At 66.0% G+C, this 56,372-nt stretch carries 52 protein-coding genes, 1 tRNA gene and 1 pseudogene (1 of these 54 running past the window's edge); 27 read left to right on the forward strand and 27 right to left on the reverse strand.

Annotated features, from left to right (window positions below; genetic code table 11):
* The coding region (locus BMI01S_RS21880; RefSeq protein WP_042290543.1) for an aromatic amino acid lyase at window positions 1-772 on the reverse strand (772 nt) is incomplete at its 3' end.
* Between the two features lie 124 nt (window positions 773-896).
* A complete protein-coding gene (locus tag BMI01S_RS21885; protein ID WP_028231721.1) occupies window positions 897-1,850 on the reverse strand; it encodes a LysR substrate-binding domain-containing protein in 954 nt (317 codons plus the stop codon).
* Between the two features lie 113 nt (window positions 1,851-1,963).
* Between BMI01S_RS21885 and BMI01S_RS21890 the strand changes: the two genes are divergently transcribed.
* Window positions 1,964-2,893 carry an NAD-dependent epimerase/dehydratase family protein gene (locus BMI01S_RS21890; RefSeq protein ID WP_028231720.1) on the forward strand — a complete coding sequence of 310 codons (930 nt, stop codon included), beginning with the start codon at window positions 1,964-1,966 and terminating at the stop codon, window positions 2,891-2,893.
* A 108-nt stretch (window positions 2,894-3,001) separates the two neighbouring features.
* The gene (locus BMI01S_RS21895; RefSeq protein ID WP_028213616.1) at window positions 3,002-3,184 is read left to right on the forward strand and encodes a hypothetical protein; all 183 of its coding nucleotides are present in this window, start codon (window positions 3,002-3,004) and stop codon (window positions 3,182-3,184) included.
* A 115-nt stretch (window positions 3,185-3,299) separates the two neighbouring features.
* Here the strand turns inward: BMI01S_RS21895 and BMI01S_RS21900 are convergent, their stop codons facing one another.
* From BMI01S_RS21900 to BMI01S_RS39205, 3 genes are read right to left on the reverse strand one after another with little or no spacing between them, the layout of a single operon-like run.
* Window positions 3,300-4,040, reverse strand: coding sequence for a DUF899 domain-containing protein (locus BMI01S_RS21900; RefSeq protein WP_028231719.1), 741 nt, complete (start codon window positions 4,038-4,040; stop codon window positions 3,300-3,302).
* 31 nt (window positions 4,041-4,071) lie between these two features.
* Window positions 4,072-4,476, reverse strand: coding sequence for an SRPBCC family protein (locus tag BMI01S_RS21905; RefSeq protein ID WP_081723485.1), 405 nt, complete (start codon window positions 4,474-4,476; stop codon window positions 4,072-4,074).
* The gene (locus BMI01S_RS39205; protein WP_028231717.1) at window positions 4,422-4,889 is read right to left on the reverse strand and encodes an ArsR/SmtB family transcription factor; all 468 of its coding nucleotides are present in this window, start codon (window positions 4,887-4,889) and stop codon (window positions 4,422-4,424) included. The genes BMI01S_RS21905 and BMI01S_RS39205 overlap by 55 nt, the downstream gene beginning before the upstream one ends.
* A gap of 168 nt (window positions 4,890-5,057) precedes the next feature.
* On the opposite strand from BMI01S_RS39205, the gene BMI01S_RS21910 reads away from it, so the two are divergent.
* A complete protein-coding gene (locus BMI01S_RS21910) occupies window positions 5,058-5,453 on the forward strand; it encodes a hypothetical protein (protein ID WP_028213612.1) in 396 nt (131 codons plus the stop codon).
* Between the two features lie 111 nt (window positions 5,454-5,564).
* On the opposite strand, the gene BMI01S_RS21915 is transcribed toward BMI01S_RS21910, so the two are convergent.
* Complete coding sequence (locus BMI01S_RS21915) at window positions 5,565-6,977, reverse strand: NCS2 family permease (RefSeq protein ID WP_028213611.1); 1,413 nt, start codon at window positions 6,975-6,977, stop codon at window positions 5,565-5,567.
* A gap of 645 nt (window positions 6,978-7,622) precedes the next feature.
* Between BMI01S_RS21915 and BMI01S_RS21920 the strand changes: the two genes are divergently transcribed.
* The gene (locus BMI01S_RS21920; protein ID WP_028231716.1) at window positions 7,623-8,648 is read left to right on the forward strand and encodes a PRC-barrel domain-containing protein; all 1,026 of its coding nucleotides are present in this window, start codon (window positions 7,623-7,625) and stop codon (window positions 8,646-8,648) included.
* An 11-nt stretch (window positions 8,649-8,659) separates the two neighbouring features.
* Complete coding sequence (locus tag BMI01S_RS21925) at window positions 8,660-9,910, forward strand: MFS transporter (protein WP_154671327.1); 1,251 nt, start codon at window positions 8,660-8,662, stop codon at window positions 9,908-9,910.
* Between the two features lie 228 nt (window positions 9,911-10,138).
* Here the strand turns inward: BMI01S_RS21925 and BMI01S_RS21930 are convergent, their stop codons facing one another.
* Together BMI01S_RS21930 and BMI01S_RS21935 are read right to left on the reverse strand one after the other, a co-directional pair.
* The gene (locus tag BMI01S_RS21930; protein WP_051381466.1) at window positions 10,139-10,612 is read right to left on the reverse strand and encodes a DUF3331 domain-containing protein; all 474 of its coding nucleotides are present in this window, start codon (window positions 10,610-10,612) and stop codon (window positions 10,139-10,141) included.
* A gap of 748 nt (window positions 10,613-11,360) precedes the next feature.
* Complete coding sequence (locus tag BMI01S_RS21935) at window positions 11,361-12,269, reverse strand: LysR family transcriptional regulator ArgP (protein ID WP_028213608.1); 909 nt, start codon at window positions 12,267-12,269, stop codon at window positions 11,361-11,363.
* 141 nt (window positions 12,270-12,410) lie between these two features.
* On the opposite strand from BMI01S_RS21935, the gene BMI01S_RS21940 reads away from it, so the two are divergent.
* Window positions 12,411-13,028: a LysE/ArgO family amino acid transporter gene (locus BMI01S_RS21940; protein ID WP_028213607.1), complete on the forward strand. Its 618-nt coding sequence runs from the start codon at window positions 12,411-12,413 to the stop codon at window positions 13,026-13,028.
* A 73-nt stretch (window positions 13,029-13,101) separates the two neighbouring features.
* Here BMI01S_RS21940 and BMI01S_RS21945 read toward each other — a convergent pair whose 3' ends face one another.
* Genes BMI01S_RS21945 through wecB form a run of 5 tightly spaced genes read right to left on the reverse strand, consistent with a single transcriptional unit; the run spans window position 13,102 to window position 22,384 of the window.
* Window positions 13,102-14,031: an alpha-amylase family protein gene (locus BMI01S_RS21945; RefSeq protein ID WP_036045684.1), complete on the reverse strand. Its 930-nt coding sequence runs from the start codon at window positions 14,029-14,031 to the stop codon at window positions 13,102-13,104.
* 9 nt (window positions 14,032-14,040) lie between these two features.
* Window positions 14,041-16,626, reverse strand: a complete 2,586-nt coding sequence (locus BMI01S_RS21950; RefSeq protein WP_051381465.1) for an NfrA family protein — start codon at window positions 16,624-16,626, stop codon at window positions 14,041-14,043.
* Window positions 16,623-18,803, reverse strand: a complete 2,181-nt coding sequence (locus tag BMI01S_RS21955) for a glycosyl transferase family protein (RefSeq protein WP_028231713.1) — start codon at window positions 18,801-18,803, stop codon at window positions 16,623-16,625. Before BMI01S_RS21955 ends, BMI01S_RS21950 begins: the two co-directional genes overlap by 4 nt.
* A 2-nt stretch (window positions 18,804-18,805) precedes the next feature.
* Window positions 18,806-21,115 (reverse strand): cellulose synthase, encoded by a 2,310-nt coding sequence (locus tag BMI01S_RS21960; protein ID WP_063619607.1) that lies wholly within the window; start codon window positions 21,113-21,115, stop codon window positions 18,806-18,808.
* Between the two features lie 45 nt (window positions 21,116-21,160).
* Window positions 21,161-22,384: a non-hydrolyzing UDP-N-acetylglucosamine 2-epimerase gene (gene wecB, locus BMI01S_RS21965; protein ID WP_081723484.1), complete on the reverse strand. Its 1,224-nt coding sequence runs from the start codon at window positions 22,382-22,384 to the stop codon at window positions 21,161-21,163.
* Between the two features lie 507 nt (window positions 22,385-22,891).
* Between wecB and BMI01S_RS21970 the strand changes: the two genes are divergently transcribed.
* Window positions 22,892-23,884 carry a hypothetical protein gene (locus BMI01S_RS21970; protein ID WP_028231712.1) on the forward strand — a complete coding sequence of 331 codons (993 nt, stop codon included), beginning with the start codon at window positions 22,892-22,894 and terminating at the stop codon, window positions 23,882-23,884.
* 92 nt (window positions 23,885-23,976) lie between these two features.
* On the opposite strand, the gene BMI01S_RS21975 is transcribed toward BMI01S_RS21970, so the two are convergent.
* Entirely contained in the window at window positions 23,977-26,307 is a 2,331-nt protein-coding gene (locus tag BMI01S_RS21975; protein WP_028231711.1) for a cytochrome P450/oxidoreductase, read from the reverse strand.
* Window positions 26,308-26,462: 155 nt separating this feature from the next.
* On the opposite strand from BMI01S_RS21975, the gene BMI01S_RS21980 reads away from it, so the two are divergent.
* Both BMI01S_RS21980 and BMI01S_RS21985 read left to right on the forward strand, forming a co-directional pair.
* The gene (locus tag BMI01S_RS21980; protein ID WP_081723483.1) at window positions 26,463-27,311 is read left to right on the forward strand and encodes an IclR family transcriptional regulator; all 849 of its coding nucleotides are present in this window, start codon (window positions 26,463-26,465) and stop codon (window positions 27,309-27,311) included.
* 65 nt (window positions 27,312-27,376) lie between these two features.
* Window positions 27,377-28,729, forward strand: coding sequence for an NYN domain-containing protein (locus tag BMI01S_RS21985; protein ID WP_081723482.1), 1,353 nt, complete (start codon window positions 27,377-27,379; stop codon window positions 28,727-28,729).
* Between the two features lie 296 nt (window positions 28,730-29,025).
* Here the strand turns inward: BMI01S_RS21985 and BMI01S_RS21990 are convergent.
* The 4 genes and pseudogenes from BMI01S_RS21990 to BMI01S_RS22005 form a co-directional block, all read right to left on the reverse strand.
* A pseudogene (locus tag BMI01S_RS21990) lies at window positions 29,026-29,259 on the reverse strand (hypothetical protein); the annotation flags it as partial.
* 62 nt (window positions 29,260-29,321) lie between these two features.
* Window positions 29,322-29,909 carry a LutC/YkgG family protein gene (locus tag BMI01S_RS21995; protein ID WP_028231708.1) on the reverse strand — a complete coding sequence of 196 codons (588 nt, stop codon included), beginning with the start codon at window positions 29,907-29,909 and terminating at the stop codon, window positions 29,322-29,324.
* Window positions 29,896-31,290 (reverse strand): lactate utilization protein B, encoded by a 1,395-nt coding sequence (locus BMI01S_RS22000; protein ID WP_028213599.1) that lies wholly within the window; start codon window positions 31,288-31,290, stop codon window positions 29,896-29,898. Before BMI01S_RS22000 ends, BMI01S_RS21995 begins: the two co-directional genes overlap by 14 nt.
* On the reverse strand, window positions 31,287-32,030 hold the full coding sequence (locus BMI01S_RS22005) for a (Fe-S)-binding protein (protein ID WP_028231707.1): 744 nt from the start codon (window positions 32,028-32,030) through the stop codon (window positions 31,287-31,289). The genes BMI01S_RS22000 and BMI01S_RS22005 overlap by 4 nt, the downstream gene beginning before the upstream one ends.
* On the opposite strand from BMI01S_RS22005, the gene BMI01S_RS40965 reads away from it, so the two are divergent.
* The 3 genes from BMI01S_RS40965 to crcB all read left to right on the forward strand — a co-directional run bounded on the left by BMI01S_RS40965 (window position 32,029) and on the right by crcB (window position 33,537).
* Window positions 32,029-32,190 (forward strand): hypothetical protein, encoded by a 162-nt coding sequence (locus BMI01S_RS40965; RefSeq protein WP_154671326.1) that lies wholly within the window; start codon window positions 32,029-32,031, stop codon window positions 32,188-32,190. The genes BMI01S_RS22005 and BMI01S_RS40965 overlap by 2 nt on opposite strands.
* 63 nt (window positions 32,191-32,253) lie before the next feature.
* Window positions 32,254-33,000 carry an SDR family oxidoreductase gene (locus tag BMI01S_RS22010; RefSeq protein ID WP_028231706.1) on the forward strand — a complete coding sequence of 249 codons (747 nt, stop codon included), beginning with the start codon at window positions 32,254-32,256 and terminating at the stop codon, window positions 32,998-33,000.
* A gap of 156 nt (window positions 33,001-33,156) precedes the next feature.
* Window positions 33,157-33,537 carry a fluoride efflux transporter CrcB gene (gene crcB / locus BMI01S_RS22015; RefSeq protein ID WP_028213596.1) on the forward strand — a complete coding sequence of 127 codons (381 nt, stop codon included), beginning with the start codon at window positions 33,157-33,159 and terminating at the stop codon, window positions 33,535-33,537.
* A gap of 90 nt (window positions 33,538-33,627) precedes the next feature.
* Here the strand turns inward: crcB and cfa are convergent, their stop codons facing one another.
* Complete coding sequence (cfa, locus tag BMI01S_RS22020) at window positions 33,628-34,797, reverse strand: cyclopropane fatty acyl phospholipid synthase (protein ID WP_028213595.1); 1,170 nt, start codon at window positions 34,795-34,797, stop codon at window positions 33,628-33,630.
* 236 nt (window positions 34,798-35,033) lie between these two features.
* On the opposite strand from cfa, the gene BMI01S_RS22025 reads away from it, so the two are divergent.
* Window positions 35,034-35,450 carry an HIT family protein gene (locus BMI01S_RS22025; protein ID WP_028213594.1) on the forward strand — a complete coding sequence of 139 codons (417 nt, stop codon included), beginning with the start codon at window positions 35,034-35,036 and terminating at the stop codon, window positions 35,448-35,450.
* Window positions 35,451-35,659: 209 nt separating this feature from the next.
* Window positions 35,660-35,750, forward strand: a tRNA-Ser gene (locus tag BMI01S_RS22030).
* A 340-nt stretch (window positions 35,751-36,090) separates the two neighbouring features.
* Here BMI01S_RS22030 and BMI01S_RS39210 read toward each other — a convergent pair.
* The 4 genes from BMI01S_RS39210 to acs form a co-directional block, all read right to left on the reverse strand.
* Window positions 36,091-36,825, reverse strand: a complete 735-nt coding sequence (locus BMI01S_RS39210; RefSeq protein ID WP_081716135.1) for a metallophosphoesterase family protein — start codon at window positions 36,823-36,825, stop codon at window positions 36,091-36,093.
* Window positions 36,826-37,309: 484 nt separating this feature from the next.
* Window positions 37,310-39,328: a sodium:solute symporter family protein gene (locus BMI01S_RS22035; protein ID WP_028213593.1), complete on the reverse strand. Its 2,019-nt coding sequence runs from the start codon at window positions 39,326-39,328 to the stop codon at window positions 37,310-37,312.
* Window positions 39,325-39,690 carry a DUF4212 domain-containing protein gene (locus tag BMI01S_RS22040; protein ID WP_081716134.1) on the reverse strand — a complete coding sequence of 122 codons (366 nt, stop codon included), beginning with the start codon at window positions 39,688-39,690 and terminating at the stop codon, window positions 39,325-39,327. Before BMI01S_RS22040 ends, BMI01S_RS22035 begins: the two co-directional genes overlap by 4 nt.
* Before the next feature lie 110 nt (window positions 39,691-39,800).
* On the reverse strand, window positions 39,801-41,783 hold the full coding sequence (gene acs / locus BMI01S_RS22045; protein WP_028213591.1) for an acetate--CoA ligase: 1,983 nt from the start codon (window positions 41,781-41,783) through the stop codon (window positions 39,801-39,803).
* 338 nt (window positions 41,784-42,121) lie between these two features.
* Here acs and BMI01S_RS22050 point away from each other — a divergent pair, with 338 nt between their 5' ends.
* The 9 genes from BMI01S_RS22050 (at window position 42,122) to BMI01S_RS22090 (ending at window position 49,786) form a co-directional block, all read left to right on the forward strand.
* Window positions 42,122-43,018, forward strand: coding sequence for a DMT family transporter (locus BMI01S_RS22050; protein WP_028213590.1), 897 nt, complete (start codon window positions 42,122-42,124; stop codon window positions 43,016-43,018).
* Between the two features lie 170 nt (window positions 43,019-43,188).
* A complete protein-coding gene (locus tag BMI01S_RS22055; RefSeq protein ID WP_042290547.1) occupies window positions 43,189-43,833 on the forward strand; it encodes a TIGR00645 family protein in 645 nt (214 codons plus the stop codon).
* A gap of 52 nt (window positions 43,834-43,885) precedes the next feature.
* Entirely contained in the window at window positions 43,886-45,409 is a 1,524-nt protein-coding gene (locus tag BMI01S_RS22060; protein WP_028213589.1) for a fumarate hydratase, read from the forward strand.
* A 179-nt stretch (window positions 45,410-45,588) separates the two neighbouring features.
* The gene (bfr, locus tag BMI01S_RS22065) at window positions 45,589-46,068 is read left to right on the forward strand and encodes a bacterioferritin (RefSeq protein ID WP_028213588.1); all 480 of its coding nucleotides are present in this window, start codon (window positions 45,589-45,591) and stop codon (window positions 46,066-46,068) included.
* Between the two features lie 70 nt (window positions 46,069-46,138).
* Complete coding sequence (murI, locus tag BMI01S_RS22070) at window positions 46,139-46,999, forward strand: glutamate racemase (protein WP_028213587.1); 861 nt, start codon at window positions 46,139-46,141, stop codon at window positions 46,997-46,999.
* Window positions 47,000-47,279: 280 nt separating this feature from the next.
* A complete protein-coding gene (locus BMI01S_RS22075; protein ID WP_028213586.1) occupies window positions 47,280-47,534 on the forward strand; it encodes a (2Fe-2S)-binding protein in 255 nt (84 codons plus the stop codon).
* Window positions 47,535-47,823: 289 nt separating this feature from the next.
* A complete protein-coding gene (locus BMI01S_RS22080) occupies window positions 47,824-48,555 on the forward strand; it encodes an energy transducer TonB (RefSeq protein WP_028213584.1) in 732 nt (243 codons plus the stop codon).
* A gap of 46 nt (window positions 48,556-48,601) precedes the next feature.
* On the forward strand, window positions 48,602-49,348 hold the full coding sequence (locus BMI01S_RS22085) for a MotA/TolQ/ExbB proton channel family protein (protein ID WP_028213583.1): 747 nt from the start codon (window positions 48,602-48,604) through the stop codon (window positions 49,346-49,348).
* Window positions 49,349-49,366: 18 nt separating this feature from the next.
* Window positions 49,367-49,786, forward strand: a complete 420-nt coding sequence (locus BMI01S_RS22090) for an ExbD/TolR family protein (protein WP_028213582.1) — start codon at window positions 49,367-49,369, stop codon at window positions 49,784-49,786.
* A gap of 416 nt (window positions 49,787-50,202) precedes the next feature.
* On the opposite strand, the gene BMI01S_RS22095 is transcribed toward BMI01S_RS22090, so the two are convergent.
* The gene (locus BMI01S_RS22095; protein WP_042290550.1) at window positions 50,203-51,246 is read right to left on the reverse strand and encodes a LysR family transcriptional regulator; all 1,044 of its coding nucleotides are present in this window, start codon (window positions 51,244-51,246) and stop codon (window positions 50,203-50,205) included.
* 121 nt (window positions 51,247-51,367) lie between these two features.
* Between BMI01S_RS22095 and BMI01S_RS22100 the strand changes: the two genes are divergently transcribed.
* The 4 genes from BMI01S_RS22100 to hemP all read left to right on the forward strand — a co-directional run bounded on the left by BMI01S_RS22100 (window position 51,368) and on the right by hemP (window position 53,737).
* Window positions 51,368-52,249: a pirin family protein gene (locus tag BMI01S_RS22100; protein WP_028213581.1), complete on the forward strand. Its 882-nt coding sequence runs from the start codon at window positions 51,368-51,370 to the stop codon at window positions 52,247-52,249.
* Between the two features lie 119 nt (window positions 52,250-52,368).
* Window positions 52,369-52,767, forward strand: coding sequence for an OsmC family protein (locus BMI01S_RS22105; RefSeq protein ID WP_028213580.1), 399 nt, complete (start codon window positions 52,369-52,371; stop codon window positions 52,765-52,767).
* Between the two features lie 39 nt (window positions 52,768-52,806).
* The gene (locus tag BMI01S_RS22110) at window positions 52,807-53,292 is read left to right on the forward strand and encodes an SRPBCC family protein (RefSeq protein WP_028213579.1); all 486 of its coding nucleotides are present in this window, start codon (window positions 52,807-52,809) and stop codon (window positions 53,290-53,292) included.
* A 184-nt stretch (window positions 53,293-53,476) separates the two neighbouring features.
* Complete coding sequence (gene hemP, locus BMI01S_RS22115) at window positions 53,477-53,737, forward strand: hemin uptake protein HemP (protein ID WP_028213578.1); 261 nt, start codon at window positions 53,477-53,479, stop codon at window positions 53,735-53,737.
* A gap of 282 nt (window positions 53,738-54,019) precedes the next feature.
* On the opposite strand, the gene BMI01S_RS22120 is transcribed toward hemP, so the two are convergent.
* The 3 genes from BMI01S_RS22120 to BMI01S_RS22130 all read right to left on the reverse strand — a co-directional run.
* A complete protein-coding gene (locus BMI01S_RS22120; protein ID WP_028213577.1) occupies window positions 54,020-54,427 on the reverse strand; it encodes a GlcG/HbpS family heme-binding protein in 408 nt (135 codons plus the stop codon).
* A gap of 136 nt (window positions 54,428-54,563) precedes the next feature.
* Window positions 54,564-55,991, reverse strand: coding sequence for a 4Fe-4S binding protein (locus BMI01S_RS22125; protein ID WP_028213576.1), 1,428 nt, complete (start codon window positions 55,989-55,991; stop codon window positions 54,564-54,566).
* A protein-coding gene (locus BMI01S_RS22130) for an FTR1 family iron permease (protein ID WP_028213575.1) crosses the window boundary here: on the reverse strand, window positions 55,988-56,372 show its 3' portion. The gene runs 461 nt beyond the window's last position; 385 of the gene's 846 nt are visible here — the last part of the coding sequence; its start codon lies beyond the right edge, outside the window; its stop codon occupies window positions 55,988-55,990. The genes BMI01S_RS22125 and BMI01S_RS22130 overlap by 4 nt, the downstream gene beginning before the upstream one ends.

A 56,372-nucleotide genomic window follows, 5' to 3' on the forward strand; every position in this document is an offset into this window, starting at 1 on the left:
AAGCGGCGGCCGCCTCGATCTGGCCGCGATGGCCGCGCAGCTCGTGAATGCGCGCGTCGAATGGCTTCACCGAACCCGCTGCCGCGTCGACGCTGAGCGCCCCGGAGACGAGCGCCGTACGGTACAGGTCTTCGATCGCGAACAGGTTGTAGAGCGCGAGCGCCGTGGAGGCCTGCGTGCCGTTGAGCAGCGCGAGACCTTCCTTCGCCTGGAGCGCGAGCGGCTTGAGGCCCGCGGCGGCGAGACCCGCTTCCGCGCTGGCGCGCTCGCCGCGAATGAACACTTCGCCGATGCCGAGCAGCACCGCCGACATATGCGCGAGCGGCGCGAGGTCGCCCGAGGCGCCCACCGAGCCCTTCACGGGAATGAGCGGGAGAACGTCGGCGTTGAAGAGCGCGATGAGTGCATCCATCACTTCGCGGCGAATGCCCGAATGACCGCGGCCGAGACTCGACAGCTTCAGCGCCATCAAGAGACGCACGACCGGACGCGACATCGGCTCGCCCACGCCCACGGCGTGCGAGAGCACCAGATTGCGCTGCAGGAGTTCGAGCTGGTCGTTCGGAATATGCGTGCTGGCCAGACGCCCGAAGCCCGTGTTAATGCCATAGGCGGGCTCGCCCTTCGCCGTGATTTCGGCAACGGCGCGCGCGCCCGCATCGATGGCCGCGAAGCTGGCCGGATCGAGCTCGAGCCGCACGGCCTCGCGCGCGATCTGGCGCAGGTTGGGCAGGGTCAGATGGCCGGGCGTGAGGCGAAGGGTCGGGAGCATGGTCGAATCCTGTCTATACAAGTCGCGAAATTGGCCGAAAGTCTAGCCTGGCGCGCCTGTCTATACAACTCCTCTTCCTGGCCCGCGTGACCTGGGACTATCCACGAGAGCGCCGCTTGCCCCGTCACGCGTCGAGTTGCAGCCTGCCCCCGATAAATGCGAGAAAGCACTGCACGCGGGCCGCGAGCGCCGCGCTGCGGTAGTACACGGCGTGAACCGGCTGGCGCGCCTCGACGAGCGCATCGTCGAGCACGGTCACGAGGCGCCCGGCCTCGCGGTCGGCCGTGGTGAGAAAGTCGGAGAGGCAGGCAATGCCGCTGCCGGCGAGCGCGAGCTGGCGTATCGTCTCGCCGCTCGACGCGAGGAGCGCGGGTGCGATCGTGTAGCCGGGCTCGGCCAGTTGCGCCTCCAGCGCTGCCCGCGGTCCGGCTACGCCGTCGGTGACGCCGTCGCCTGCGGCCTCCCGCAGCGGCCAGCGATTCAGATGCGCGGGCGCCGTGAAGCCGATCAGCCGATGCCCGCCCAGCGCCGCCACGCTGCGCGGCGCGCCGTGCGCGGCGAGATAGCCGGGACTGGCGACGACGCGCAGCCGGCTCGTGCCGAGCGCACGCGCGTGAAGCGTGGAATCCTGGAGCGTACCGATGCGAATCGCGATATCGACACGCTGCTCTAGCAGATCGACGATGCGCTCGTTGTTCGTGAGTTCGAGCTGGATCTCCGGATAACGCTGCGCGAACGCCGCGACGTGCGGCACGATGCAATGGAGCATGAACGGCGTGGCGGCGTCCACGCGCAGCCGTCCTGAAGGGCGCTCGCGGTGACGCGTGACGGCCTCCTCGGCGTCCGCCATCGCGGCGAGGATCGCGCGGGCGCGCTCCAGAAACAGCTCGCCCTCCTCCGTGAGCTGCAAGCGCCGCGTCGTGCGCAGGATCAGTGCGACGCCGAGCTGCTTTTCGAGCCGCGTGAGCGCGCGGCTCACGCCCGATACCGTCTGTTCGAGCTTTTCCGCGGCGGCTGTGATCGAACCCGCGTCGATCACCGTGACGAATACGAGCAGTTCGTCGGTCGACGTCTTCATCGTTGATATTGTTGATCTGCAGTCAAGATTCATTTGAGACTAACACGCTTTTTGCAAAGCACGGATGCACCGATACTGGCCGCCAACGCAATCCGGACACCAGGGAGCAACCCATGAAAGTTTTCGTGACAGGCGCAGGCGGTTTCATCGGCGGGGCGATCGCGGCGCACCTCGTGCGCGCGGGACACGAGGTGCACGGCCTCGTGCGCCGGCCTGAACAATTCGCCGACCTCGAAAAGCTCGGCATCGCGCCCGTGCAGGGCGATCTCGACGACCGCGAGACGCTGATGGCACAAGCGCGCGCCGCCGACGCCGTGATCAACGCCGCGAGCAGCGACCATCGCGGCGCGGTCGAGGCGCTCATCGACGCGCTCGAAGGCTCCGGCAAGACGCTGCTGCACACGAGCGGCTCGAGCATCGTGGGCGACGCCTCGGGCGGCGAGGCGACCGCGCGCATCTATCACGAAGATGCCCTGCCCGAGCCGACCGCCGACAAGGCGGCTCGCGTGGCCATCGACAAGGCGGCTCGCGTGGCCATCGACAAGCTCGTGCTCGCGAGCGCGGCGCGCGGCGTGAAGAGCGCCGTGCTCTGCAACACGCTGATCTACGGCGAGGGCGCCGTGCGGGGTGCGGAGAGCGTGCAGTTGCCGCGGCTCATCCGCCAGGCGCAAAAGAGCGGCGTGATGCGCCACGTGGGGCGCGGCCTGAACATCTGGTCGAACGTCCACGTCGGCGACGTGGCGGAGCTTTACCGCCTCGCGCTGGAAAACACACCGGCGGGCACGTTCTACTTCGTGGAAAGCGGCGAAGCGAACTTCCGCGACATGGCCACGGCGCTCGCCGATGTCATGGGGCTCGGCGCCCCGCAGGACTGGCCGCTCGAAGCCGCGATCGAGGAATGGAGCTATGAAATGGCGTCCTATGGCCTCGGCTCGAACAGCCGCGTGCGCGGCGAGCGCGCCCGCGCGCTGCTCGGCTGGCAGCCGTCGCGCACGTCGGTGGTCGACTGGATCCGCACTGAGATGCGAGTTCCGCAAAAATAGGTGCGACACCGCACGTCATTGTTGCGTATCCGTAAGGCCGGTCCGCTAGAATCCGGGCATTTCGCACTACCTGCCCGCGCCCCGCATGCGCCGGCACCGGATACGCCAATGCTACTCGCGCTGAACTTCGACTGGCTGACCAATCTGCTCGCCATCCTGTTCATCCTCGCGTGCCTCCACGACGTGCGCTACGACGAATATGGCACGCTGACGCTCGCCGCCGGCGCGATGGGACTCATCGTGATGGCGATCGAAGTGTTGTTGCGCCCCGCGTTCGAGATGTCGCTCTAGCGCGAATCATCGTGCGAAATTCGTACGAGATTGGTGCAAAACTCGCACGATGATTTCGCGGCTGGCGCGGCGACTTTCGTTGCGCCAACAACCAATCTTGCCCGTTACACTGCCGCTATGATTTTTCGTGCCCACAGCACGACGACTGCGCGGGCGCATTTTCGTAGCGATCGTGGTGACGCATCCACTCGCGCATGTCCTTCTTTTCGTTTCGGCCCTTCGCGGTCAACTCCAGCATCGCATACGTGCCGATCAGCATCTCTGCGCCGCGCGCGTACGTCGAATACGTGTGATACACATTTCCCGCTTTGTCGCGGTAGAACGCGCTGACACCGGGCAGCTCGTCGCTCATGTAATCCTGCTCCGCATAGTTGTAGATCGCCTTGCCGCGCGCCTTGTCGGCCTCGCTGAACGAGACGTGATAGTCGAAGTTGAAGTCGCTGCCATGCGAGGACACCCAAGGGAAGCGCCAGCCCATGCGCTTTTTGAACGCCTCGATTTTCGCGAGCGGCGCGCGGGAAACGGCGACATAGGTCACGTCGTGATGCTCCAGATGCGTCAGCGCGCCATCTACATGATCGGAGAGAAACGAGCAGCCCGGGCAGCCCTCTTCCCACTCCGGGCCGAGCATGAAGTGATAGATGAGCAACTGGCTGCGCGGGCCGAACAGCTGGGCGAGCGTGCGCGGGCCTTGTGGGGTTTCGAAGGTGTACGTCTTGTCGACTTTCACCCATGGCAACGCCTGGCGTTTCGCCACCAGTGCATCGCGCGCGTGCGTGAACGCGCGCTCTTCGGCAAGAAGCGCCTTGCGCGCCTCGGTCCATTCGTTCTGCGAAACAATCTTGTGAGATTCCATGCTCGCCGCCTCCTTTGTGAACCCGCGCCGCTCAGTTCTGTTCCGAGTCGAGCAGCGCCACCAGTTTATCGATCGCGCTCGTCCAGCCCTCGTTGTGCGAATCGCGCACCGCTTCGTCGAAGAAGCGTTCGTGCTTGAGCGTGAGTTCGGTCGCCGGCCCGTCGGCGCGCAGGGTCATCGTAACGAGCGACTCCCGCTCCGGCGTGTCGCGCCATGCCCACGTGAACACGAGCTTCTGCTCCGGCACGACTTCGAGATACGTGCCGCTCACCTCGTGAGTCTCGCCGTTCGCGCCGCGCATGATCACGCGAAAGCGCCCGCCCACGCGCACGTCGGCTTCGGCGTGAATGCAGGTGGTGTCGAGCGGCTGCATCCAGCGCATCAACTGCGCCGGCTGCGTCCACGCGGCGTAGACCTTCGCGGCGATGGCGTCGATGCGTCGCCGGACGGTGAGGCTCGGAGCGTCCTGGGCACGACGGGCGGCGCCGGCTCCGGGCCCGGCTGAGGGTTGGGTCGACATGCATCTTCCTCCACGAATGCGGCAAGACGATCGAGCGCGTCGCTCCAGAAGCGCTGATAGTGCGCGAGCCATTGCATCGCGTCCTCCATCGGCCCCGCAGCGAGCCGGCAGGCCACGGTGCGGCCGGTTTTCGCGCGCGTGACGAGGCCCGCCTGAGCGAGCACGTCCAGATGCTTCATGACCGCCGGCAGCGACATCGCGAACGGCTGCGCGAGCGCGCTCACCGAGAGTTCGTCGTGCTGCGCGAGGCGCGCCAGCAGCGCGCGCCGCGTGGGATCGGCGAGCGCCGCGAACGTGCGGTCGAGGGCGGCGGCTTCATACTTAACCATATGGTTTAGCATATGGCGACGAACGCGGGATGTCAAGGACGATGCCGATGCATGCGCCAGGCAATGGCGGAAGACGGCGGCGCGCACCCTCGCATCGCCGCCGCTAGAATGTCGATTCCGCCGCGCGGCCTTGTTTCACCGCGCGGCCTCTCCCAAGTCCGCCAGCCCATGCCGTCCAAAATCCGCAACTCGCTGCTCTGGATATTCGACGCCTTCGAGCGCGAGCCAGGCTACCTCTGCAAGCGCATGTTCGGCTGCGACGCCGCGTATCTGGACGGTCTGCTGTGCCTCGTGGCCGCCGACCGCGACCCGCCGTTCAACGGCTTGCTGGTTTGCACGTCCCAGGAGCGCCACGCGTCGCTCATCGAGGTGATGCCGGCCTTGCGTGCGCATCCCGTGCTCGGCAAATGGCTTTATGTACCGCAGGCCGATGCCGCGTTCGAGGACACCGCCGAACGGCTGGCCACCCTCGTCCTCGCGCGCGACACGCGTATCGGCGTGGAGCCCAAGCCGCGCAAACCTCGCAAGGCCGGCAACGCGCGCAACAGCGTCCTGCCGGACTAACGCGGCCTGCAGGCCTGCGCGACGCAAAAGCGACACGGCCCGCGCCGCCATGAAGCGACGCGGGCCATTCCGCCGCCGTGGTCACGCGGCGAACGACCGGCCGGGCCCTGCTCAGATAGCCCAGCCACCGAGGTAGAACGCGGCCAGCACGCCGGCGATGACGACCGTGCCCACGTTCAGCTTGCGGATTTCGCCGCTCACCAAACGGCCGATCACGAGGGTGCAGAAGCCCAGCATGATGCCCGTGACGATGTTCGCAGTGAGCACGATGAACACGGCGCACACGAGGCCCGACATCGCGTCGACCATATCGGCCATGTCGAGGCGGCTCACGCTCGAGAGCATCATGAGACCCACGTACATCAGCGCGGGCGCCGTGGCGTACGAAGGCACGAGTCCCGCGAGCGGGGCGAAGAACATCACCGCGAGGAACAGCACGCCCACCAGGGCGGCGGCGAGGCCCGTCCTCGCGCCCGCGGCCACGCCCACCGTCGATTCGATATAGGCCGCCGCCGGCGCGCCGCCGAAGAAGCCCGAGAAGATGGAGCTGAGCGAGTCGGCCGTGAGCGCGCGAGCGCCGTTGACAATGCGCCCGTTCGCATCGAGCTGGCCCGCCTGCCCCGCCACGGCGCGGATCGTGCCGGTGGCGTCGAACACGGCCGTCATCACGAGCGCGAGCACGCTGGGCAACACGGCGAGCGAGAGCGCGCCCTTGATGTCCATCGCGCCGATCAGCGAGGCATGGCCCGGCGCCGAGAGCGAAGGCCACGCGAACACGCCGTGAAAGGTCACGGCCGGATCGATGGCGAGGCCGAGTGCCGAGATCGCGACGATCACGATCAGGATCGCGCCCGGGACGCGGCGGCGCACGAGGCCGAAGATCGCAGCGAGCCCGATCACGGAAAGGATCACGGGCAGCGACGTGATAGGGCCTAGCGAAACGGGCAGGCCCGCGCCTGGATTCTTGATGACGAGACCTACGTCGTTCGCGGCGATCAGCAGCAGAAAGAGCCCGATGCCGATGCCCGTGCCATGCGCGATGCCGTGCGGCAGATTGCGCAGGATCCACGAGCGCACGCCCGTCACCGAGATCGCCGTGAACACGAGGCCCATGAGGAACACCGCGCCGAGCGCCACTTCGGGCTTGAGCCCCTTGCCGAGCACGAGGCCGAAGGCCGTGAACGCCGTGAGCGAGATCGCACAGCCGATCGCGATCGGAAGGCGCGCCCACAGGCCCATCAGCAGCGAGCCGAACGCCGTCGTGAGGCACACGGCCACGAATACGGCGCTGGTGTCGAAGCCCGCCTTGCCGAGCATGCCCGGCACGACGAACACCGAATAGACCATCGCAAGGAAGGTCGTGACGCCCGCGATCGCCTCCTGGCGCAGCGAGCTGCCGCGCGCGGCAACGTCGAAATAACGGTCGATGAAGCCAGTGGCCGTGCCGAGGCCGGTGGGCTCGGCGATCGGCTCGACTGCGGCCCCGGTCGTGCCGGCAAGCGGCTGCGCGTGGGGTTCGATCATGGTGAGTGCCTCCTTTATCAGCATGCTGAAACGGTTCGCGGCTCACCGGCCCGATCCGTCATCAGGTTCGTCTCGATTGAATGGTCGTGTCGACGCGTTGCCGGCGCCTTGCTTCTGAATGGCTCCCGCACGCCGAACGTGCGATGTGCGAAAGCCGTGCGGCGCTCATCGTTTTGACATCTCTTTATGGATGGAGCGAAGGTTAGGCGAACGCGATTTGTGCTCCCATCGCGCGCGTCGCATTGAGGTCATGCCGCGCTGCTTATATGCCCGCGAACAGGGCCCCATACACGCACCGTCCCCGCGTTTACACCTGGGCGGGGAGCCTTGGGTGGGAAGCCCCGGGCGGGAAGCCCCGGGTGGGAAGCCCCGGGCGGGAAGCCCCGGGCGGGAAGCCCCGGGCGGGAAGCCCCGGGCGGGGAGCCTTGAGCGGACACGCATAATTTCTGGACGATAGCGGTCTCTCTCGCGTGCCGAAGCATCATTACCGCGCCTCACGCAAGTGCCCCGCGACCTGACGGGGCGCTTGCGGCGCGTAGCGCTTACGCGGATCGGGCCGGCGCGCGGGTTACACTCTCACGCATCCCGACCCGGTTTCCCCTGCCGCGCGAGCGTCGCGCCGGCGGCTCCAAGGAGTTTCTGTCGATGAGAGGCGGCATCATCCGTTCCGCACGTCCTGCTTTCCACCTGCCGTTTGCACTAACCCTGCTGATGCTGCTGACGCTTTCGGGATGCAGCCTGTTCCGGCCGGCGCCTGCGCCGGAGCCGGAAGCGCCCGTGGCCGTGGAACCCGAGACAGCCGCGAGCGAGCCCGAGGCCGCCTCAGCGCCTGAGATGCCGAGCGAACCGGAAACCACCGGGGAGGCGAGGCCGGCGCCGAAGAAACCGCATCCCGCGCCGGTGCGCCGCCGCCGGCCGCCCCCGCCGCCGCCCGCGCCCGCGAGCGCCCCGCCGGCGCCGCCCCCGCCGCCACTCGTGCAGGTGCGCACGCTCGAGCGCGGGAGCTTTCGCACGCTTCTCGACAGCGAAGTGCAAAAGACGGACGGCAAGGTCGTGGGCCGCGCCGTCGACATGGTCGCCGGGCCCGGCGGCAAGCCCGTGGAAGTCGTGGTGAACCTGCAGGGCTTCATGGGCATTGGCGACCGCAAGGCGAACTTCCCGTGGAGCGGCGTGCGCGTGAACACCCAGCCGAAAACGCCCGCCATCACGCTCGCCCTGCCGCCCAGCCAGCTGCAGATTCCTGACCGGCCCAAAGCCGGCGCGCCGCAGCCGGGCGCACCCGAGGCGAGCGCGACCCGCCTGCCCATGCTCGATGCGGAAGTGGCGCGTGCCAACGGCGCGAAGGTGGGCCGCGTGGTGGACGTGCTGCTCGACGGCAGCGCCGCCCCGCAGGCCGTGGTGCTGGACGTCAGCGGCACGCTCGAGAAGCGCCATACGATCGCGGCCGACTGGTCCGCCCTGCACTTCATCACGAAAAACAACATGCTCGAAGCGCAGCTCGATATGTCCGACCAGCAGGTCGACGCCGCGCCGCCCTATGCACCCGAGCAGCCGGTGCGCGCCGTCGCGCCCGCAGCCCCCGCAGCCCCCGCGGCGGCTGCCCCGGCGGCATCCGCCGCGCCAGCGACTTCGGCCCCCGCTTCGGCGGCCGCCACCCACGGTGCCAAATGACGGACGGCACCATGCAACAACCCACACCAAGCCAGCGCAGCGTGCGCGCGCTCGACTGGCTGAACTTCTTCGTGGCGAACGTGCAGACGGGCTTCGGACCGTTCATCGCGTCGTATCTGGCCTCCCACAAGTGGACCCAGGGCGAAATCGGGCTCGCGCTTTCGGTGGGCACGATCAGCGCGATGGTGAGCCAGGTGCCGGGCGGCGCGGCAGTGGACGCCCTGCGCAACAAAAAGGCCGCCGCCGCGTGGGCGATCATCGCGATCATCATCTCGGCCATGCTGCTCGCGCTGAGTCCGACGGTCGTCGCGGTCATGGCGGCCGAGATCTTCCACGGCTTCGCGAGCTGCATGCTCGTGCCGGCCATGGCGGCGCTCGCACTCGCACTGGTCGGCCGTCAGAACCTGGGCGACCGGCTCGGGCGCAACGCGCGCTGGGCTTCGATCGGCAGCGCGGTGGCCGCGGGATTGATGGGCTTGTGCGGCGAATACTTCTCGCCGCGCTCCGTGTTCTGGCTGACGGCCGCGCTCGCGCTGCCGGCGCTCGTCGCGCTCGCGATGATCGAGTACGACCAGAACGCCCCATACGCCAGACCGGCGCCCAAGCCTGGCAAGGCTGGCACCGCGGCCGCGGGCGCGCCGCGCGAGACGATCTTCGATCTACTGCGCGACCGGCGCATGCTGATCTTCGCGGCCTGCGTGGTGCTCTTCCACCTCTCGAACGCGGCGATGCTCAACCTCGCCGCCGGCGAGGTGACGGCCGGCATGGGCGACAACGTCCAGCTCGTGATCGCGGCGTGCATCATCGTGCCGCAAGCCATCGTCGCGCTGATGTCGCCGTGGGTGGGCCGCACCGCGCAGGCCTGGGGGCGCCGCCCGGTGCTGATTCTCGGCTTTTGCGCGCTGCCGCTGCGGGCGCTGCTGTTCGCCGCCGTCGGCAACCCGTATTTCCTCGTGCCGGTGCAGATGCTCGACGGCCTCTCGGCCGCCGTGTTCGGTGTGATGTTGCCGCTCATCGCCGCGGACGTGGCCGGCGGCAAAGGCCGCTACAACCTGTGTATCGGCCTCTTCGGACTCTCCGCGGGGATCGGCGCGACGCTCTCGACAGCGTTGGCCGGGTTTATCGCCGATCACTTCGGCAATACGGTGAGCTTCCTTAGCCTGGCGAGCGCGGGTGCGGCAGCGGTGCTCATGGTATGGCTCGCGATGCCCGAAACGCGCGACGCGCTCGAAGAGGAAAACGCCAGCGACGCCAAGGTCTGAACGGTGCGCTGCCCGCCATTCTCGATGAGCATGCACGGCAGCGCTTGCATCTGCGCGGCTCTATGACGTTGGCATGAAGGGTTGATGACATGCCGCGCCGCGCGCCTTCGAAGCCGGGCGGCCGGTCAGCTCAGCAGGTCATGACATCGAGATGACCTGCATAGCGAGCCAGGACAAGTCGATGACAACCCGCGCGCCAGGCAACGAAAGGCGCCTGGCGAATCGAGCTCAGGCAGCCAGCGCCTCGTCCAGGCGCGCGGCAACGACCGCACTCGGGAGATTGTCGAGCTTGCTTGCAAGTATCATCGCGTCGGCATTGGCCGGGCGATGGCGGCGATTGGGACTCGGCCGGAACACGGCGTCGCCACGGCGGATCTTCTCGCCCGTCAACGCACAAACGGCGCTGCGGCGCGCCGTGCAAACCCGCCATAACTGGTCGGAGTAACGGCCATAGGTGGCATCGCTCCAGCAAACGGTGATGCTGTCCGGATCATGCCGGCGGATCAAGGTGATGCCCTGCGCGTCCCACGAACGCACGGTGGCACGGCGCCGGTTGGCCGCCTCCGAAGCGCCGCGTGTGACGGGTACCGGTTTGCAGCTTCTGCCGCTTTCGAAATCGCCGTCCAGGCTTACCGGCTCGCAAGCCGCGGACAGAAGGTCAATGGTTTGTTGCCAAACGCTGCCGGTATCTAATTTCGTCATAATGCACCTCGTGCACGTGGAAACGATTCGAATATGCCGGTCAAATAAACACTCTGCCACGTCGGGATTATAGCGTGTCCAACTCGCAGTCCACAGGAAAAACGCAATTTTCGCGCGGTAATGCTGAACGCAAGAGCGACAAGGTCGAGCTGTCAGTTCCGGCTGTAAGTCTCCAATGTTTGTTTCTTTACATCCGTGGCTTTTCCATATTTTACGATTTTTAACAATGCCACTGCGGAAAAATAGCCGATCCCAGCCTGGAAGTCACCGTTCAAACATAACTGAATTGTTACAGCATGGGGTGCGTCGCGCTGACACACTTCGGCCGAAAACCCCGCCCCAAGCGGGTCCGAGCGCAATCTCACCGATCCCGACAGCCTTGCGCACGCAGATCCGGCGTGACCGATCAATGAAACGCAATACGCTTCTTCGACCAAAACGGCATCCGACATATCACATACGAAACGTCAGTCAATTGATAGGCGACATTCTCGCACGAACTTTGCATAGTCTCGCTCATCGAATTCCGGAACGTCCCACTATTCGAAAAGCAATTAATGGATTATGAATATTTGTTTAGCCACTTTGACGCGATGCAATCCAGTCATTGCGCGACTTGCGCCGCATGAATAGCGGCGGCGTTGCAACCACCACCGACTTCCGCACAGGATCCGCACAAAACCTACATTGAATCCGCAGATAAAGACAAAGGAATGAAGATTTTGCGCTTCGCGCGATGCGAACGTCATCAACTACCGCGGCCCTGATCGAGAAATTCGCCGGCGCGGCGCTTCAACATGGCGCCGAACTCGTCGAGCCAGCCAATGGAGAGTCGCCAGCTCTGCCAGTAGAGTTCGACGTCGAGCGCGCGGCCGGGCGTGAGCTCGACGAGTTCCCCGCGCGCGAGATGCGGCGCGATCATGCGCTCGGGGCACATGCCCCAGCCAAGGCCGTTCAGGCAGCAGCGCAGGAAACCTGCCACATGCGGAATCCAGTGGAGCGGCGCGTCGACCTGCGAGCGCGTGATGCGGCGGATGAAGCGCTTTTGCAGCTGATCCTTCGGATTGAACTCGATGCACGGCGCAAGCTGCAGCGCGTCGCGCGTCACGCCTTGCGCGAAATACCGCTCGAAGAACGCCGGCGAGCACACCGCGCGGTAGCGCATGCGCCCGAGGCGCGTCGAGCGGCAGCCCTGCACGGGCTCCGCCTGGGTCGTGACGGCGCCTTGCACGCTGCCGTCGCGCATGCGTTGGGCGGTGTGATCCTGATCGTCGATGACGAGGTCGAGCAGAATGCCGCGCTCGACGCAGAAGCCGGCCACGGCGTCGATGAACCACGTGCCCACGCTGTCGTCGTTGACGGCCACGCGCAGCGTCGGCCGTGCGGCGCCCAGCGCGCCAGTGAAGGTCGGCATCGCCCCGCCCAGCTCGGCTTCGAGCAGTTGCACGCGCTCCGTGTGCCGGCACAGCAGGGCGCCCGAAGCCGTCGCGACGCAAGGCTGGCCGCGCTTCACGAGGACCGTGCCCACGCGCTCCTCCAGCAGCTTCACGCGCTGCGAGACCGCCGATGGCGTGACGTTGAGCGCGCCCGCGGCGCGATCGAACGAACCATGCCGCACGACGGCGGCGAGCGCATCGAGCAGTGCATAGTCGAGCATTAGCGTTCCTTAATCCGGTTAATGAAAATGAGCTTTGCTTATGACCGCTCCTGGCGGCAGACTAGCGCCGTTTCCCGTCGATGTCCAATGAACGCCGGCAGCGCGCAGCGCGCCGCCCGCACCCACTTTCCCGCACCCGTCATGAACTGGCTCGCTTTCACTCACGGCGCGGCGCTCTGCGCCTCGCTCATCGTCACGATCGGCGCACAGAATGCGTTCGTGCTGCGCCAGGGCATCCTGCGCTCGCACGTCGGCAAGATTGTCGTGCTCTGCACGCTGTCCGACTTCATCCTGATCGGCGCGGGCGTAGGCGGCGCCTCGGCGCTCGTCGAGCGCTACCCGACGTTCGTCCATGTCGTGCTGTACGTAGGACTCGCCTGGCTCGTGTGGTTCGGCATCGGCGCGCTGCGGCGCGCGGTGCGGCCTGCCCACGCCGTGCTCGAGAGCGATGCCGCAGCAGAGGCGCCCGAACAGCGCGCCTGGCCGATCATCCTCATGACGCTGGCGTTCACGTGGCTCAATCCGCATGTGTATCTCGACACCTTCCTGCTGATCGGCACGGCTGGCGCGCGCGAGCCGCAAGGCAGCCGCCTCGCCTTTGCCATCGGTGCGATGTGCGTGAGCGCGGTATGGTTCGTGGGGCTCGGCTACGGCGCACGGGCGCTCGCGCCGCTGTTCCGCCGGGCGGCCGCCTGGCGCGTGCTCGACGGCGCCATCGGCGGCATGGTGCTGCTGATCGCCTTCGCGCAACTGCGCTGAAGCGGGCCGGATCGACGTATGGCCGCTTGCATGCCTGCCAGTGCATCGGCCAGCGCCCTGGTCGTCCAAGCGGCTATTGCGCCGCGCCCGGCTCCCTCAACCGCAGCAGCCCCTCGACGAGCTCCGGCGACACATAGTGCGGCCCGTCGAAGAGATACACCCGGTAGCCGCGATAAGCCTCGAGCTGCGGCGCCAACTCGGCCGCGGTGGCCGCACGGAATCCGCCGCCCTGCTTCGGACGGAACGCCTCCGCGATGATGCGCACGCGCTTGTGGCCGAGATGCGCCGCAAGCGCGTCCGCGTATTCGCGCGCCGCCGCCGGCCCGCGCGCATAGACGCCGCAGCCGTCCTGCAACAGCACGCCGACGTCGCGCGGCAGCCAGCCATCGAGCCATTTCGCGAGCGCCTCGCCGCCGATGTTGCTGGTGTCGTACACGCTGATCCACAGCGGACGCGGCAGTTTTGCCAGCAGCGGCGCCATGCGCGGCGCGTCTGTCCATGTGGGATCGACTTCGACGGGGAAATACCAGCCCGTGATGTGCACCGGCGGCCGCACGGCGGCAAGCTTGAGCGATCGATCGACGAGCGTTTCGAGGTTCGCGCGCGCTTTTTTCTCGTCGGAGTAGCCCGCCAGCCCGACGATCACGCCGCGCGCCCACGGCTCGTTGGCGATGCGCACCCAGTCGGGCACGCGCGGCGCGGGAAGGCCTGCGCCCCCCACGAAGGCGACGTCGTCGACAGCGATCCATTGCACCAGCAGCTCGTCCACGCCTAGCCGGTCCCAGTCGCCGCGCAGGTCGAGATGGTCGTTATCGGGCTGCCAGACGATGCCCTGCGCGAGCGCATCCGCGTGCGCGGGCGCCTGCAACCCGCAGCCAGCGGCGGCGAGCGCGCACAGCACCGCGCCTGCCAGTCGCGCATACGGCCGCGCGACGCGCAACCGCGCGCGCGCGGCTTCGTCTGCGCGGCCCGTTCTGCCTTGCGCCACTCTTCGAACGATCATCAAGTTTCCTCAATAAGAAAGGACCGCGCCGAAGAACACGCCGCCAGCGCGGTCGTCGCCCGTGATGCGCCAGCGATACTGCACCGCGACGTCGACATACGAGCGCGGCGCGTCGTAGAAGCTGTCGCGGAACCAGTAGCGCGTCGAGATGCCGACACCCATGCCCACCGGCACGCTGTGGTTGATGCTCGAGTCGTAGTCCATGCCGACCACGGCATACGGAAAGACGGTGAGCTTCGGGCTGACGGTGTCGAGCCGCCACGTGCGACCCGCCTCGAGATAGCCCGTGCCGTAGTTCCAGCCGTTGCTCACGTAATGGCCGACCTCGCCGTAATCCTGCACCGTCCACCACGAAGGCACGTCGAGCCGCCGCTCCGTGCCGAAGCCGCCCGAGTAAGCGAGGCGCAGGAGCCAGTCGGATGGCGCGCGCGAGCCGATGGGAATGAGCCGCTCGAATGCCACGACGGCATCGATCGACGCGAACGGCTTCGCGCGCGCACCGATGGCGCCGAGCGCCGTGGAGATGCCGCTCGGTGCGTCGCCCTTCGCGCCGACGTCTTGATAGGCGCGCGCGTAGACCTCGAAATTGCGGTCGCCGAGCGAGCCGAACGGCCGCCAGTAGCCTTCGACACCCATCTGCCAGTTGTTGTACGAGCCCGGCACCGCGCCCGTCGAGACGCCCGGCTGCAGGCCGGCACCGCGATAGTTCACCGAAGCGGTGAAGCCCCAGTCGCGCGTGACGTCAGCGTGCGCATTGCGCAGATCCTGGAGCTGCAGCTGCGTGGCGGGTGCGACGCCGGCCGGCGGCGACGTGCCGTAGTCGATCGCACGCCTGAAATAGCTCGCCGCAAGCGCGTCGAGATGCGCGCGGTACGCACTGTAACCCGCATCGCCGGCACCTCGGGGCGGCAACTGGCCGGCTTCGTCCGCCTGCATGAAGTAAGCCGCGGCACGGCGATCGTCCCCTGCTCGCTGCGCAACGTACGCGGACGAAAGCGGCGGCAGCCCGTCCAGCAGGCCCGCTTCGAGCATGGCGCGGGCCTCGCGCCGGGCGCCCTCGCTGTCGCCTGCGGCCACGAGGGCATCGATCAGTTCCAGCCGATGCTGCGGATTGCGCGGGTCCGCGGCCACGGCCCGGCGCTGCGCGGCGAGCGTGCCCGCCCGGTCGCCGCGCTGCGCCGCGAGTATCGCGGCACGCCGGTCGGCGAAGCCGGGATCGGCCGCATAGACGTCGCAGGCGGCACCGAACTGGTCCACCGTGCAGTCGAGTACCGGGCGCGCCGCCGTCGCCACGCCTTCGCCTGGCGTGGCAGGCCAAGCCGAAACGGCCGGCTGCGCGAGCGCGGCCCGCGCCGCGTAGCGGCGCATGGCGATGATGGCGTCCGTATCGTCCCCCGCCGGCTGCAGCGTCGCGAGCAGGTCCAGCGCGCGCTGTGGCTGGCCTTGCGCCGTCCACACATCGGCGATGATCGCGCGCGCCACACGTTGGTCGCGTTGGTCGCGTTGGTCGCGTTGGTCGCGTTGGTCGCGTTCCTCGCGAGCCGAGGCGCCAGCGTTGCGCAGCGCCTGCGCGAAATCCTCATCGGCCTGCGCCGACCGGCCTTGCGCCGCGCGCGCGTAACCGCGCAGCACGTAGAGCATGACGACAGGCGTTGTGCCCGATGCGATCGCATCGCCCGCCGCGGCCTCGAGCCCAGCCATGTCGCCCTGTTCGAGCAGCATCGAGCCGAGCAGCAGCCGGTTGCCGAGTTGCATCGGCGCATAGCCGATCGCGTCGTGCATGAGCACGATGGCCTGGGCGGTGTCCCCCCGCGCCCGCGCCGCCTGGGCAGCGTGCACCGCAGCGGGCGCGAGCCGCGCGCCGACCACCGTGCGTCGCTCGCGCAGCGCCGGGCTATCGCCGAAACGGCGCTGCGTCTCCTGCGCGGCCTGCCACGCCTCGCGATCATGGCCGCCGGCCGCGGCGGCGTCGATCGCGAGCAGTCGCAGGCGCAAGATGTCCGGACGCAGCGCGATCACAGCGTTCGCCTCCTGCCAGGCCGCGTCGTATTGCTTTGCCGCATACGATTTGTAGGCCTCCTGAGCAAGCTGCCATGCCTGGCCGGTCAGATACTCGGGCGGCCCCGAACCCGGCGGCGGCGCCGCCGGCGGCGCACCGCCGGATCCTGCCGGTGCGCCGGGACGCGCGAGCGCCGCCACCTGCGCGTCGATCTCGCGCCGCCTGGCGGTGAGCGTGGCGTCGGGACCGATCTGGGCAATCGCATCGGCAAGCGTGCGGCTCGCCTCACGCCATTGCCCGCGCGCCGCCAGGGAATTGGCGAGCAACAGGCGCAGCGCGGCGAGATCGGGGCGTTGGCGAATTGCTTCTCGCGCGTAGCGCTCCGCGGCCGGATAGTCGTGGCGCGCATAGGCGTCATAGCCCTGCTGGGCGACGCGATACGCCGCGCCGCTCAACGGCAACGGCTGCGCTCCCGCCTGCGGCGCCTCGGCGTGGACACGCCCCGCGCCGGCGAAACCGGTGCACATCGCCGCAAACAGAAATACACGAGGAAGCGTGCAAAGAGGCGCAATCAAATGCTTCGGAGTGCGTTTCATGTCGTCGTGGCACCTTCGGCGCGCAGGCGCTCCTGTTCCGCGATTGCCGAGACCAGCGCATCGCGGGTGATCACGCCCTGCTCCACCATGAAGTCGCCAATGCGCCCGTGCTCGGCGGGACGATAGCGTTGCAGCGCGCCCTCGAACGCCGCGCGCTTCACCGCGCCGCGCTCGATCAGCAGGTCGCCCAGCAACGGTACGCCAGGCGCCGCGGCTGCGCGTTCTTCGGCCTTCGCGTTGGCTTCATGGGTCTCGCGTACCTGAGACGGCGCCACGCCGCGCAACAGGCGCAAGCCGTCCGCAATTTCGCCCTCCCGTACGATGCGCTGCACGATCGGCAGCGCGCATTGCGTCTGCAACTGCGCGAGCGAAGCTTCCGGGAGCGGGCTTGCGCACAGCAGCACCGCGTGCCCCTTGCCGTCGTCACCTTGTGGCAGCACGCGGTAGCGCACCGCGAAATCGAGCGGCAAATCGCCGGCGTAGCGCGCGAGCCGCTCGCGATCGAGCCGCCCGCGCGGCAGGTCGGCCTGGAACGCGATGGCCTCCGCGAGCGTCTCCTCGTCGAGCCAGCCTTGCGCCATCAGCACGCGGCCGAGCGGCGCCTCACTCGCATGCTCCCCGGCAAGCGCCTGCTCCAGTTCCTTGGGTCCGATCGCCTGCCACGACAGCAGCAGTTCACCCAGACGCTGACGCCGGTCCGTAAAGCCGTCCGACGACGGAAAGTCGTGCATGGTTTTGTCCCACACGAGCCGCTTGCCGGTGACGAGATACGCGAGATACATTTTCCACGCCCGTGATACGGCCATGAAATTCACGAAATTGCCGATCACCATGCGCGGCACCGCAAGCAGGCCATGCTCCCAGCCATAGAGGCGCGACACGAAATAGACACGCTGGGCCACGCGCAGCAGCAGCGCAATGCCGTTCGCCCACAGCACGATGGTGAGAAAGCGCGAGCCCGCGAACGGCGACGCGATCAGATCCGGACGAATGCCGAGAAAATCGGCGTACGCGAAGAGCAGGAACTGCACGAGCAGCGCATAGGCCACGATGCCGACGAACGCCGTGACGATGCCTTTTCGGTCGCGCGCGAGCAGATAGCGGTTGGCGATCGAGCCGACCCAGCCCGTCTGCTCCCATCCCTGCAAGCCGATCCCGAGCGTCCAGCGCGCGCGTTGACGGTAAGCGGTGCGAAACGTATCGGGAAAGAACTCGCGTACGCATAGCGGCATCGTCAACGTCACGTCGCGTTCGGGACCCAGGCCGAACCACGACTTGCGCCGTGTGGCGAATTCAACCGGAAAACGGGCGAAGATCGAATGCATGCCCATGCGGCCCAGACGCTCGCCCACATCGTAGTCCTCAGTGAGCGTCTCGGTGTTGAAGGGCTGGTTCTGCGTTTCCTTCGCGAGCCCAGCCAGCGCGCGGCGCGAAAAACAGGTGCCCACGCCCGCCGAAGGCACGGCGCCCGCGAGACTTTCGCGCACCACGAGATCCTTCGCATGCCATTCCGCGAATTCGTCCATGTAGGTGCCCGCGACCAGTTCGTACCACTCGCGCTCGAGCGAGGCGACCGGCAACTGGATCATGTCCTTGCGCGGTAGCAGATAGTTGAAGAAACGCAGCTCGAGCGGATGCAGCACGTCCTCGCTGTCGTGCAGGATCACGCCCGCGAACTCGGTGCCCGTTTCGCGTTCCATGCGAAAAATCGCCTGCACGATCCAGTTCAGGCAATCGGCCTTGCACGTTGGGCCGTCGTGCGGGACCTCCACGCGATGGAGCTGCTTGTAGCGCCGCCGCATGCGCTCGACTTCGGCAATGGTCGCCGCGTCGTTCTGGTAAGTCCCGACGAACACGACGTAGTTCGTGTAGTCGATCACGCGCACGAGATCGGTGACCATCGAGGCGATCACGTCCTCCTCGCGCCACGCGGGGACCATGATCGCGAGCGGCTGCTGCTCGCGCGCGTAGAGCTGCTCCGCGCGCAGCGGCTCATAGCGGCGCTCGATCGTGAAGTGGCGGATGATGCGGCGCACCCAGTACCACGCGTCGATGAACAGATCGTCGATGCTCGATAGCAGGATGATCACCGCCACCACGGCCGCCAGGTATTCCATGCCGTGGTAGTAGCGGGCCGCGAAGTAGTTGAGCCACCAGTCGAAGGCGTTCGCGCTCACGATCAGCCCTGCTTGTTATCTGGATTGCCGCCGGTGCCGTCGGCACTCTCTTGCGCGGCACGCGCCGCAGCGGCCGCAGCCGTGCGTGCCCGCGCCCTCTTGCGCGCCCGGCCGGCCGCGAGCAGCAGCGCCAGCAGCAACACGAGCGCAATCGTCGGCACGGCCCAGCCTGCCCAGTGGCGCGTGAGCCAGCCGCGCTGGTCGTCGAGCGGCGGTACGCCGCCCGGGTACTGCGTGTCGAAGCTCTTTAGCACGCCGCTCGCGTCGACGATGGCCACGTCGCCCTGCTGCAGTTGCATGCCGGGCGGCAGGACGGGCGGGTCGCCCACGCTCCGGAAGGCGACGCCCGGCACGCTGCCAGCGCGCACCACCTGAATCAAGCCAAGGTTCGCGAGACCCGACACGTCGACGAGCATCGAGCCGCCGCCACCCTTGAGCGTAAGACGCCCGTTTGCGAAGCTTGCGTGGCCCGCCTCGCTGTCGAGCGCGACGTCGGCGGCGAGAAAGGTTTCTTTCGGCTGCGCAGCCTGACCGTGCGACACCACCCGGAGCGTCGCGCGCGTGGGCGCCACACCCGCCGCATTCGCGAGCCGGGCCACGCGCGGCAGCGTGCTCAGCGAATCGGCCAGATACGCGTCGGGCACGAGCACGTCCGCCGTGCGCGAGAAACGCGCCACCATGCCCGTGAAGTTTTCGCCGAGCGGTCCCTTGCCGAGCACCAGATGACTGCCCGGCAGCACGGCCGCCGGGTAACCCTGTTCGCGTGGGCGGCAGCCGCCCGCTGGCTGGCGCTGGAACACCACGCGCAGTGCATTGGTGGTGCCGAGCGCATAGACCGGGATGTCCGCGCTCACGCGCTGCGCGCGTCCATCGGTATCGAGCAGATGCGAGCCGATCAGCACCCCGTTGAAGAAGATCGATGCCGTCTGGCCGTTGCGGTCCGCGGCGGGCGCGGCCGCCAGATCGAGCACCACGCGACGCGGAATGCGCCCGTCGCCCGACACGGCCGCGAGATCGAAATTGGCCTCCCACGCCGCACTCGTCAGCACGTCTAATGTTCCTGGCGCCCCGCCGATCAGCGACAGTGCGATCTGGTCGCTCGATCCGCCGGCGCTCAGGTTAGGCGACGCGGCAAGCTCGTGCACGACGAGCCGGCGGGAGGCGTAGATGCCGCTCCAGGTGCGCGCAAGCGCGCTCACACCGGTATCGTCGCCGCCCACGACCACAGGGAGACCGCCCAGGTGCGCGAGGCGCAGCTCGCCCGGCTCCAATGGCGCGGCGAGCGCGCCACCGGCATGGGTGCGCCAGGTGTCGAAGGCGCTTGCGGCGTCGGGGGACAGGGTTTGAACCTCGCCGCGCAATGCGTCGAGCGCCGCGCCGGTCTGCGCTCGCAGCGCATCGTCAGCGACCACGACGTTGGGCGCGAAGGCGCCCGCGGGCGCGAGTGCGATGAGCGCTCCGAGTTCGGCGGGATTCGCGATCTTGTGCGAACCGCCCGCTGCGAGTGCGGCAAATGCAGGGACCGCCTGCAATGCGGCCGGTATCTGCACGGTGCCGAGATCCACGGTGTCGCCCACTGCGGGCATGCGCGTCGTGACGGGGGTCGCGCCGCCGCGCATTAACAACGCTTCGAGCCGCCACGCCACGTCATAGGGCGCGGCGTCGAGCTTGCCGCCACTCACGAGTACCACCGGTTTCGCGGGCAGCGCGCTCCACGCGGTGCGCACGTCGTTCACGGCCGAGGTGTCGAACTGATACGTGAGGCGCGTGGTGGGCGCGACCTTCCATACGTTGCCAATCGCCGTCTGGTCCGTGCACACATTCTCGTTGAGCACCGACGACCAGTGCAGTCCGACGCGCACGAAGCCCGAGGGGCGTGGCGCGCCATCCACGCCGATGCTGAGCGACCCGTCGCCCTGCGCGTCCGTCACGTTGCGGGCCTGCACGGGCGAGCCGTCGAGCGAGAGCAGGAAGGTCGTGCGACCGCCATTGCCGCGCAGATAGCTCGCATCGAGCTGCAGCGTCGCGTTGCTGATCGGCAAGCCAGCAGGCACGGGCAGATAGAGTTCGTGAGCCGAATCGGGCGCGCGCAGGACCACCGGGTCGCGCACGCCGAGCTCCGCCAGCGAGAAGCTTCGCGACGCCACGCGCCCTGCGCCGAGCTGTGCGAACGCACCGGCCAGATCGCCGGCAGCCGCGCTAGCGGAACCGCTCGCCGCTGCCAGAAGTGCTGCGGCCACCCACACGCTGAGCGGCACGCACGCGCCCTTGCGTCTCGCTGCGCGCGCTTGCCCGGTCAGATCGAATCTCACTTGTCATGCCTCATTTTCGTCGGCGCAGCCGCGCCAGGTTTTTCGTCAAGGCACCGCGTCGGCTTCGTCGTCTTCGCCTCGCCCGGGCCGCGTGGCGACCACGGGATGGCGGTAGCCCGGCAGCTCGCGGCTCGCGAACGGCTCGAACGGCTTGCCGGTGAGCGCCGCGACGATGCGCCCGCAAGCGTGCCCGTCACCATAAGGGTTGACGCGCCGTGCGTAGGCACGCCGCTCGTCTTCGTTCTCCACGAGTTCGAGGACGGCGCGCACGATCGCGGTGCGCTCGGTGCCGATCAGCTTCACGGTGCCCGCGGCGAGCGCTTCGGGGCGCTCGGTCACGTCGCGCATCACGAGCACGGGCTTGCCGAGCGCAGGCGCCTCCTCCTGCACGCCGCCCGAGTCGGTCAGCACGATCGCCGCGCGCTGCATGAGACGCACGAACTCGGGGTAGTCGAGCGGATCGGTGAGATGGACGTTGGGCGCGTTGCCGAGCGTGGCGAGCACCGGCCCGCGCACATTGGGATTCAGATGCACCGGATAGACGATCTGCATCTTCCCCGAATGCGCGAGCGTGGCCAGCGCCGCGCAGATATGCTCGAAGCCTTCGCCGAAACTCTCGCGCCGGTGCCCGGTGACGAGCAGCAAGGGCCGCCCGGTTTCCGTAGGCTCGAGAAACGGAAACTGTGCATCGATACGCTCGCGCAGCGCCGCGTCGCCGTCGAGCCGCTCGCACATGAGATGCAGCGCGTCGATCACGGTATTGCCCGTCACGACCACGCGCCCGGGCAGCGCCTCCGCTTCGAGATTCGCCTGCGAGCTTGCCGTAGGCGCGAAGAGCAGGTCGCTCACCACGTCCACCACGCGACGGTTCATTTCCTCGGGCCATGGCTCGAACAGATTGCCGGTGCGCAGCCCCGCCTCCACATGGCCAACCGGTATGCGCCGATGAAAGGCGGCGATAGCGCCGGCCATGCTGGTCAGGGTGTCGCCGTGCACCAGCACGCGATCGGGCGCAACGGCTGCGAGCACGTCGTCGAGCCCGGCGAACAGGCGCCCCGCGAGACCGTTGAGCGTCTGGTTCGCGGTCATCGCACCGAGATCGTGCGCGGGAACGATGCCGAACAGATCGAGGACCTGTTGCAGCATGCTTTGGTGCTGCCCGGTCACGCACACGATGGACTGAACGCCGGGCTCGGCTTCAAGACGCTTGACGAGCGGCGCCATCTTGATGGCCTCGGGCCGCGTACCGAATATCGAAAGGATGCGCACTGGCAGGTTTCCGTTGGCAGGTGTCCTGGCGCCGCGGCGTTGCCCGCGCGCGACGCCCCCTTTTTCTCCTCGTTCTCATGTCGTTGCCGCCGGTCTCTCGTGGTACGACTGCCTTGCCTGGATGCGCTTTCTGCGCTGTCGTCCATCGGGGAGCGGACGGGCCGGTGAGGCGTACTGTACCTGCTTCGTCAGACAGTTGCGAGTATGCGTGCCAGCGCCCGGCGCTCGCAACACCGCCTGACAATTGTTCAACGTTTGGATATGTATCGCGGGATTATTGCGCTCACCGCCACGTTCCGAATACCGAAGCCGCGTTCGTCGCGTCTTCCGCCGGATAGAAGTAAGCTCTTGCAACGATCAGGATCGCACAGGCACCCGTGTTTTCAGGCTGTGCGAGCCTCCCGCAGCGCAATGACACCCTCAAAAGCCGGCGCCGCGTTCCGTCTTGCCTCGACATCCCGCCGTGGCAGAATCGCCAGCGTCAGCCCACGAAAACGAAACTGCGAGATGGACGACCTCATACTCGACGAATTCGATGCGGCGCAACTGATACCCGGCTTCAGCGCGCCGACACTGCCGGGCGAGCGCCCGGACCCCGCGACGCTCGAAGCGGCCGAACGCAACACGCGCCACTGGACGAGCCGGCGCAGCGGCGCGTTCGTGCCCGGCACCGATGTTCATCGCGATGAAACCTGCCGCATGTTCCGCGAGACGTTCAACCCGTACCGGCCCTCGGTGCTCGAATGGCCGAAGCTCGATGCCGCGGTGCTCAAGCGCATCACCGATCTGCCCATCTGGGACATTGCCGTGCAAACGGAAGGCCGCGCGCGCCTGCGCATGGCGGCCTATGCCGCGTCGCTCGGCGCGGGCCCGATGCGCGACGCGCTCGCGCTCAACGCGTGGGAGGAGAACCGTCACAAGGAGGTGCTCTCGCGCATGGTGGCCGCCTACGGCATTGCGCTGGCGAGCGAGCCGCCGTACATCTACCCGAAAGACGCTGAGTGGGCCTATCTCGTGACGGGCTACAGCGAATGCGTGGACAGCTTCTTCGCTTTCGGCCTCTTTGAAGTGGCGAGGCGCTCGGGTCTCTTTCCGCCCGAACTCATCGACACGTTCGAACCCGTCATGCAGGAGGAGTGCCGCCACATCCTGCTGTTCGCCAACTGGGTGGCCTGGCACCGCGCCCGCCTCGCCTGGTGGCGCCGGATTCGCTTCGAGCTGAAAGTGGCGGCCGTCTGGGCGTTTCTCGTCTGGGAACGCATCGGCCTCGCGCGCACGATGGACGCCGAGGGCAACGAGCACAGGCACGACAACAACTTCACGATGAACGGCGCGCAGCAGGTGACCGACGTCGACATCAGCGTGCCGGAACTCATGCGCCTGTGTCTTGCCGAAAACGACCGGCGCTTTTCGGGGTACGACAGCCGTTTGCTGCGGCCCGAAACGATGCCGCGGCTCGTGCGCTTCGCATTGCGCTTCGTCCGCGAGAAAAAGCGCTGATGGTCCCCAGCATCGAGCGCTCGCTTTGTTCGGGCGGATGGCCGGTCAGGCCGGTCTTGACGTTCCATGGCCGCCGCTTCGCCGTGCCGAGGCTAGAGTTCGAGTATCAATCGCCCGCTCTTCGCCCGCGAGCAGCACGTCATCATGCGCGTTTGCGTCTCGCGCTCGGCCCGCGTGAGCACGACGTCGCGATGCTCGATCTCGCCCGCGAGCACGCGCACCTCGCACGAGCCGCACAGGCCTTCCTCGCAGTCGCTTTGCACATCGATGTTGGCGCGCCGCAGCGCGTCGAGCACGGTCTGGTCGGCGGCCACGTCAAGCACGAGCCCGGAGTCCTTCAGCTCGACCTGGAACGCCCGCTCCTGTGACGGGTCGAGCTTGCCGCCGCTCGCGGCGAAATGCTCCACGCGCAGTGAGTCCTCGGGCCATGCTTCGCTGCAGGCTTCGAGGGCTTCGAGCATGCGCGCGGGACCGCAGGCATAGACGCGCGTGTGCTCGTCCACGCGCAGCGCGGCAAAGTCGTTGCGCGCACCTTCGTCGGATACGTGCAGATGCAGGCGATCGCCGTGCAGTTGCGCGAGTTCGTCGACGAACGCCATCGTCTTGCGCGAACGCCCGCTGTAATGGAGTTCGTAGTCGATGCCAAGCTCGCGCGCACGGCGCGCCATGGCGCTCACCGGCGTAATGCCGATGCCGCCCGCAACGAAGATGGCGCGGCGCCCTTCCTCGTCGAGGCGGAAGTGATTGCGCGGGCCGCGGATCTTCACGCGCATGCCCGCGCGCAGCGTGTCGTGCACCCACGCCGATCCGCCGCGGCCTGGCGTTTCGCGCAGCACGGCGATCTCGAACGCGCCGGTGTCGGCCGGGTTTCCGCACAGCGAATACTGGCGCGAGATGCCGGTGTCGCCGCATTCCGCGTCGATATGCGCGCCCGGTGCCCAGCGCGGCAGCGCGCCGCCATCCGGCGCGACGAGACGCAAGCGCACGATGCGATCGGCCGCGGCATCCACGCGCTCGACCACGACGGGCCGCGAAAGCGCGTGCGCGGAAGGCTCGCCGATGCGCACCGGCACATGCAGATCCCGCAATGAAGGATTCGTGCGCTCCGGGTTTTGCGCCGGGTCCCACTCCACGATGAGATGCTCAGGACCCCGGAACGATGTATTGGGCACGTAGGTGAACGACTGCTCGGCGAGACGCATGTGCGGCAGGCGGCGCGTGAACGCTTCGAGGAAGATCTGCATCTCCATGCGCGCGAGATTCTTGCCCATGCACTGGTGCGCGCCGTAGCCGAACGTGACGTGGTCGCTCGCATTGTCGCGGCGGATGTCGAACAAGTCGGCGTCTGCGAAATGGCGCTCGTCGTGATTCGCCGATGAAGTCACGATGAGCAGCTTCGAACCAGCCGGAATGTCGACGCCGCCAAGCTGCACGTCCTTCGTGGCGAGGCGCCGCCAGGCGGCCACGGAGCCGTTGTGGCGCAGGCATTCTTCCACCGCGTTCGGGATGAGGCTCGGGTCTTCGCAGATCTCACGCCAGGCATGCGGGTGCTGCAACAGCAGCTTCATCGCGTTGGCCGTGGCGTTTGCCGTGGTCTCGTGCGCAGCCACGATGCCGGCCATCATCATCGAATGCAGATAGGAGTCCGTGACGACTTCCGGATGGTCTTTCTGCTTGCGGATGCCGTACTGCATCCAGCCCGGCCCATCGGGGTTCTGGCGCATTTTTTCGAGCACCTTGCCCGCGAACTGCCAGAAGTTGCCGACCGCGTGCGCGACCTCGACCTGCTCTTCGGGACGCGGCCGCCCCCACGTGTTGACGGTGTGCGCGATCGAATACTTGCGCAGCAGGTCCATGTCCTCCTCGGGTACGCCCAGAAAATGCAGCGCCACGGTGAGCGGCACTTCCCACAGCATCTGGTCGACGAGATCGGCGCGGCCTTCATCGATGAAGCGGTCCACGTACTCGCGCGTGAGGCGCCGCACCATGGGTTCGTGGTGCCTCAGATGCTCGGGCGTGAACGGCTCCATGAGCACGCGGCGGCGCGGCATGTGGGCGGGCTCGTCCTCGTTCACGAGCGTACGGTTCATGGCGTAGCCATACGACTGCAGCACCGCGTTCGCTTCGGGACCGGTCGGCGTGATCTTTTCGAGTGCGATCGACGGGGAGAACGTGAGGTTGTCGCGAAAGATCGCCTTGATGTCGGCATAGCGCGTGACTACCCAGTAGCCGAGTTGCGGGCTGTAAAACACGGGCTCCTGCTCGCGCGCCCAGCGCACATACTCGGGCGGGTCCTGCTGATAACCGTCGCTGAAGGGGTCGAATGCAGCGGCGTTGGCGCTGACCGGACAGCGCGGCCCGGCTTGCGCTCCATGTGGAAACGGGCAGTTGCCCCGCTGCGGCTGTGAAGGTGTCTCGCTCATGGGACCTCCTGCAATCTGGACGCGTTACGTTTTGCGTAACTCTAGTACGCATTGCGTAACCAAAAGATAGGGGTTAACCTTCAACGGCAGCGAGCACCGCGCGGCGCCTGCGCGCCCGACAATGCCGCGAGAAACCAACGAACTCATAGCCAACCATGACCCCATCGGCGACCAGAACCACGAAGACCACGACGGCAGCAAAGACCGCGCCGCGAGACGCGACCGCGCGGCGCCAGCGCGTGCAGTCTGCGCAAACGGGCATGGCCGTGCTCAAGGGTCTCGCGCGCCTTGGCGGACGCGCGAGTCTGTCGGGCCTCGCCGCGTGTGTCGGCGAAAGCCCTGCGAAGGTGCATCGCTATCTCGCGAGCCTGATCGAGGAAGGCCTGGTCGCCCAGGACGCAGTCACGCAGCAGTATCTGCTTGGCGCCGAGGCGATGATGATCGGCGTGGCCGCCATGCGCCAGGCCGACCCCGTGCGCATGGCGGAGCCCGCGCTCATGCGCTTGCGCGAGTCGCTCGAGGTCACGTCGTTCGTCGCGGTGATGGGCAACAAGGGGCCGACGATCATCCGCTTCGAGGAGCCCGGGTTGCCCGTGACCGTCAACGTTCGGGTGGGTTCCGTGATGTCCTTGCTCTGGTCGTCCACGGGCCGCGTGTTTCTCGGCCTGCTCGACGACACGCGCGTGCTCGCGCAAGCCGAAGAGGAACTCGCCCACGCCGACGCTTCGTTGCGCATGCAACTCAATGCGAGCGATCCGATCGGTACGCTGCGCCGCGATGTGCAGGCTGCCCGCTGCGCGAGCGTACGCGATACGAACCTCAAGGGCATCAGCGCCGTATCGGCGCCGCTCTTCGATCACACCGGCAAGCTTTGCGGCGTGCTCACCGCGCTCGGCGCAACGGGCGGGTTCGACGCCACGCCCGAGGGCCCGGTCGGACGCGCAGTGCGCCAGGAGGCCGAGGCCGCGAGCGCCCTGCTGGGCTACAGTCCGCCTGGGAACTAGCGCTTCGATCCGCGTGCAACCGGCTATCATGTGAATTCAATTGGCAGATGGAACGACTCAATCACATGGCTTCCCCACAGGAAAACGTCAGCATGGCGGTGTTTTGCGACTTCGAAAACGTCGCGCTCGGCGTGCGCGACGCGAAGATCGATCGCTTCGATATCAAACCCGTGCTGGAGCGGCTGTTGCTCAAGGGCAGCATCGTCGTGAAGAAGGCCTACTGCGACTGGGACCGCTATAAGGGCTTCAAGGCCGCGATGCACGAAGCGAGCTTCGAGCTCATCGAGATTCCGCACGTGCGCCAGTCCGGCAAGAATTCGGCCGACATTCGCCTCGTCGTCGACGCGCTCGATCTTTGCTACACGAAATCGCACGTGGACACCTTCGTGATCGTGAGCGGCGATTCCGACTTTTCGCCGCTAGTCTCCAAGTTGCGCGAGAACGCCAAGAAGGTGATCGGCGTGGGCGTGAAGCATTCCACCTCGGACCTGCTCGTCGCCAACTGCGACGAATTCATCTTCTACGACGACCTGGTGCGCGACCAGCCGGCACACGGCAGGGGCAAGCATAAAGCTGACGGCGGCGCGAAGCGCCAGGAAAGCGAAGAACGTCAGCCGAAGCAGGACAGCGAGGAGCGCAAGTCGAAGGCCGTCTCGTTCGCGATCGAGACGCTCGACGCACTCGTGCTCGAGCGCGGCGAAAGCGGGAAGATCTGGGCGTCGGTGCTCAAGAGCGCCATCAAACGCCGCCGACCCGACTTCAACGAAACGCGCTATGGCTTTCGCGCGTTCGGGAATCTGCTCGAAGAGGCGCAGTCGCGCGGGCTGCTCGAAGTCGGGCGCGACGACAAGTCGGGTACCTGGGTGTCGCGGCTGAATCCGCCCCCGCTCGCGGCTGCGGCTGCGGCTGCCAGCGTGCCGGCGACGGAAGGTACGCCCGCTCGCGCGGAAGACTCGCGCGGCAGGCGCAAGGGGCGCCGCAACGGACGCGGCGGCGCGGCAGCGGACACGCGCGAGGCCACGGTGGAGGCGCCTGAGACACCGGCCGAGGTTCCGTTCGAGCCCGTCGAATCGCTCGCGCCCGCAACGCAGGTGCACGAAGCGCCGCCGATTTTCACCTTCGAGCCGGTCGAAGCGCGCGAGACTGCCTCGCCGCATGGCGCGCATGTCACGGCCGAGCCGGCGCACGGTGCGCAAACCGTCGAGCCCGCCCCCGCACGCGCGCGCAAGACGGCTACGCGCAAGAGCCCCGCGCGCAAGAAAACAACGAAGACGGCGGCCCCGAGTGCGAGCGCCTCGCCCCCCGGCGCAACGGACGAACCGGCAAGCGCCGGCGTCCCGCCGGCAGAAACCGCAGCAAAGAAAGCGCCAGCGCGTGCGCGCCGCTCGCGCAGCAAGGGCGCTTCAGAACAAAGCTGAATATCGCGCCATGCGCGCCGTTGGTGACGGGCGGCGCGCAACAGCGTCGATCAATCGCCGAACGGGTTCGGCTCGCGCTTGTCCTTCCCGGGCGACGGCTCATCGCTCACGGGTTTCGCCGCTCCGAAGGGATCCTGCTTGCCCGGCGCCCGTGCGTCGCCGAACGGGTTCGCCGCCGCGGCGGGCTTCGAACCGCCGAACGGATTCTCCGCCGCGGCACGCTTCGTTCCGCCGAACGGGTCGCGCATATCCGCCGCCTTGGCAGCCGCCTCCTCCGCGGCTTCATCCGGCGCCTGCGAGAGGTTGTATTCCGTGCGCACCTGGTCCAGCACACGCGCGACGCTCGCCTCGAAACCCGCCGCGTTGTGGAAGTGCTGCATCGTCCAGTTGCAGCCGCTGCGATCGGGGGCCTGCAACTGCGGGCGCGGCACGCCGATCTTCACGCCATCGTCGATCACCTCCTGCAGCCGGTGAATGCGACGGTGCACTTCTTCCTGCAGGCGCGAAGCATTGAGCGTCTTGCGCAGCATGGCGAATCTCCTTTGCTGTCCTCCTGACCTCGCGGGAGTCTAGCGCAACGCAATCCCCACCGTCACGGCACGGGCAGCCATACGACAGTCAACGACCTCACCCCTTGCGCGCCCTGGATCAGCACGCCTTCGATATCGGCCGTCGCCGACGGCCCCGTCACGAGCGCCGCGTAGCGCGCGGCGCGAAAGTCGTCGCGCCGGTACGCGTCCTGCAGCCCGGCCACCAGTTGCGCCGGATCGAGCAGCACCACCAGATGCTGCACGAGATAACCGAGCGCGTTGACCACGTACTCGCGCTCGCTCAGCCATAGCGAGCCGGTCTCCGCCACGCCGAAGCGCGCGCGCACCACGCCCACGTCGACGTCTTCGAGCGATGCCGGGCTCGTGGCAGCGTCGATCTCGCGCGTGCCCTCCACCTCGGGCGTGGCGGAGGCGATGCGGGCCTCGTCGCCGAAGCGGCGCAGGATCAGCGCGCGCACGTCCTCCGGGTTTCGCGCCTCCAGCTCCCCTCCGCCCATCAGCTTGAGCGCGGCGCTGAAACGCTCGCGCAGATCCCCGGCGGGCGCCTCGAACATGGGCACATCGGGCAGCGGTTCGTGCGCAGGTTGAGCGGCGCGCACGCGCGCGAGAAACGCCTCACGATCCGCCATCGCCGCCTCCCGTACGATTTTTCCGGTACCACGCATGGAACGTCGTGTGGGGCACGTGCGGCAGGTCGCGCTGCTTGCCCCAGATATTGAGCGGGTTGTAGAGCATGAAGTTGGGCAAGCGACGCAACGCGCCCTCGAGCGATGCCACGGCGCCTCGATAAAGCGTCGGACTCCCAAGCAATCGGCCAGCCATCTTGAGCACCTCCTGCTTCACGAACGGCAGTTCGTGCTGCGCGGCGATGACCTGCCGCCACTGGTAGATCTGCTCGTGGATATTGATCTTCACGGGGCAGACGTTGGTACAGCTGCCATTGAGCGTCGAGGCGAACGGCAACGCGCTGAAGCGCTTGAGGTCGAAGGTCGGATTGATGATCGCGCCGATCGGCCCCGCATAGGTGCTGCCGTAGGAGAGGCCGCCGCTGCGGCGATATACGGGGCAGGTATTCATGCATGCGCCGCAGCGGATGCACTTGAGCGAATGCCAGAACTCGGGCATGGCTAGCCGCTCGGTGCGGCCATTGTCCACGAGCACGAAGTGCATTTCGGCCCCCGGCCGCGGCGCGCGAAAATGCGAAGTGTATTGCGTGATGGGCGAGCCGAGCGCGCTGCGCGAGAGCATGCGCACGAACACGCCCAGATCGGAGAGGCGCGGAATCAGCTTCTCGATGCCCATCGAGACGATGTGCAGCGGCGGCACGTTCGCCGAGAGGTCCGCGTTGCCTTCGTTGGTGCACACCACCACCGTGCCGGTTTCGGCAACGGCGAAATTGCAGCCCGTCATGCCCGCCGTCTTTTCGCGCACGAACCACGGCCGCGTGTTCATGCGCTGGCTCTCGGCCAGATAGTGAATATCGCTGTTGTGCGGGTCGGTGCCGATCGTGCGGCCGAACACTTCGGCCACGTCGTCGCGCAGCTTGTGCACGGCGGGCACGACGATATGGCTGGGCGGCTGCTTGTCGAGTTGCTGAATGCGTTCGCCGAGGTCGGTCTCCATCACCGAGATGCCGCGCGATTCCAGATAAGCGCGCATTTCGCACTCGTCGGTGAGCATCGACTTGCTCTTTACGAGCGCCGTCATGCCCCGCTCGCTCAGGATGCGATAGACGGTGTGATTGTGCTCTTCAGCCGTATCGGCGAAATGCACCTGCACGCCGTTGGCTTCGGCCGTGCGCGTGAACTGGTCGAGGTAGTCCGCGAGATGCGAGAGCGTATGCGCCTTGATTTGCGACGCAAGCGTGCGCAGCGTTTCCCATTCGGGAATGGCATGGGCCTGCACGTCGCGCTTCGAGCGCAAGTCCCACAGGCGCTTGTCGTGGAAAGCCACGTGCTCGGGCCGCGAGAGAAACGCGCCGGCGAGCTTCGCATGTTCGACGCGCTTCATTCGCGTGCTCCGTTGAGCACCTGCGCAATATGGATGAAGCGGATGTCCGCGCTCATGCGCTCGGCACAGCCCTGCTGGTGCATGAGACAGGACATGTCGGCGGACACGATGTACTGCGCGCCCGCGCTCACGTGATCGACCACCTTGTCCTGGCCCATGCGCACCGACACGGCCTCTTCAGTCACGGCGAACGTACCGCCGAACCCGCAGCATTCGTCGGGGCGCGCCGGCCTCACGAATTCGATGCCCCTCACGTGTTCGAGCAGCGCGAGCGGCTTGGAGAACACCGGCCCGGCCACTTCCGAGACCGAAGCTTCGTGCAAATGGCGCAGCGCGCTGCAGCTGTTGTGCAAGCCCACGCGCCAGGGAAATTCAGCCCACGGAAATTCGCGCGCACCCAGAACGTCATGCAGAAACTCGACCAGCTCATAGGTGCTCTCGCGCACCTTGCGCACCGCGTCGGTCTGCTCGATCGCGTTGAAGTGGTCGCGCACATGATTCACGCAACTCGCCGAGGGCCCGACGATATAGTCGTAGCCCGCGAACGCGCGTGCGTATACGCGCTCGGCGCCAGCCGCCTCGGCCTGCGCGCCGCTGTTGGCCATCGGCTGGCCGCAGCAGGTCTGTTCCTGTGGATAGTCGACCTCGCAGCCGAATCGCTCCAGCAGTTCCAGGGTTGCGATACCGACTTCGGGGTAGAACGCGTCGATGAAGCAAGGGACGAACAAGGCGACTTTCATGCGCAGGCTCACACGAAAAGCGGACCCGAACATTCTACTGCCGAAGGGCGCGCGGCGCGCCGGCGCCCATGACGAAGTCGCGCAAACCGTGGCCGCCGCGAATGTGCGCCGCACCATTGTTAATCGAAATGGAATGATGAAACCCGGCGGCAGGCAATGATCGCCGCCGCGGCTTCATTCATGATCGCCCCCATTCTCACCACGCACAGGAAGGGTCACGATCATGAATGCAACCACGAACTCGAACGGCGTCGCCATCGTCACGGGCGCCTCGCGCGGCATTGGCGCCGCGATCGCCGAGCGTCTCGCGCGCGACGGCTACGCAGTCGTCGTCAACTACGCCTCGCGCAGCGCAGAAGCTGAAGCGCTCGTCGCGAAGATCGAGTCGGCCGGCGGCCGCGCCATTGCGGTGCGGGCGAACATCGCGAAGGCTCACGAGGTGCGCCAGCTCTTCGAAACCACCGCCGAAATGCTGGGTCAGCCCACCCTGCTCGTGAACAACGCCGGCATCATGAAGACGCAGACGATTGCAGAGTCGACCGACGCGCTCTACGACGAGACGTTCGACATCAACGTGCGCGGCACGCTCAACACGCTGCGCGAAGCGGCGACGAAGCTCGCGGACGGCGGCCGCGTGATCAACTTCTCGACGTCGGTGCTCGGGATGAACCTGCCCGGCTATGGGCTCTATACGGCTAGCAAGGCTGCCGTGGAAACGATCACGCGCGTGTTCGCACGCGAACTGCGCGGACGCTCCATCTGCGTGAACGCGGTCGCGCCCGGGCCGGTGGCGACGGCGCTGTTCCTCGATGGGAAGACTGAAGAGCAGGTGCAGCACTACGCGAACATGCCGCCGCTGCAGCGCCTCGGGCAACCCGAGGACATCGCAGGCGTCGTGTCGTTCCTCGCAGGCCCGGACGGCGGCTGGGTCAACGGCCAGGTGCTGCGCGCAAATGGCGGGATCGTCTGACGCGATCGCGCGGACAGAACTGGCTCGGCGCGGGCGCCCCGCCGGGTCCTGTGGCACCGCGCCCGCCGGTGCTACACTCCGTGCTCGAAAACGGCACGAACGAGGGCTGGCCGGCTGGCGCGCCGGCTCTCCTTGCGCCCTCAACCATATCAGACCATGTATCTGTCCATCATCGCCGTCGGCGTCGGCGGCGCGCTGGGTTCGCTGTTGCGCTGGGTTCTCGGCCTGCGCCTGAATGCGCTCTACCCTGAGCTACCGCTCGGCACGCTCGCGTCGAACATCATTGCGGGGTATGTCATCGGCGTCGCGGTCGCGTTCTTCGGGCGCATGCCGCAGCTCTCCGCCGAATGGCGCCTGTTCGTCATCACGGGCTTGATGGGCGGCCTCTCCACGTTTTCCACCTTCTCCGCCGAAGTCGTTTCGCATCTGCAGCACGGGCGTTTCGGCTGGGCCGCGGGCGAGATCGCCATTCACGTGTGCGCCTCGGTCGTCATGACGATCCTTGGCATCGCAACGGTCTCGGCACTGATCCGCTGAGCGGCTGATCCGGAAACGGAACGGCCGCGTTCGCGAGACCCGGCCGCATCCTGTGGGCGACTGCCCGGTCAGGGCAAAGTCAACGCCGGTTCAGGCCAAGGCGGGACGCTGATAGCCGCCCAGCACCCCATTCTTCGAAAATACCCATTGCCACAACTGGATGTCGCGCGCGCGGAACGCCCCGGCGCACGACAGCAGGTAGTAGCGCCACATGCGGTAGAACCGCTCCCCCATCCGCTCCTTGAAGCGCGGCCACGCGGCTTCGAAGTTCGCGTGCCACGCCATGAGCGTGCGGTCGTAGTCGGCCCCGAAGTTATGCAGGTCTTCGGTCACGAAGAGACCGCCCGAAGCGTCCGCGATCTGGCCGATGGTCGGCAGCTCGCCGTTCGGGAAGATGTACTTGTCGACCCACGGATCGGGCGTCGTGTCGCGGCGGTTCTTGCCAATGGTATGCAGTACGAATAGACCGTCGTCGGCGAGGCAACGCTGCGCGACTTCCATGAAAGTGCGATAGTTCTTCGGGCCAACGTGCTCGAACATCCCCACACTGGCGACGCGGTCGAACTTCTCGTCGAGCAGGCGGTAGTCCTGCAAACGGAATTCGACGGGCAGGTCCTTGCAGCGTTGAGCGCCGAGCGCGGCCTGCTCCTTCGAGATCGTCACGCCCACGCACGACACGCCATAGTGTTCGGCTGCAAACTTCATGAGACTGCCCCAGCCGCAGCCGATGTCGAGCAGGCGCATGCCGGGCTTGAGGCCCAGCTTGCGGCAGATGAGGTCGAGCTTGGCCTCCTGTGCCTCGTCGAGCGTTTTCGCCCCACCCGACCAGAAGCCGCATGTATAGGTCATGCGCTTGTCGAGCATTGCCTCGTAGAAGTCATTGCCGATGTCGTAGTGCTGCTGCCCCACCTTCCATGCGCGGCGCACGGTCTGGCGATTCATGAGACGCGCCTTGAGCGCGTGGAAGACGAGCCGCGCAGGATCGATCTGTTCATCCAGATGCGCGCGCAACACACGTGCGAAGAACTCGTCGAGCCGCTCGCAGTCCCACTGGCCGTCCATGTAGGCCTCGCCGAGGCCCAGGTTGGCCAAGGCGAGCACACGCTCGGGCACCAGCGGGTCATGGATGCGCATGTCCCAGGGCCGGGTGCCGTTGACCTTCACGTCCGCTCGCCCCAGTAGCTGGGCGATGAACCGCCAGGCCCCCGAACCGGTGGCTTCGCGGGCGGAATGGGCTGCTTCGAGATCAGTCGTTGCCATACGTGCTCCGTATCGGCCGGAGTTGGCCTCCTTGATGCCTTTCTCCGGTGCCATGCAAGAGGTTGCTATCAAGAACATTCATCGTCGCGCGCGCCGCGTCAGGCTCTATGATGCACCTGCTTCAAAAAGCGTGCAGGAACCCTCACAGGGCCGGCCAGGCAGGTCATAATCGGAAGCTCTTCTGAAACGTATCGGCATGCGTGCGCAATCCGCGCACCCAAGCCGGAGACACTGTTATGGCCTACGACGACAACAACATCTTCGCGCGCATCCTGCGTGGCGAAGCTCCCTGCATCAAGGTGTACGAGGACGACGCGACGCTCGCCATCATGGACGTCATGCCGCAATCCGAAGGCCACCTGCTCGTGCTGCCGAAGGAAGGCGCCGAACTCATTTACGATCTCTCGCCGCAAGCCGGCGCAGCGGCCATGGCGACCGTGCAGAAAATGGCGGCCGCGGTGCGCAAGGTGTTCGCGCCCGAGGGCCTGCTGATCGCGCAGTTCAACGGAGCCGCCGCGGGGCAGACCGTGCCGCACGTGCACTTTCATGTGATTCCGCGTCGTGCGGGCGAGGAACTGCGCCCGCACGCGCGTGAGATGGCCGATATGGCGCAGCTCGAGGCGCTGGCTGCGCGCATTCGTGGGGCGCTGTAAGAAATTTGTAGGGTTGGCGCGGCGCCGCTCTTTGCTTTGGCGCTCGAGCTTCGAGCACTGGTAGGGACACACGTACGGACAGCGGAGCCAACCGGCGATTTCTGCGTCGCTTAGGGCGTGCGGGCAGTCTCTCGAAAGCGCAAGTCGTGCCAGCCCTGCGCGACCGCTTTCCTCCCACGCGCGGACTCTGCTATAATTCGCCTCCCGCCGGAGAGATGGATGAGCGGTTTAAGTCGCACGCCTGGAAAGCGTGTATAGGTTAATAGCCTATCGGGGGTTCGAATCCCCCTCTCTCCGCCAAGACACCAATGAATACGGGCCGCTCGGCCCGTTTTTCTTTTCTACCCGCCAAAGAACCGACCAAACCGTGAAGTGACTCGGCGGCCACGCCGATCATCGCACTGCGTTGCATCTCGTCCCCCGCGCGTTGCACTGCCAGGACAGTTATAGCAACCCGCTAGCGTCAACCAGTCCAAATTTCGGGAGGGTTCCGATTTTGGGATCGTTTGCAGTCGCGACTCGGGACATCGTGTCCTGATCCGAGACTAGCGTCAGGATCGTTGTCCGCCCGTTACTGAAACGTTCGCCTTGGGCCTGATGAGAAGCCCCCGTGTCTAAACGCTGTTCGTGTCAGTCGCCATTAACAGAAACCGCTGCGAAGAGCGTTAGCCCAATCTGGACGCCCATTTGAAAGTGCTATTGCTGCGGCGTCATCCCATGCATACTCCACGAAATGAAACTCAACATCCCAACCAGATGAGGTTTTCGTGATACATGCATAGCGGGCATGAGGAGAGCCCATTTCCATGCGATGAGGAAAGGGATGATCGTCAGAATAAGCCTGTAATCCGACACTACCGGGGTTAACGATTAATCGTCCATCCATGAGTTTCATTGACCGTTGAAGATGTGTGTGTCCACACAAAATCAACCCGGCATCAATGTCCCCAGCGCGCTCCTCTACCTCGTTTTGTGTCGCAGGGCGACATCCACTCTCCTCAACGGTTTCGAGGAAGTAAGTCAGATCGTCCCCTGGTGTTCCATGAACCAAAAGAACATCATTTTCGATCCTCAATGTAGTTGGTAGATTCCGCATCCACTCCATTTGCTGGGCATTTAGCGAGATGTGTGCCCAGCGATCGGATGCACTCATCCGGGAGACATCACCGGACAACACCTGCCTTTCATGATTGCCTCTGATCGTTGGGAAACCGAGAGCCATTAGCCGATCAGCTGTTTGAGATGGATATAATGCGCCGGAAAAGATATCTCCTAGATTGACGATTACATCGGCCCCATGTCTCTGGACGTCTTTTAAGACGGCCTCTAATGCAGCCAGATTACCGTGAATATCTGAAAGTGCGGCGATTTTCATAGTGCGATCAGACAATGATTAAATCAACCGTTTCGAGCATAGCAGGCTTTGCCCCGCATCAGTGCGCCGCACTCAAGAGTGAACCGTGGCCGGAGCGCTGGACGCTCCGGTTGGTACGGCTCGTAGGCGCACTGGTACGCCATGTCTTGCTGCCGCTGCGTGCGCTGCTGTTCTTCGGGCCGTTCTTGGGCTCAATGGGCGCTGGACAGCATCCCTAGGTGCAACGCCTGACAAGGGAGCGTCACGACTCGACACCGGATGACCCCGTTGAATCTCGTTGCGCACGCAACCTTCAAATAATGCACGTCGGCAACGACCAAAACAGCCAGCTGACACCAGAAAAAAACGTCGGGCGCGCAGCCCGACGTCGAATTCCCGCGCACAGCTTCGAGGACCGGTTCGCGGGAATGAGAGGGTCTCAGTATCTCTCGCCTCGCCCGCTCCGCATGTGATCGACCGCACACCGCCAATCAGGTCCGTGCCCTCACGGGTGCCGGATATAGTCCACCAACGCGACCGTATACGCATCCGGCTTACGATCGAACAGACTCACGCCTATCGCCACGAGAAAGCCGGCGGGCACACCGAACACACCCGAGCTGATGGGCTCGATGCCGAACCATCGCGGGCCCACGAATCCCGTGAGCTGTGTGAAGAACGGATAGGTCGACACGATGTAATAGACACACACGGTCAGCCCCGCAATCATGCCGGCCACGGCGCCGAGACGCGTCGTGCGCTTCCAGAACACGCCCAGCACGAGCACCGGAAAGAGACTCGAAGCCGCAAGCGAAAACGCCGCCCCCACCAGGAAGAGAATATTGCCCGCGTTGAGCGACGCCACATACGAGGCGAACAGCGCGACGCCGAGCAGCAGGATCTTCGACATCGTCACGCGCCGTTGGCTCGACGCTTGCGGATCGACCATGTGGTAGTACACGTCGTGCGAGAGCACGTTCGAGATCGTGAGCAGCAGCCCGTCGGCGGTCGACAGTGCGGCCGCGAGCGCGCCCGACGCGACGAGCCCCGACATCACGTAAGGCAGCCCGGCAATTTCCGGCGCGGCGAGCACCACCATGTCGGGCTGCATCTGGATGTCACTCCAGCGCACCACGCCGTCGCCGTTCACGTCGGCGATGTTGATGAGATACGGCTCGATGCGCCGCCACTGCATCACCCAATGCGGCAGATCGTCAAAGCGCTGCCCCACCAGATGCGTGAGGATCTCGAACTTGATCAGCACCGCGAGCACCGGCACGGTCAGGTAGAACAGCGCGACGAAGAACAGCGTCCAGCCCACCGAACGTCGCGCCGAGGCCACCGAGGTCGTCGTGTTGTAGCGCGTGAGGATGTGCGGCAGGCTCGCCGTGCCGAGCGAGAGGCACAGGAGCAGCGAGAGGAAGTTGCGTTGGTGATTGCGCCGTTGCGCTTCGTCGTTGGCGGGAAACGGCTCGTTCATCGGCACCGGCGGCGCCGCGCGCTCCAGCAGGTCGTCGCGCTGGCGCGTCCACACCATGCGCGCGGTGTCCACGTCGCGCGGGAACGCATTCAGCTCGCGCTCGAGCGAGTCGATGTCGCGCAGGGGGCCGTTATGGCGGCGCAGAGTCGCCAGCGATTCGACGAGCTGCGTCTTCTCCTTCAGGTACGACTGCGGCAGCGTTTCGAGCCGCGTTTGCCACTGCGCCGCGCGCCTGCGGTATTCGTCGCGAACGTTGGCCTCCGCGCTGGCGCCGCGCACCTCGCGCTCGAACGCTTCCACGCGCTGCATCACGTTGCCGTACTCGACCTGCGGCAGCCAGCCCAAACCGTCGCGATGCGCGATCAGCGAGACCGGAATCAGGATAGCGGCGATGAGGATGATGTACTGCGCAACCTGCGTCCACGTCACGGCGCGCATGCCCCCAAGGAACGAGCAGACGAGTATGCCCGCCAGCCCGCAGAAGATGCCGATGGCGAAATCCACGCCGATGAAGCGCGTGGCGATCAGCCCCACGCCCTGGATCTGCGCGACGAGATACACGAACGAGCACAGGATGGTCGCGAGCACGGCCAGCGCGCGCACGAGGTTGCTCGAAAAGCGCGTGCCGAGGAAATCGGGAATCGTGTAGCGCGCGAGCTTGCGCACATAGGGCGCGAGCAGGAAGGCGACGAGGCAGTAGCCGCCCGTCCAGCCCATCATGTAGGCGAGGCCGTCGTAGCCGCTTGCGTAGAGCGAGCCCGCGAGGCCGATGAACGACGCGGCGGAAAGCCAGTCGGCGGCCGTCGCCATGCCATTGAAGAACGAAGGCACGCGACGCCCCGCCACATAGTATTCGACGAGGTCGGAAGTACGCGAGAGCAGCCCGATCACGGCGTACACGGCGATCGGCACGAACAGGAACACGTAGCCGATCCACATGCCGGGCCCAGTGGCGACCTCGATGCGCCACATCACGTAGACGAAGGCGAGAAAGCCGAGGGTGTAGAGCGCGTAAGAGCGGATGAGCCGGTGCGCGAGCTTCATCGTTGCTGGGCCCTGCTCGCCTCGCGGATGGCGGCGTCGGCTTCGAGCGCGGCCTGCAGCACACGGTCGGCGCGCTGCATCAGCAGGATATAGATCGCCACGAGCAGCACGTAGATCAGGATCGCGCCCTGTGCGCCGAGATAGAACGGCAGGCTGAAGCCGGCGAAGCGCACGTTGGCGAGCGTGCGCGCAAAGAGCGGCGCGACGAACGAAACGATGAAGCCGATCGTCATGAGCACGGCGATCAGCGCGAGATTGAAGCGCCAGTAGCGCCGATGCGCGCGCGCCATTGCCTCGGTCACCGGCGGTGGCTCAGGCAAGGGATTGAGATTGTTCTGTGGAGTTTTGTGTGGCGCGGCCATGCGCCTATTTAGCAAAAACGCGTATGGCCGGCAATCCGTAAGAATGCGGGGGAACGACCTGGCCGGCGCTGCGCGCGGCGCCGGACGAGGCGCCACGCGAGGCTCGACTGTTAGAGCGATTCGCCGAGCTGGTCGAGAATCGCCGGGTTTTCGAGCGTGGAAACGTCCTGCGTGATCGCCTCGCCCTTCGCGAGCGAGCGCAGCAGACGGCGCATGATCTTGCCCGAGCGCGTCTTCGGCAGGTTCTCGCCGAAGCGGATGTCCTTGGGCTTGGCGATCGGCCCGATCTCCTTGCCGACCCAGGCGCGCAGTTCGTTGGCGAGCTTCACGGCCTCGTCGCCGTGCGGGCGCGTACTCTTGAGCACCACGAACGCCACCACGGCTTCGCCGGTCGTGTCGTCGGGGCGGCCCACCACGGCGGCTTCGGCCACGAGCGGGTTAGCCACCAGCGCCGACTCGATCTCCATCGTGCCGAGGCGGTGGCCCGAGACGTTCAGCACGTCGTCGATGCGGCCCATGATCGTGAAGTAGCCGGTTTCCTTGTCGCGCACGCTGCCGTCGCCGGCGAGGTACAGCTTGCCGCCCAGTTCCTCGGGGTAGTAGCCCGCCTTGTAACGATCGGGGTTGCCCCAGACGTTGCGGATCATCGCGGGCCACGGGCGCTTCACGACCAGGATGCCGCCCTGCCCGTTCGGCACGTCCTGGCCGGTTTCGTCGACGATCGCGGCCATGATGCCCGGCAGCGGCAGCGTGCACGAGCCCGGCACGAGCGGCGTGGCGCCCGGCAGCGGCGTGATCATGTGGCCGCCCGTCTCCGTTTGCCACCACGTGTCGACGATCGGGCAGCGCTTGCCGCCCACGTTTTCGTAGTACCACATCCACGCTTCGGGATTGATCGGCTCGCCCACCGTGCCGAGAATGCGCAGCGACGAAAGGTCATAGCTCTTCGGATGCACCTTCGCGTCGGCTTCGGATGCCTTGATGAGCGAGCGGATGGCCGTGGGCGCCGTGTAGAACACCGTGACCTTGTGCCTCGCGATCATGTCCCAGAAGCGCCCCGCGTTCGGGTACGTAGGCACGCCTTCGAACACGACCTGGGTCGCGCCGATGGTGAGCGGCCCATAGGCGATATAGCTGTGGCCCGTGATCCAGCCGATGTCGGCCGTGCACCAGAATACGTCCGAGGGCTTGTAATCGAAGGTCCACTTCATGCTCTGCGCGGCCCACAGCAGATAGCCGCCCGTGCTGTGCTGCACGCCCTTCGGCTTGCCCGTCGAGCCCGACGTGTAGAGGATGAAGAGCGGGTGCTCCGCGCCCACCGGCACGGGCGCGCAGGTGTCGCTCTCGGCCGCGGCGACTTCGTGCATCCAGAGGTCGCGGCCTTCGTGCCATGCGACCTTGCCGCCCGTGCGCTGGTAGACGAACACGCTGTGCACCGCTTCGCACCCGCCCATGGAGAGCGCTTCGTCGGCGATGTTCTTGAGCGGCAGTGCCTTGCCGCCGCGCATCTGCTCGTCTGCCGTGATGAGCGCGACCGCGCCCACGTCCACCACGCGCTCGTGAAGCGACTTCGACGAGAAGCCGCCGAACACCACCGAATGCGTCGCGCCGATACGCGCGCAGGCCTGCATGGCGACCACGCCTTCGACCGACATCGGCATGTAGATGACCACGCGGTCGCCCTTCTTCACGCCGCGCTTCTTCAGCGCATTGGCGAAGCGCGACACGCGCGAGAGCAGATCCTTGTAGGTGACGTTCGTGACGGTGCCGTCGTCGGCTTCGAAGACGATCGCGACGCGCTCGCCATTGCCCGCTTCGACGTGGCGGTCGAGGCTGTTGTACGAGGCATTGAGTTCGCCGTCCTCGAACCACGTGTAGAACGGCGCGTTCGATTCGTCGAGCACCTTCGTGAAGGGCTTTTGCCATGTGAGCGTTTCGCGCGCGAGTCGCGCCCAGAAGCCTTCGTAATCGCGTTCGGCTTCGGCGCACAGCGCCTTGTATGCGTCCATGCCGGACACCGTGGCGCCCGCCACCGTTTGCTCGGAAGGCGCAAAGACGCGGCGTTCCTGAAGAACCGATTCAATCGCAGACATCGACAACCCCTTGGTGAAGATGAAACGTCAAACTCGTAGACACACGCGAGCATCTTCAATGCCCGCGCGCGCCGTCTCCTTGTGCCGCTGCCCGCTCGCGGGCCCGGCGCTATTGGCTTGCACTGGAAGCCACCATTGCGGCATCGCAGCATGCATGGGCGCGCGATACGAACACGAACGTGCGCGATCTTCGCTAACCAACCCATGCCGCAAAGATTAAGCGTAGCAACTTACCGGCCACTTACGCGTGTGCACGCAGACATTGCAAGTCGCGCGCCATGACGCCCAGGTAAGCAGACATTTAGAATGCTAACTGAACTGCGCATCCGGATTCCAGCTTGACTCGTTATTCTCTTTACCTCGTCGCCTCGATGCTGCTCGTGGGCAGCAACGTGGGCATCGGCAAGTCGATCGTCGCCTTCATCCCCGTTCCGCTTTTCGCGCTGTTGCGCTTCGTGATCGCACTCGCGGTGCTCGGGCCGCTCTTGCGCCGCTCCAGAATGCAACACGTGAAGCGTTGGGAATGGGTCAATCTGTTCCTCCAGGCGCTATTTGGAACATTCGGGTTTACGCTGCTCATGCTCGGCGGCGTGCAGCACACGAGCGCGGTCGCGGCCGGCGTCATCACGAGCACGATCCCCGCCGTGGTCGCGCTCTTCTCGTGGCTCTTCCTGCGCGAGCGCCCCGGCGCGCGCACGCTCGCGTCGATTGCGCTCGCCATCACGGGCATCGCGGTCGTCAACCTCGCGCACCTGGGCGAAAGCGCCGACGCGGGCGCGAGTTCGCTCCTCGGCAACCTGATGGTGCTCGGCGCGGTCTGCTGCGAGTCGCTCTACGTGATCCTCTCGCGCCGCCTCACGCAAACGCTGGCGCCGCTCGACATCTGCGCGTACACGCATCTGTTCGGCTTTCTGCTGATGCTGCCCATTGGGCTGACAGGCGCACTGTCGTTCGATTTTGCGAGCGTGCCCGCGGGCATCTGGTGGCTCGCGCTCTGGTACGGGCTTTCCGCCAGCGTGTTCTCGTTCTGCCTCTGGATGATGGGCATTCGCCACGTTCCGGGCAGCATCGCGGGCGTCTTCACGGCCGTGCTGCCCGTGGCGGCCGCGATCTACGGCATCGCCTTTCTCGGCGAGCGCCCCACGCCCGCGCACGGTATCGCGCTGGCCTGCGTGGTGGCCGGCATCGCGCTCGCGAGCCTCAAGACGAAGCGCCTGCCGCCGGTGGCCTCGTGAGCGCTTTGCAAGCATCCTGAAAGTATCGGCTCCCGGGCGGCGCTGCCGGAATCGCGGCGAACCCTCGCGCCGACGCTGTACAATAGCGCCCGCCCGGCCCCTCGCGCGCCTCGAGCGCGTCATCTGGCCCTGCCAGACGGCCCCGCCCGTTTTCGCCACCGTGATCGCCCATGTCCGCTGCACGCCCCCAGCCGCCTTCCGCCGCCGCCCCGGGTAAAGCCCGCCGCCGCATGCGTCCGCTACCCGGCATCATCTTCATGAGCCGCTGGCTCCAGGTGCCGCTCTATCTGGGCCTGATCGTCGCGCAGGTGGTTTACTGCCTGCTGTTCCTCAAGGAAGTGTGGCACCTCGTGAGCCACGCCACCACGCTCGACGAAACCACGATCATGCTGGCCGTGCTCAGCCTGATCGACGTCGTGATGATCTCGAACCTGCTCATCATGGTGATCGTGGGCGGCTACGAGACCTTCGTCTCGCGCATGAATCTCGAAGGCCATCCCGACGAGCCCGAATGGCTCGATCACGTGAACGCCGGCGTGCTCAAGGTCAAGCTCGCCATGGCGCTCATCAGCATTTCGTCGATCCACCTGCTCAAGACCTTCATCAATCCCGATGCGGCATCGACGCATACGGTGATGTGGCAGGTGATCATCCACGTGGCGTTCCTCGTTTCCGCGCTCGTGATGGCGTGGATCGACCGCATCACCACGCATACGCACCCCGAACACTACGAGGACCTCGCCGCGCGCCATCCGGTGCCGGGCGGCCATGCCGCTGCGCGTCGCACGCTCGTCGAGCACGCGGAGTCCGATTGAGCGGCGCACGCGACCCACATCATTCAAATCACCGTCCCCACAGAAGCTAGCCATGACCGTCATCAAACAGGAAGACCTGATCCAGAGCATTGCGGATTCGCTGCAATACATCAGCTACTACCATCCGCAGGATTACATCGAGGCGCTCGGCCGCGCGTACGAGCTGGAAGAAAGCCCGGCCGCGAAGGATGCCATCGCGCAAATCCTCACGAACAGCCGCATGTGCGCGGAAGGCCGCCGTCCGATCTGCCAGGACACCGGCATCGTCACGATCTTCGTGAAGGTCGGCATGGACGTGCGTTGGGACGGCGCCACGATGGGCGTCACCGACATGATCAACGAAGGCGTGCGCCGCGGTTACCTCAACCCCGACAACGTGCTGCGCGCCTCGATCGTGAGCCCGCCCGAAGGCGGCCGCAAGAACACGAAGGACAACACGCCGGCCGTGATCCACTACGAGATCGTGCCCGGCGACAAGGTGGACGTGCAGGTCGCGGCCAAGGGCGGCGGCTCGGAGAACAAGTCGAAGTTCGTGATGCTGAACCCGTCCGACTCGATCGTCGACTGGGTGCTCAAGACCGTGCCGACGATGGGCGCGGGCTGGTGCCCGCCGGGCATGCTCGGCATCGGCATCGGCGGCACCGCTGAAAAGGCGATGCTGATGGCGAAGGAGTCGCTGATGGAATCCATCGACATTCAGGACATCATCAAGCGCGGTCCGAAGGACTGGATCGAAGAGCTGCGCGTCGAGCTGCACGAGAAGGTCAACGCGCTCGGCATCGGAGCGCAAGGCCTTGGCGGTCTTGCCACGGTGCTCGACGTGAAGATCATGGCAGCGCCCACGCACGCGGCATCGAAGCCGGTCGCGATGATCCCGAATTGCGCGGCAACGCGTCACGCGCATTTCGTGCTCGACGGCTCGGGTCCGGCGAAGCTCGAAGCGCCCTCGCTCGACGCATGGCCGAAGGTCAACTGGGAACCGAACACGGAAACGAGCAAGCGCGTGGACCTCAACACGCTCACGCCGGAAGAAGTCGCTTCGTGGAAGCCGGGCCAGACGCTGCTGCTCTCGGGCAAGATGCTCACGGGCCGCGACGCGGCGCACAAGCGCATTGCCGACATGCTCGCGAAGGGCGAGAAGCTGCCGGTGGACTTCAAGAACCGCGTGATCTACTACGTCGGCCCGGTCGATCCGGTGCGCGACGAAGTGGTCGGCCCGGCAGGCCCCACCACCGCCACCCGCATGGATAAGTTCACCGAACTGATGCTCTCGCAGACGGGCCTCATCTCGATGGTCGGCAAGGCGGAGCGCGGCCCCGTGGCCATCGAGGCGATCAAGAAGCACAAGGCCGCGTATCTGATGGCCGTGGGCGGTGCGGCATACCTGGTCTCGAAGGCGATCCGCGGCTCGAAGGTCCTCGCGTTCGAAGACCTCGGCATGGAAGCCATCTACGAGTTCGACGTGCAGGACATGCCGGTGACGGTCGCGGTCGACTCGTCGGGCACCTCGGTCCACAAGACCGGCCCCGCCGAATGGCAGGCGAAGATCGGCAAGATTCCGGTCGCCACCGTTTGACGCATACCTGATGTCTGCTCAAAAGCCGGGGCCTTGCGCCCCGGTTTTTTTTGAACCGGGCGGCGCTTGCGGCACTCGCCCATGTGTACCGCAATCCGGCGCGGGTTTTGTCTTGGCTTTTGCCGGGTGAGCGTTTATTGTTGGAAGCCCGTCTCCGCCCGACAAAGGAAGGAAAGATCATGCAAGGCGACAAGAAGGTCATCGAATATCTGAATGCCCAGCTCAAGAACGAGCTCACGGCCATCAATCAGTATTTCCTGCACGCCCGCATGTACAAGCATTGGGGTCTCGAGAAACTCGGCAAGCACGAATACGACGAATCGATCGGCGAAATGAAGCATGCCGACATGCTCATCGAGCGCATTTTCATGCTCGACGGTCTGCCGAACCTCCAGGATCTCCATAAGCTGCTGATCGGCGAAGAGACTCGGGAAATCATCGAGTGCGATCTGAAGCTCGAACAGATTTCGCAGTCCACCTGCAAGGAAGCCATCGTCTATTGCGAATCGGTGCGCGATTTCGTTTCGCGCGAAATCTTCGTCACCATTCTCGAGGACACCGAGGAGCATATCGACTGGCTCGAAACGCAACTCGACCTCATCGACAAGGTCGGCATCCAGAATTACCAGCAGTCGGCCATGGGTTCGGTAGAATCCTGATCGCACGCCTCGCGCGAGCGCGCATCCGTCCGTCTTGCGGGTGCACCCCAACACTTTTGCGCCCCTCCCCGTGAACCAACCGGCATTTTCCAGCGCCGCGCCTGTCGGCATCTTCGACTCCGGTCTCGGCGGCCTTTCGGTGCTGCGCGCCGTGCGCGGACTGCTGCCCGCGGAGCGGCTCGTGTATGTCGCCGATTCGCGCTACGCGCCCTACGGCCAGCGCGACGACGACTTCATCGCCGACCGCACGCTCGCGATTTGCGAATGGCTCGTCGCGCAAGGCGCGAAGGCGCTGGTGGTGGCCTGCAACACGGCCACCGCGCAATCCATCGCGCTCGTGCGCGAACGGCTCTCGGTGCCGCTCATCGGGGTTGAGCCGGGCATCAAGCCGGCGGCGCTCGTTTCGAAAACGCGCGTGGCCGGCGTACTCGCCACCCAGGTCACGTTGCGCAGCGCGCGCTTTCAGACGCTGGTCGAGCGCCATGCGGCCGACCTGCGCGTGCTGTGCCAGCCAGGGCATGGGCTCGTGGAAGCCGTGGAGCGCTGCGACATCGGTTCGCCTGAGTTGCTCGCGCTGCTGCGTGCGTATGTCGAGCCCATGCTCGACGCCGGCGCCGATACGCTCGTGCTCGGCTGCACGCACTACCCTTTCCTCGATACCGCGATCCGCTCGATCGTCGGCGAACGCATGACGCTCGTCGACACCAGCATTGCGATCGCGCGGCAGCTCGAACGCGTGCTCGGCCAGCACGGGCTGTGCGCGAGCGCCGGGGAAGCAAGCGCCAACGCGGACGACATCCGCTTCTGCTCGACGAGCGACGGCGCGCATTTGCGCGAACTGGCGGCGGCGCTGCTTGGCCTCGACGCCAGCGTCGAGCGCGTTGTCATCCCGTCGCGGCGCACGCCCGAACGGGAAGCGAACGCGGCCTGAGGCGCCGGGGCGAATCCCATTCTCCGTTCGCGGATGGCGGCCCGGGACTCAGGTTAGCGCCCCGTTTTCGTGCGATCGCCGCCGCCTGAAATCGCCACCCCTTGGCCGCATCTACCCCGCCAATCGCCCATTCGGGGAGAAGTACACCCTCTCCCGCAGTTCCCTGCGCAAAGACAAGTCCCTGCACGGCTTTGTTACAAACTCCTGTCCAGGAGCGCTTGCCAAATCAGGCAAACATAATGATAATAATTCGCATTAACTCTCTCTATTGCGATCCATCATGATTGTCTGCGTTTGCAAGTCCGTCTCCGACCGGACGATCCGCGCCTCCATCGCGGAAGGCATGGATTCCTTCGACGAGCTGCAGTTCGAACTCGGCGTCGCGACCTGCTGCGGCAAGTGCGAAGAAACCGTTCGCGACGTGATGGCGCAAAGCGGTGTCTGCGCGAGCCGCTGCGGGGTGCCGCATGCCCCCGCCGTGGTCCCCGCTCCGCACGCGGTCCCGCTCACGTTCTACGAGCGCAAGGCCGCATGAAGCCATGGCGTGCATCTCGCCAACGATGCGCGCCCACCCTGTCCGCCCGCTCAGCCGGATGCGCCGCCGCACCTGGCGGCACTGCGGACATCAAACCGCCGCCGACAGCAAGCCCGTCTTCCGACCAGCCAGCTACCGCTTACGTCCCTCAATGGAGGCCAGGATGGAGTTGCTGATCGGATTCGTTACGACGCTGTGCATCTCGCTGCTGATCTTTCGCAAATGAAGCCGCCCGACACGACGCGCTGGCTCACCGGCGCGTCGCCGTCCGCACGGCAGCCACGCTAACATGCAAGCCTTCCAGAACACCGCTGGCGCGCTGGCGCCTCCCTCGCTTCGCGTCAATCGCCGTGTTGTCACAGCGACCGCGATCGTGGTCGGGTTGCATGCCGCGCTCGCCGGCATCGTGCTGATGAAGCCCGAACCCGTGACGCCCGTCGCACTCCAGTCGCAGACCATTACCGCCGAGCTGCTCAAGCCGGCTCGGGTGGCCGCGCCGGCCGCGATTCAATCCCCGCCCACGCCGCCGCGGCCCAAGCCTGTCCCACCGGTCACGCACGAGAAGCCCAAGGTGCAGCCCAAGCCGAAGCCAACCCCGCTGCCGGTGGCGGAATCGCCCTCGCAGCACGCGATCGAATCGCCCGCGCCCGCCGCTCCCGCGCCACCGGCTCCCGCCGCGCCAGCACCTGCGGCGCAGTCCGCGGCGGCCACCGACGTCACGTCGACCCTGGCAATCGCGGCCCCGAAGAACGTCTCGCACCTCGACTGCCGCATCGTGCAGCCCGATTACCCGACGCTCTCTCGCCGCCGCGGCGAGACGGGCACAGCCTTCGTGCACTTCGTCGTGGGCCTCGCGGGCAAGATCGAGAACATCGAGCTGAAAAAGAGCAGCGGCTATAGCCGCCTCGACGACGCCGCCGTGGACGCCATGCGCCAAAGCTCGTGCAAGCCGTACCTGGAAAACGGCGAAGCGGTGCGCGCGGCCTACACACAACCATTCGACTTCAGCCTGCGCGATTGACCGGCTGAGCCGCACGCCTTCATGAATTGAACAAAGAGGATCGAGCATGCAGAACTACGGTATCGCCCACGTCTGGGCGCAAGGGGATTTCGTCACGCGCGGCATTGCGCTCGCGCTGTTGATCATGTCGGTGCTCTCGTGGTGCGTGATCGTCGTGAAGGGCTGGAACGTCGCGCGGCTCAAGCGCCTCACGAAAAACGCCGAGCAGCAGTTCTGGCACTCGGACGATCTCGCCGACGGCGTGAAGAAGCTGGGCAGCGGCACGCGCGAAGACAACCCCTTCCTCGCGCTCGCGCGCTCGGGCCAGGAAGCCGCCGATCACCATCATCAGACGCAGCCGCATCTGCACGACCGCATGGACGTCTCCGACTGGATCACGCGCTGCCTGAAGGACACGATGGACGACTCGGTCGCGAAGATGCAAAGCGGGCTCGCCATTCTCGCGTCGATCGGCAGCACCGCGCCGTTCGTGGGCTTGTTCGGCACGGTGTGGGGCATTTATCACGCACTGCTTACGATCGGCGCGACGGGCCAGACCTCGATCGACGCCGTGGCCGGCCCCGTGGGTGAAGCGCTCATCATGACCGCGTTCGGCCTTTTCGTCGCGATTCCTGCGGTGCTCGGCTACAACGCGCTCACTCGCGCCAACAAGGCGATCGTCACGAAGCTCAACCGCTTCGCGCACGGCCTGCATGCTTTCTTCGTGACGGGCGCGCGTCTCACGTCGACGGCCCGCGGCCGGGCGTTGGACGGCAACACGGGCAATCTGCGCGTCGCCGCGCGCAGCCACTAAAAAGCGGAGGCAAACATCATGGCGATGAGCCCCTTTGCCAACGACGACGACGATGGCCTGATGAACGAAATCAACATGACGCCGCTCGTCGACGTCATGTTGGTTCTCCTGATCGTTTTCATGGTGACGATTCCCGTGATCCGCCACGCCGTGAAAATCGACCTGCCGCACGCGAGCAGCCAGAAGGAAGACACGAAGCCCGCGCAGATCAATGTGTCGATCGACGCGGATGGCACCGTGCTGTGGGACGGCACGAAAGTCGATGAAGCGGCGCTGAACCAGAAGATCGCGGCAGCGGCGCAAACCACGCCGCAACCGGAGCTGCATCTGAACGCGGATCGCAAGGTCCAATACGAGCGAGTGGCCCAGGTCATGTCCGCTGCGCAAAACGGCGGCTTGACGAAGCTCGGCTTCGTCACCGATCCCGCGCATCACTGATGCACATTTTCGAGCGCCAGGCGCTGGTTTCAGCGATACAAAGTAAAAGGCCTTCATCGTCAGATGAAGGCCTTTTTTTCTGCGCACGCGGCGCACTCGGGCGGTGGCGGCAACTCCCCGACAATCGATCGGTTCACGCCGGCACATGCGACTGCCGTGGGCAACACGGACTGCGCTTTCGGCCCTGAAGGCCCACTATGATAGCGGCCATCAATTCCCACTCAAGACCGGTGCTTGGTGAGAAGGACTTCAATATATTCCTCTCGCTTGACGCCTACAAGGGTTAAGCCATTGAATGTAGCGATGGCTGGTCGCGCTTGAATGCCTAAAAACAAATGGCGCTGCACGTCGTACGCAAATGCACTCCGTGAAGCCGTTGCTTCATACATGCGCACGCGCGCGCACGTTCGCAAAGTTCACGCAGTTTCGATCTTGCTCGCGCGCTTCGCGTTGGATAGTCCGCCACTCTGGGCGCTCGCTGCGCGCTGCTCTTCGCCACGCGCGACGAGCGCGTCGATCTCGCTTTTCAGCGGACATTCCTGGTGCAGGCTTTTATCTGCGTCGAGCACTTCGACGAGGTAATCGACGAAGGCGCGCACGGCAGGAACCATGCCCTGGCGCGAGAGAAACACCGCGTAGAGTTGCGGCACCGGCAGCGTCCAGCCCGGCATCACCGGCGAAAGCTTGCCCGAGCGCAGCGCGGCGCCATACATCATTTCAGGCATTGCCGCGATGCCGAGGCCGTACAAAGCGGCTTCGCGGATCGTGGTCAGGTCGGCGCTGATGAGGCGCGGCTCGTGCTCGTGCGAATGACGCGTGCCGTCCGGCGCGATCAGCTGGAATACGTGGCGCCCGTCGCTCGTGGGCGTGTCGAGCGTCTCGAAGCGTGAAAGGTCTTCGGGCGTGAGCGGCGGCGCATTCTGCGCGAGCAGGCTAGGCGCGCCCACCAGCATCTGCTCCGTGCGCCACAGCGGCCGCACCACGATATTGGCGTTCTGCGGCGGTTCCGAGCGCACGCGCAACGCGATATCCACGGAATCTTCGAACAGGTCGATCACGCGATTCGTCACGCGCATCACCACCCGAACCTCGGGGTAGCGAAGCATGAATTCCGGAATGATCTGCGAAAAGATGGTCTGCGAAAGCGTGACAGGCACGCTCACGCGCACCGTCCCCCGCGGCGACGAGCGCAGCGACTGAACGACGTTCACCGCGGCCTGCGCCTCGGCGAGCATCGCGCGGCAATGCTCGTAAAAGAGTTCGCCCGCCTCGGTCAACGCGAGCTTGCGCGTGGAACGCTGCAAGAGACGCACGCCGAGCGAGGCCTCGAGTTCGCTCACCCGGCGCGACAGCCGCGACTTCGAGATGCCGAGCACGCGCTCGGCAGCGGAGAAACCGCCATGCTCGATGACCTGCGAGAAATACATGAGGTCGTTCAGGTTGTGCGAATCGATTTTCATGTTGTCGTTCCAGCGATGGGACAATCCATTGCGATGGGGCCGTAAAACAGGCCAAATTGGCTATCTATAATAGCGGTTTGTTTCGCAAATAACGCAATTCCCACAATTCGAGGTGATATCCATGGCCACGACCCGTACGATCGAACGCGTTTATCCCGCGGTTCGCACCACCGAGGGAGGCGGATTCATCGTTCATCGGCCGTTTCCCACGCGAGCGCTGATGGACTTCGATCCGTTCCTGCTGCTCGACGAAATGGGCCCCGTCGACTATGCGCCCGGCGAGGCCAAGGGCGCGCCCGACCACCCGCATCGCGGCTTCGAAACCGTCACCTATATGGTCGAAGGCCGCTTCGGTCACAAGGACTCGGCGGGCCACGCGGGCACGCTGGGGCCCGGCGACGTGCAATGGATGACGGCCGGCGCGGGCGTGATTCACAGCGAGATGCCCGACCCCGAATTCACGCGCACCGGCGGCCGCATGCACGGCCTGCAGCTGTGGGTGAATCTGCCTGCACGCGACAAGATGATCGCGCCGCGCTACCAGGAACTGCCCACCGGGCAGATCCCCGTGGGCCGCTCGAAGGACGGCAAGGTCACGGTAAAGGTAATCGCCGGTGAGGCGCTGGGCGCGAAAGCCGCGATCGAGACGCGCACGCCCATCCTGTACCAGCACTTCACGCTCGCGCCCGGCGCGCGCGTCGAGCAGCCCGTGCCCGCCGGCTATCGCGTGTTCGCCTATGGCCTTTCGGGCACGGGCCTCTACGGTCCGCAAGCGCAGGCGATCGAAGCCCAGCAGATGGTAGCCTTCGCGAGCGACGGCGAGACCGTCACGCTCGCCGCCCCGGCCGATGCGAGCGTGCCGCTCGACGTGCTCCTGATCGGCGGCGTGCCGCTGAACGAGCCGGTCGTGCGCTACGGTCCATTCGTGATGAACACCGAGCAGGAGATCCGCGAGGCCGTGCTCGACTATCAGGCTGGGCGCATGGGACGCATCGCTCACTAAGCGCCGCGGGTTCCGGTGCCTCTCCACAGGCCCGCCCGCTTTCCGTCACAATAAGGCTTCCGGGGCGCGCACCCCTCGCGCGCCCGTCCCTCTTTAACCGTCCCGCCCGCGAGGAGCGCATGGCCGAACCCGCAGTCACCGCACACATTGGCTCGACGAACTACCAGGTCCAGTTCGACGACGGCACACACACCTGGATCGCCGACGAGCCCGCCTCGCTCGGTGGCGGCGACCGCGGACCGTCGCCCTTTTCGCTGCTGCTCTCGAGCCTCGGCGCCTGCACCTCCATCACGCTGAAGATGTACGCCCAGCGCAAGGAGTGGCCGCTCGAAGGCGTACGCGTGAAGCTCTCCATGGAAACCGGCAACGAAGGCACGAAGATCGATCGCCAGATCATGCTCGAAGGCGCGCTCACCGAGGCGCAGCGCGAACGCCTGCTGCAGATCGCCAACGCCTGCCCGGTGCACAAGGTGCTCACGAACACGATCGCGATCCACACGGGTCTCGTCGTCGCCTGAGCGTCGGCGCACGGACACAGAACACAGGAAGGCGCCGCCTTGAATTTCGAACATCTCATCCAGATCAACGACCCGCTGAACCCGCTCGTCGAGGCCATGACGCGTGAACAGCTCTGGGAAGGGCTCGTGCTGCGCGCGGAGCAGCCGCAGCTCTTCGTGATCGGTCTCGACAGCTGCACGATCCTCTCGCGCAGCGAGAGCACGATGGAGCGCGAGCTGCACTACGGCCACGCCACGGTGCGCGACCGCGTCACGTTCACGCCCAACGAGAGCGTGCGCTACGACATCATGGCGACCGCCGAATACGTGGGCGGCTCGCTCACGATGACGATCGAGCAGCCCGATCCGCTGCAGCTCTTTCTGCGCTTCGAGTACCGCACGACACTGCCGACGGCCGACACCGAAGACGATCGCCAGACTTCGGAGATCGTGAAATCGGCGTATCGCGAATCGGACATCGATACCGTGCGTCTCATCCGCCAGTTCGTGCAGGGCGACGGCAGCGCGCCGAACGCGCTGCACTGAATCCTGGCAGAGGGCGGCGGGCCTCCACGCGTGGGTCGGCCTGCCGCCCTTCCATGAGTGCCGGGGCGCCCCTGCTTTGGCTCAGACTATCGGCGATGAATTCCGATGAATCTCTCTTTGTTGTTAATGGGAACGATTATCATTTAGAATCATTCCATCGAATCTCGACAAAGACGTGACGTTCATGACCGAACCGAACCGTAGCTCCACGTTAAGCTTGCGCCGCACCAGCGGCCCGGCATCGACCAGCGTGCGACCCAAGTCCGCCATGGTCCAGCCGGAACCCCGCAAGCGCATCGAAACGGCGGGCGCCGCCGCAAGCAGCGAGCGAACGCTCGATAGCGCGGCGCTGCTGCAAGGCCGCAGCCACGTGAGCATCGTGCATAACGGAGAGACGTATCAGTTGCGGGCCACCCGGCTCGGCAAGCTGATCCTGACCAAGTAGGGTCAAGCCGTTTTCAACCGGGTATTGTGGGGACCGCCTCCACCGGGAGGCGTTGGGGCATTAGCCAGCTACGACGGCTTGCACGCGAGATCTAGACCCCTTCGTGCAGACATCCTTCAAGCTTCAGGCCAGCCGTCGAAGCAAGCCAAGCCACTTTTTTGTTCTCACCTCTGATCGCGGCGGCGCGCGAAGCGCGAGCCGCCCAGGGCCCTGCGCCCGAAACAAAAGCCGCGGCACACGTCCGCGGCTTTTGTTTCTTCGGCGCGAGGCAAGACGACGCGCTCAGCCCGCACCGAGCGCCGCGATGCCCGCGCGCGCGATGGCCGCATCCTGATCGGACTTCACGCCCGAGACGCCGACTGCGCCGATCACGTCGCCGTTTACGACGACGGGCACGCCGCCTTCGAGCATGCCCGTGAGCGGCGCACTGAGAAACGCGGTGCGTCCCTGCTTGATGACGTCTTCGTAGACCTTGCTCTCGCGGCGGCCCAGCGCGGCGGTGCGGGCCTTGGCCATGGCGATTTCGGCGGTGATGGGCGAGGCGCCATCGAGCCGGCGCAGAAACAGCAGATGCGCGCCATCGTCGACGATGGCGACCGTCACGTTCCACTGGTTTGCGCGTGCGTGCGCCACGGCCGCTTCGGCCATCTTTAGGACATCTTCGTCGGTCAATACTGCGCGGGTTCGCATGGTGGACTCTCCAATGTCAGACAAGCCGGTCGGGCAGCGCCGGGACAAGCCCGGCGCCGACGCCGCGTGACGATGCATTGGAGAGTAGCGCAGATCGCGCCCGATGAAAGCTCGCGCGAGCCTTGGGCACTCGCGGTCAGTGCACCCAGCCCCAGAACATCAGCCACCACGCGCTGTCCACCACGGCGAGCGCGAGCGCGAAGCCCGCCAGCGCGAGCGCGCGCTGCCACAAGCGGCTGCTATGGCGCCCCGTAACCCGCCACGCGAGCCAGGCGCTCCAGAGGTTCGTGATGACGAGAATCGCAATGCGCACCTCGGCGGCCCAGTCGAGCGGCACGTGCTCGGCGCGCAGGAGCGAGAGCGTCGTGGCGGAGAGGCCGAGGAACACGCCCGCGCCGGCCAGCGGAATCAGCGACTGCGCCAGGTGATGCAGACGCCGCATCTCGAAGCGGCCGAGCACGGCCGTCGAGCCCGCGAGAATCGCGAAGAGCGCCGTGCCATAGACGAGCCCCGTCGCGACGATATAGCCGACGATCATCGCGCCATCGAGCCACGAAAACACGTCGTTCTGCGCGGGGTAATGCGTGAGCAGGAACCACGGCGCATTGGTCTCGAGCGGCCAGGTGATGTCGCGGTCGATGAGCCAGCCCGCGAGCCACTGCTTGATGCCGATGAACCACGGCGAGCCGGTCCAGTGGAACGCGCCAATCGCGACGCCAAGCAGGCCGTAGAGGATCAGCGCGGTGTCCCAGGCGCTCGCCTGGCTGGCGCCGAGCTCGACCACTTCCTGCGCGGGCGAGCGCCACGAGAGCGCGATGGCGTCGCGGTGGCCGCTGCAGCGTCCGCACATGTGGCACTGGGCGGCGCCCTTCATGCTGCGCAGCGGCACGAGCGGCGCGCAGTTGACGGGAATCACGCGATGCCCGCCGTGCTCGCCGTGCGTATAGGAGTTGCGCCAGGCCTCTTCGTCGACCTTGTAGCGAAACGGCGCGAGACGCGCCAGAAGCGCGAACACCCCGTTCACGGGGCAGAGATACTTGCACCAGACGCGCTTTTCGCGCCCGTAAAGAAAACCGATCACCATGGCGCCCAGCGTCGATCCGCCCAGCACCAGCAGCACCGCCTTGGGGTACTGGTAGACGCTCACCATCTGTCCGTAGATCGTCGTGAGGCCGAACGCCACGAAAGGCCAGCCGCCCCAGCGCATCCAGTGCGGAATCGCCTTGCCGCGGCCGAACTTGCTGGCGAACTCGGTGAGCGCGCCTTCGGGGCACAGCACGCCGCACCACACGCGGCCGAGCATCACCATCGAAAGCAGCACGAACGGCCACCAGATGCCCCAGAACACGAACTGCGCCGCGAGCGTGAGGTTGTTCCACAGGTGCGCCGCGTCGCCGGGCAACGGCATCGCCGCCGGCACGAGAATCAGGAACGCGTAGACGGCGACGACAGCCCACTGCACGGCGCGAATCACCGCGCCGTGACGTTGCATCCACTGGCCCGCCTGGGCGAGCTTGCCAGGGCGCCCGGTTGCCTGCGCCGGGCCAACGGATGCACAACTCATGCTGCCTTCCTCTTCGCGACCGCGCCTGCGCGGCCGGTGGCGCGCCGCACGAGGAACCACACCACGAGCCAGTACACGGCGTAGGCGATCAGGTTCATGAGCGCCGGGTGCGCGCGGTAGCCGGTGAGCGTTGCGACGAGCGAACCGAACGTGTTCGAATCGTCGAGGATCGCCGAGGTATTCCACACCTGGTCGACGAGGGTCGGCAGGATTTCCTTGTCGATCAGCTTGTCGATCCCGGTCTGGAACAGGCCCGCGCCGAGAAACAGCAGCATGATTTCAGTAATGCGGAAGAAGTGCCGCCACGAGAACACCTTGCCGCCCAGTTGCAGGAGGTAGAACGTGAGCAACGCGAGGGCCAGGCCGATCAGCACGGCAACA

Origin of the sequence: Paraburkholderia mimosarum LMG 23256 = NBRC 106338 (assembly GCF_000739815.1) — a bacterium.
In the GTDB taxonomy this organism is placed as follows: domain Bacteria; phylum Pseudomonadota; class Gammaproteobacteria; order Burkholderiales; family Burkholderiaceae; genus Paraburkholderia; species Paraburkholderia mimosarum.

Coding starts and splice junctions, on each gene's coding strand:
- BMI01S_RS40965 (WP_154671326.1), top strand. CDS start 32,029: ATGCGCAGGCTCACACGAAAAGCGGACCCGAACATTCTACTGCCGAAG.
- BMI01S_RS21980 (WP_081723483.1), top strand. CDS start 26,463: ATGACCCCATCGGCGACCAGAACCACGAAGACCACGACGGCAGCAAAG.
- BMI01S_RS21950 (WP_051381465.1), bottom strand. CDS start 16,626: ATGAAACGCACTCCGAAGCATTTGATTGCGCCTCTTTGCACGCTTCCT.
- BMI01S_RS22100 (WP_028213581.1), top strand. CDS start 51,368: ATGGCCACGACCCGTACGATCGAACGCGTTTATCCCGCGGTTCGCACC.
- BMI01S_RS22075 (WP_028213586.1), top strand. CDS start 47,280: ATGATTGTCTGCGTTTGCAAGTCCGTCTCCGACCGGACGATCCGCGCC.
- BMI01S_RS22055 (WP_042290547.1), top strand. CDS start 43,189: ATGTCCGCTGCACGCCCCCAGCCGCCTTCCGCCGCCGCCCCGGGTAAA.
- BMI01S_RS21940 (WP_028213607.1), top strand. CDS start 12,411: ATGAACTGGCTCGCTTTCACTCACGGCGCGGCGCTCTGCGCCTCGCTC.
- BMI01S_RS21895 (WP_028213616.1), top strand. CDS start 3,002: ATGCTACTCGCGCTGAACTTCGACTGGCTGACCAATCTGCTCGCCATC.
- BMI01S_RS21975 (WP_028231711.1), bottom strand. CDS start 26,307: ATGAGCGAGACACCTTCACAGCCGCAGCGGGGCAACTGCCCGTTTCCA.
- BMI01S_RS22035 (WP_028213593.1), bottom strand. CDS start 39,328: ATGAAGCTCGCGCACCGGCTCATCCGCTCTTACGCGCTCTACACCCTC.
- BMI01S_RS22125 (WP_028213576.1), bottom strand. CDS start 55,991: ATGAGTTGTGCATCCGTTGGCCCGGCGCAGGCAACCGGGCGCCCTGGC.
- BMI01S_RS22010 (WP_028231706.1), top strand. CDS start 32,254: ATGAATGCAACCACGAACTCGAACGGCGTCGCCATCGTCACGGGCGCC.
- BMI01S_RS39205 (WP_028231717.1), bottom strand. CDS start 4,889: ATGGTTAAGTATGAAGCCGCCGCCCTCGACCGCACGTTCGCGGCGCTC.
- BMI01S_RS21935 (WP_028213608.1), bottom strand. CDS start 12,269: ATGCTCGACTATGCACTGCTCGATGCGCTCGCCGCCGTCGTGCGGCAT.
- crcB (WP_028213596.1), top strand. CDS start 33,157: ATGTATCTGTCCATCATCGCCGTCGGCGTCGGCGGCGCGCTGGGTTCG.
- BMI01S_RS22025 (WP_028213594.1), top strand. CDS start 35,034: ATGGCCTACGACGACAACAACATCTTCGCGCGCATCCTGCGTGGCGAA.
- BMI01S_RS22080 (WP_028213584.1), top strand. CDS start 47,824: ATGCAAGCCTTCCAGAACACCGCTGGCGCGCTGGCGCCTCCCTCGCTT.
- BMI01S_RS21920 (WP_028231716.1), top strand. CDS start 7,623: ATGAGAGGCGGCATCATCCGTTCCGCACGTCCTGCTTTCCACCTGCCG.
- BMI01S_RS21900 (WP_028231719.1), bottom strand. CDS start 4,040: ATGGAATCTCACAAGATTGTTTCGCAGAACGAATGGACCGAGGCGCGC.
- BMI01S_RS22095 (WP_042290550.1), bottom strand. CDS start 51,246: ATGAAAATCGATTCGCACAACCTGAACGACCTCATGTATTTCTCGCAG.
- BMI01S_RS21985 (WP_081723482.1), top strand. CDS start 27,377: ATGGCTTCCCCACAGGAAAACGTCAGCATGGCGGTGTTTTGCGACTTC.
- BMI01S_RS21885 (WP_028231721.1), bottom strand. CDS start 1,850: ATGAAGACGTCGACCGACGAACTGCTCGTATTCGTCACGGTGATCGAC.
- hemP (WP_028213578.1), top strand. CDS start 53,477: ATGACCGAACCGAACCGTAGCTCCACGTTAAGCTTGCGCCGCACCAGC.
- BMI01S_RS22120 (WP_028213577.1), bottom strand. CDS start 54,427: ATGCGAACCCGCGCAGTATTGACCGACGAAGATGTCCTAAAGATGGCC.
- BMI01S_RS22005 (WP_028231707.1), bottom strand. CDS start 32,030: ATGAAAGTCGCCTTGTTCGTCCCTTGCTTCATCGACGCGTTCTACCCC.
- BMI01S_RS22090 (WP_028213582.1), top strand. CDS start 49,367: ATGGCGATGAGCCCCTTTGCCAACGACGACGACGATGGCCTGATGAAC.
- BMI01S_RS22060 (WP_028213589.1), top strand. CDS start 43,886: ATGACCGTCATCAAACAGGAAGACCTGATCCAGAGCATTGCGGATTCG.
- BMI01S_RS22105 (WP_028213580.1), top strand. CDS start 52,369: ATGGCCGAACCCGCAGTCACCGCACACATTGGCTCGACGAACTACCAG.
- BMI01S_RS39210 (WP_081716135.1), bottom strand. CDS start 36,825: ATGAAAATCGCCGCACTTTCAGATATTCACGGTAATCTGGCTGCATTA.
- BMI01S_RS21925 (WP_154671327.1), top strand. CDS start 8,660: ATGCAACAACCCACACCAAGCCAGCGCAGCGTGCGCGCGCTCGACTGG.
- BMI01S_RS21930 (WP_051381466.1), bottom strand. CDS start 10,612: ATGACGAAATTAGATACCGGCAGCGTTTGGCAACAAACCATTGACCTT.
- BMI01S_RS22000 (WP_028213599.1), bottom strand. CDS start 31,290: ATGAAGCGCGTCGAACATGCGAAGCTCGCCGGCGCGTTTCTCTCGCGG.
- BMI01S_RS21890 (WP_028231720.1), top strand. CDS start 1,964: ATGAAAGTTTTCGTGACAGGCGCAGGCGGTTTCATCGGCGGGGCGATC.
- cfa (WP_028213595.1), bottom strand. CDS start 34,797: ATGGCAACGACTGATCTCGAAGCAGCCCATTCCGCCCGCGAAGCCACC.
- bfr (WP_028213588.1), top strand. CDS start 45,589: ATGCAAGGCGACAAGAAGGTCATCGAATATCTGAATGCCCAGCTCAAG.
- BMI01S_RS22085 (WP_028213583.1), top strand. CDS start 48,602: ATGCAGAACTACGGTATCGCCCACGTCTGGGCGCAAGGGGATTTCGTC.
- BMI01S_RS21970 (WP_028231712.1), top strand. CDS start 22,892: ATGGACGACCTCATACTCGACGAATTCGATGCGGCGCAACTGATACCC.
- BMI01S_RS21945 (WP_036045684.1), bottom strand. CDS start 14,031: ATGATCGTTCGAAGAGTGGCGCAAGGCAGAACGGGCCGCGCAGACGAA.
- BMI01S_RS21995 (WP_028231708.1), bottom strand. CDS start 29,909: ATGGCGGATCGTGAGGCGTTTCTCGCGCGCGTGCGCGCCGCTCAACCT.
- acs (WP_028213591.1), bottom strand. CDS start 41,783: ATGTCTGCGATTGAATCGGTTCTTCAGGAACGCCGCGTCTTTGCGCCT.
- BMI01S_RS22040 (WP_081716134.1), bottom strand. CDS start 39,690: ATGGCCGCGCCACACAAAACTCCACAGAACAATCTCAATCCCTTGCCT.
- BMI01S_RS21915 (WP_028213611.1), bottom strand. CDS start 6,977: ATGATCGAACCCCACGCGCAGCCGCTTGCCGGCACGACCGGGGCCGCA.
- BMI01S_RS21910 (WP_028213612.1), top strand. CDS start 5,058: ATGCCGTCCAAAATCCGCAACTCGCTGCTCTGGATATTCGACGCCTTC.